At 61.1% G+C, this 57,671-nt stretch carries 50 protein-coding genes and 1 other RNA gene (1 of these 51 running past the window's edge); 33 read left to right on the top strand and 18 right to left on the bottom strand.

Features of this window, described 5'->3' with window-relative positions:
• The 17 genes from WA943_RS10410 to ligA all read left to right on the top strand — a co-directional run.
• Positions 1–1,670 (top strand): peptidoglycan D,D-transpeptidase FtsI family protein (locus WA943_RS10410; protein WP_424469808.1); only part of this gene is annotated, 1,670 nt, incomplete at its 5' end.
• 14 nt (positions 1,671–1,684) lie between these two features.
• Positions 1,685–3,154, top strand: a complete 1,470-nt coding sequence (locus WA943_RS10415; RefSeq protein ID WP_424469863.1) for a UDP-N-acetylmuramoyl-L-alanyl-D-glutamate--2,6-diaminopimelate ligase — start codon at positions 1,685–1,687, stop codon at positions 3,152–3,154.
• Positions 3,151–4,587, top strand: a complete 1,437-nt coding sequence (locus WA943_RS10420) for a UDP-N-acetylmuramoylalanyl-D-glutamyl-2,6-diaminopimelate--D-alanyl-D-alanine ligase (RefSeq protein ID WP_424469809.1) — start codon at positions 3,151–3,153, stop codon at positions 4,585–4,587. The genes WA943_RS10415 and WA943_RS10420 overlap by 4 nt, the downstream gene beginning before the upstream one ends.
• The gene (gene mraY / locus WA943_RS10425) at positions 4,587–5,675 is read left to right on the top strand and encodes a phospho-N-acetylmuramoyl-pentapeptide-transferase (protein ID WP_424469810.1); all 1,089 of its coding nucleotides are present in this window, start codon (positions 4,587–4,589) and stop codon (positions 5,673–5,675) included. The genes WA943_RS10420 and mraY overlap by 1 nt, the downstream gene beginning before the upstream one ends.
• Positions 5,676–5,679: 4 nt before the next feature.
• Positions 5,680–7,089, top strand: a complete 1,410-nt coding sequence (gene murD, locus WA943_RS10430; protein ID WP_424469811.1) for a UDP-N-acetylmuramoyl-L-alanine--D-glutamate ligase — start codon at positions 5,680–5,682, stop codon at positions 7,087–7,089.
• Entirely contained in the window at positions 7,086–8,234 is a 1,149-nt protein-coding gene (ftsW, locus tag WA943_RS10435) for a putative lipid II flippase FtsW (RefSeq protein ID WP_424469812.1), read from the top strand. The genes murD and ftsW overlap by 4 nt, the downstream gene beginning before the upstream one ends.
• Entirely contained in the window at positions 8,231–9,421 is a 1,191-nt protein-coding gene (gene murG, locus WA943_RS10440) for an undecaprenyldiphospho-muramoylpentapeptide beta-N-acetylglucosaminyltransferase (RefSeq protein ID WP_424469813.1), read from the top strand. Before ftsW ends, murG begins: the two co-directional genes overlap by 4 nt.
• Complete coding sequence (gene murC / locus WA943_RS10445) at positions 9,421–10,878, top strand: UDP-N-acetylmuramate--L-alanine ligase (protein WP_424469814.1); 1,458 nt, start codon at positions 9,421–9,423, stop codon at positions 10,876–10,878. The genes murG and murC overlap by 1 nt, the downstream gene beginning before the upstream one ends.
• Positions 10,878–11,798 (top strand): UDP-N-acetylmuramate dehydrogenase, encoded by a 921-nt coding sequence (murB, locus tag WA943_RS10450; RefSeq protein ID WP_424469864.1) that lies wholly within the window; start codon positions 10,878–10,880, stop codon positions 11,796–11,798. The genes murC and murB overlap by 1 nt, the downstream gene beginning before the upstream one ends.
• Complete coding sequence (locus WA943_RS10455) at positions 11,795–12,721, top strand: D-alanine--D-alanine ligase (RefSeq protein WP_424469815.1); 927 nt, start codon at positions 11,795–11,797, stop codon at positions 12,719–12,721. The genes murB and WA943_RS10455 overlap by 4 nt, the downstream gene beginning before the upstream one ends.
• Positions 12,709–13,791 carry a cell division protein FtsQ/DivIB gene (locus WA943_RS10460; RefSeq protein ID WP_424469816.1) on the top strand — a complete coding sequence of 361 codons (1,083 nt, stop codon included), beginning with the start codon at positions 12,709–12,711 and terminating at the stop codon, positions 13,789–13,791. The genes WA943_RS10455 and WA943_RS10460 overlap by 13 nt, the downstream gene beginning before the upstream one ends.
• A 2-nt stretch (positions 13,792–13,793) precedes the next feature.
• On the top strand, positions 13,794–15,098 hold the full coding sequence (gene ftsA / locus WA943_RS10465; RefSeq protein WP_424469865.1) for a cell division protein FtsA: 1,305 nt from the start codon (positions 13,794–13,796) through the stop codon (positions 15,096–15,098).
• Between the two features lie 148 nt (positions 15,099–15,246).
• The gene (gene ftsZ / locus WA943_RS10470; protein WP_424469817.1) at positions 15,247–16,911 is read left to right on the top strand and encodes a cell division protein FtsZ; all 1,665 of its coding nucleotides are present in this window, start codon (positions 15,247–15,249) and stop codon (positions 16,909–16,911) included.
• A gap of 234 nt (positions 16,912–17,145) precedes the next feature.
• A complete protein-coding gene (lpxC, locus tag WA943_RS10475; RefSeq protein ID WP_424469866.1) occupies positions 17,146–18,114 on the top strand; it encodes a UDP-3-O-acyl-N-acetylglucosamine deacetylase in 969 nt (322 codons plus the stop codon).
• Between the two features lie 248 nt (positions 18,115–18,362).
• Complete coding sequence (locus tag WA943_RS10480; protein ID WP_424469818.1) at positions 18,363–19,217, top strand: outer membrane protein assembly factor BamD; 855 nt, start codon at positions 18,363–18,365, stop codon at positions 19,215–19,217.
• A gap of 12 nt (positions 19,218–19,229) precedes the next feature.
• Positions 19,230–20,906, top strand: a complete 1,677-nt coding sequence (gene recN / locus WA943_RS10485) for a DNA repair protein RecN (RefSeq protein WP_424469819.1) — start codon at positions 19,230–19,232, stop codon at positions 20,904–20,906.
• Entirely contained in the window at positions 20,903–23,020 is a 2,118-nt protein-coding gene (ligA, locus tag WA943_RS10490; protein WP_424469820.1) for an NAD-dependent DNA ligase LigA, read from the top strand. Before recN ends, ligA begins: the two co-directional genes overlap by 4 nt.
• Before the next feature lie 129 nt (positions 23,021–23,149).
• Here ligA and WA943_RS10495 read toward each other — a convergent pair whose 3' ends face one another.
• From WA943_RS10495 to WA943_RS10515, 5 genes are all read right to left on the bottom strand, one after another.
• Positions 23,150–23,686 (bottom strand): hypothetical protein, encoded by a 537-nt coding sequence (locus tag WA943_RS10495; RefSeq protein WP_424469821.1) that lies wholly within the window; start codon positions 23,684–23,686, stop codon positions 23,150–23,152.
• A 150-nt stretch (positions 23,687–23,836) separates the two neighbouring features.
• Positions 23,837–25,645, bottom strand: a complete 1,809-nt coding sequence (locus WA943_RS10500; protein ID WP_424469822.1) for an aminopeptidase P family protein — start codon at positions 25,643–25,645, stop codon at positions 23,837–23,839.
• Between the two features lie 40 nt (positions 25,646–25,685).
• Positions 25,686–26,615, bottom strand: a complete 930-nt coding sequence (locus WA943_RS10505) for a 50S ribosomal protein L11 methyltransferase (protein ID WP_424469823.1) — start codon at positions 26,613–26,615, stop codon at positions 25,686–25,688.
• A gap of 3 nt (positions 26,616–26,618) precedes the next feature.
• A complete protein-coding gene (locus WA943_RS10510) occupies positions 26,619–28,946 on the bottom strand; it encodes an ATP-dependent helicase (protein ID WP_424469824.1) in 2,328 nt (775 codons plus the stop codon).
• A gap of 159 nt (positions 28,947–29,105) precedes the next feature.
• Positions 29,106–29,597 carry a thioesterase family protein gene (locus WA943_RS10515; protein WP_424469825.1) on the bottom strand — a complete coding sequence of 164 codons (492 nt, stop codon included), beginning with the start codon at positions 29,595–29,597 and terminating at the stop codon, positions 29,106–29,108.
• Between the two features lie 80 nt (positions 29,598–29,677).
• Here WA943_RS10515 and WA943_RS10520 point away from each other — a divergent pair, with 80 nt between their 5' ends.
• Positions 29,678–31,072: an FAD-binding oxidoreductase gene (locus WA943_RS10520; RefSeq protein ID WP_424469826.1), complete on the top strand. Its 1,395-nt coding sequence runs from the start codon at positions 29,678–29,680 to the stop codon at positions 31,070–31,072.
• A 3-nt stretch (positions 31,073–31,075) separates the two neighbouring features.
• Here the strand turns inward: WA943_RS10520 and WA943_RS10525 are convergent, their stop codons facing one another.
• On the bottom strand, positions 31,076–31,756 hold the full coding sequence (locus WA943_RS10525; RefSeq protein WP_424469827.1) for a DUF1345 domain-containing protein: 681 nt from the start codon (positions 31,754–31,756) through the stop codon (positions 31,076–31,078).
• A gap of 107 nt (positions 31,757–31,863) precedes the next feature.
• On the opposite strand from WA943_RS10525, the gene WA943_RS10530 reads away from it, so the two are divergent.
• Positions 31,864–32,049, top strand: coding sequence for a CsbD family protein (locus tag WA943_RS10530; protein ID WP_424469828.1), 186 nt, complete (start codon positions 31,864–31,866; stop codon positions 32,047–32,049).
• Between the two features lie 56 nt (positions 32,050–32,105).
• Here WA943_RS10530 and WA943_RS10535 read toward each other — a convergent pair whose 3' ends face one another.
• From WA943_RS10535 to WA943_RS10555, 5 genes are all read right to left on the bottom strand, one after another.
• Positions 32,106–33,242, bottom strand: a complete 1,137-nt coding sequence (locus WA943_RS10535; RefSeq protein ID WP_424469867.1) for an ABC transporter permease — start codon at positions 33,240–33,242, stop codon at positions 32,106–32,108.
• Positions 33,242–34,198, bottom strand: coding sequence for an ABC transporter ATP-binding protein (locus WA943_RS10540; RefSeq protein WP_424469829.1), 957 nt, complete (start codon positions 34,196–34,198; stop codon positions 33,242–33,244). The genes WA943_RS10535 and WA943_RS10540 overlap by 1 nt, the downstream gene beginning before the upstream one ends.
• Positions 34,199–34,202: 4 nt before the next feature.
• Positions 34,203–35,165, bottom strand: coding sequence for an HlyD family secretion protein (locus WA943_RS10545; protein ID WP_424469830.1), 963 nt, complete (start codon positions 35,163–35,165; stop codon positions 34,203–34,205).
• 2 nt (positions 35,166–35,167) lie between these two features.
• Positions 35,168–35,800 (bottom strand): TetR/AcrR family transcriptional regulator, encoded by a 633-nt coding sequence (locus tag WA943_RS10550; RefSeq protein WP_424469831.1) that lies wholly within the window; start codon positions 35,798–35,800, stop codon positions 35,168–35,170.
• A 185-nt stretch (positions 35,801–35,985) separates the two neighbouring features.
• Positions 35,986–36,240: a DUF4169 family protein gene (locus tag WA943_RS10555; protein WP_424469832.1), complete on the bottom strand. Its 255-nt coding sequence runs from the start codon at positions 36,238–36,240 to the stop codon at positions 35,986–35,988.
• A gap of 152 nt (positions 36,241–36,392) precedes the next feature.
• On the opposite strand from WA943_RS10555, the gene WA943_RS10560 reads away from it, so the two are divergent.
• Positions 36,393–39,890 (top strand): AsmA family protein, encoded by a 3,498-nt coding sequence (locus WA943_RS10560; RefSeq protein ID WP_424469833.1) that lies wholly within the window; start codon positions 36,393–36,395, stop codon positions 39,888–39,890.
• Here the strand turns inward: WA943_RS10560 and WA943_RS10565 are convergent, their stop codons facing one another.
• The 6 genes from WA943_RS10565 to ssrA form a co-directional block, all read right to left on the bottom strand.
• Positions 39,891–40,121, bottom strand: a complete 231-nt coding sequence (locus WA943_RS10565; protein WP_424469834.1) for a ribbon-helix-helix domain-containing protein — start codon at positions 40,119–40,121, stop codon at positions 39,891–39,893. It abuts the gene before it with no gap.
• Between the two features lie 113 nt (positions 40,122–40,234).
• The gene (fumC, locus tag WA943_RS10570) at positions 40,235–41,626 is read right to left on the bottom strand and encodes a class II fumarate hydratase (RefSeq protein WP_424469835.1); all 1,392 of its coding nucleotides are present in this window, start codon (positions 41,624–41,626) and stop codon (positions 40,235–40,237) included.
• Positions 41,627–41,766: 140 nt separating this feature from the next.
• Entirely contained in the window at positions 41,767–42,234 is a 468-nt protein-coding gene (locus WA943_RS10575) for an SspB family protein (RefSeq protein WP_424469836.1), read from the bottom strand.
• A 99-nt stretch (positions 42,235–42,333) separates the two neighbouring features.
• Positions 42,334–43,035: a VIT1/CCC1 transporter family protein gene (locus tag WA943_RS10580; RefSeq protein ID WP_424469837.1), complete on the bottom strand. Its 702-nt coding sequence runs from the start codon at positions 43,033–43,035 to the stop codon at positions 42,334–42,336.
• A gap of 22 nt (positions 43,036–43,057) precedes the next feature.
• The gene (locus WA943_RS10585; protein WP_424469838.1) at positions 43,058–43,837 is read right to left on the bottom strand and encodes a type 1 glutamine amidotransferase domain-containing protein; all 780 of its coding nucleotides are present in this window, start codon (positions 43,835–43,837) and stop codon (positions 43,058–43,060) included.
• Positions 43,838–43,873: 36 nt separating this feature from the next.
• Positions 43,874–44,229: a transfer-messenger RNA gene (ssrA, locus tag WA943_RS10590) on the bottom strand.
• 85 nt (positions 44,230–44,314) lie between these two features.
• On the opposite strand from ssrA, the gene WA943_RS10595 reads away from it, so the two are divergent.
• From WA943_RS10595 to WA943_RS10645, 11 genes are all read left to right on the top strand, one after another.
• On the top strand, positions 44,315–45,343 hold the full coding sequence (locus WA943_RS10595) for an extracellular solute-binding protein (RefSeq protein WP_424469839.1): 1,029 nt from the start codon (positions 44,315–44,317) through the stop codon (positions 45,341–45,343).
• 7 nt (positions 45,344–45,350) lie between these two features.
• Positions 45,351–47,051 (top strand): ABC transporter permease, encoded by a 1,701-nt coding sequence (locus tag WA943_RS10600; RefSeq protein ID WP_424469840.1) that lies wholly within the window; start codon positions 45,351–45,353, stop codon positions 47,049–47,051.
• A 172-nt stretch (positions 47,052–47,223) separates the two neighbouring features.
• Positions 47,224–48,018: a thymidylate synthase gene (locus WA943_RS10605; RefSeq protein ID WP_424469841.1), complete on the top strand. Its 795-nt coding sequence runs from the start codon at positions 47,224–47,226 to the stop codon at positions 48,016–48,018.
• On the top strand, positions 48,018–48,155 hold the full coding sequence (locus WA943_RS10610; RefSeq protein WP_424469842.1) for a hypothetical protein: 138 nt from the start codon (positions 48,018–48,020) through the stop codon (positions 48,153–48,155). Before WA943_RS10605 ends, WA943_RS10610 begins: the two co-directional genes overlap by 1 nt.
• Positions 48,152–48,664, top strand: a complete 513-nt coding sequence (locus WA943_RS10615; protein WP_424469843.1) for a dihydrofolate reductase — start codon at positions 48,152–48,154, stop codon at positions 48,662–48,664. The genes WA943_RS10610 and WA943_RS10615 overlap by 4 nt, the downstream gene beginning before the upstream one ends.
• Positions 48,665–48,787: 123 nt before the next feature.
• On the top strand, positions 48,788–49,597 hold the full coding sequence (locus WA943_RS10620) for a dienelactone hydrolase family protein (RefSeq protein WP_424469844.1): 810 nt from the start codon (positions 48,788–48,790) through the stop codon (positions 49,595–49,597).
• 42 nt (positions 49,598–49,639) lie between these two features.
• The gene (locus WA943_RS10625) at positions 49,640–50,749 is read left to right on the top strand and encodes an S-(hydroxymethyl)glutathione dehydrogenase/class III alcohol dehydrogenase (RefSeq protein ID WP_424469845.1); all 1,110 of its coding nucleotides are present in this window, start codon (positions 49,640–49,642) and stop codon (positions 50,747–50,749) included.
• Between the two features lie 66 nt (positions 50,750–50,815).
• The gene (locus WA943_RS10630; RefSeq protein WP_424469846.1) at positions 50,816–51,373 is read left to right on the top strand and encodes a GNAT family N-acetyltransferase; all 558 of its coding nucleotides are present in this window, start codon (positions 50,816–50,818) and stop codon (positions 51,371–51,373) included.
• Positions 51,370–52,629 (top strand): flavin monoamine oxidase family protein, encoded by a 1,260-nt coding sequence (locus tag WA943_RS10635; protein ID WP_424469847.1) that lies wholly within the window; start codon positions 51,370–51,372, stop codon positions 52,627–52,629. The genes WA943_RS10630 and WA943_RS10635 overlap by 4 nt, the downstream gene beginning before the upstream one ends.
• A 95-nt stretch (positions 52,630–52,724) precedes the next feature.
• On the top strand, positions 52,725–53,642 hold the full coding sequence (locus WA943_RS10640) for an SMP-30/gluconolactonase/LRE family protein (protein WP_424469848.1): 918 nt from the start codon (positions 52,725–52,727) through the stop codon (positions 53,640–53,642).
• A 134-nt stretch (positions 53,643–53,776) separates the two neighbouring features.
• A complete protein-coding gene (locus WA943_RS10645) occupies positions 53,777–54,133 on the top strand; it encodes a hypothetical protein (protein WP_424469849.1) in 357 nt (118 codons plus the stop codon).
• Positions 54,134–54,328: 195 nt separating this feature from the next.
• Here WA943_RS10645 and WA943_RS10650 read toward each other — a convergent pair whose 3' ends face one another.
• Positions 54,329–55,471: an Mrp/NBP35 family ATP-binding protein gene (locus WA943_RS10650; protein WP_424469850.1), complete on the bottom strand. Its 1,143-nt coding sequence runs from the start codon at positions 55,469–55,471 to the stop codon at positions 54,329–54,331.
• A gap of 159 nt (positions 55,472–55,630) precedes the next feature.
• Between WA943_RS10650 and hflK the strand changes: the two genes are divergently transcribed.
• Positions 55,631–56,794: an FtsH protease activity modulator HflK gene (gene hflK / locus WA943_RS10655; RefSeq protein WP_424469851.1), complete on the top strand. Its 1,164-nt coding sequence runs from the start codon at positions 55,631–55,633 to the stop codon at positions 56,792–56,794.
• Positions 56,791–57,671: the 5' portion of a protease modulator HflC gene (gene hflC, locus WA943_RS10660; protein WP_424469852.1), read on the top strand. The gene runs 1 nt beyond the window's last position; 881 of the gene's 882 nt are visible here — the first part of the coding sequence; its start codon is at positions 56,791–56,793; its stop codon straddles the right edge of the window (only 2 of its three bases are visible, at positions 57,670–57,671). Before hflK ends, hflC begins: the two co-directional genes overlap by 4 nt.

Consider the following 57,671-nt stretch of genomic DNA (forward strand, 5'->3'; position numbering starts at 1 on the left):
GGCATGAAGAGAGGCGCACGCCTTCGCAGCGACGCATCTTCCTGTCCTTCGCGGTCTTTGCGGCTTGTTTCTCGCTCGTAGGCGCACGGCTTGTCGAACTGGCAATTGTCGGCAGCAATCATGACGCGCGTGTCGCCGCTGTCGACACGGAAGACCCGATCCATCGTCCCGACATCCTCGACCGCAATGGCGAAGTGATGGCGACAGATATCGTGACCGCGTCGCTCTATGCGGATGGCCGGGCGATCATCGATCCGCTTGAAACTGCGCGCCAGCTCGCGACCGCCTTGCCTGACCTCAAGGTTGAGGACGTCGCCGCCAAGCTTGAAACGGGCCGTGCCTTCATCTGGTTGAAGCGCGATCTGACGCCGAAGCAGCAATATGCCGTTCACTATCTGGGGTTGCCGGGTCTGGGTTTCCGCCGCGAACAAAAGCGCGTCTATCCGAACGGTCATAGCTCGTCGCATGTGCTCGGCATGGTCGATCTCGACAATCGCGGCACTGCCGGTATGGAGCGCTATATCGACAGGGCGCAATTGCTGGGCCGCGGGAACGAAGGGGGCGAGCGCGCTCAGCCGGTTGCCTTGTCGATCGACATGCGCGTGCAGTTTGCGCTTCGCGACGAGCTTGCGAAGGGCGTCGAGGAATTCAAGGCAAAGGCCGCCGTCGGCATCATCATGGATACGCATACGGGCGAGGTCATGGCGATGAGCTCGTTGCCCGATTTCGATCCCAATGAGCCTATGGTGTCGAACGACGAGGCGCGGTTTAATCGTGCGACGCTTGGCGTCTATGAGCTTGGCTCCGTATTCAAGGCCGTGACGCTTGCCGCCGCCCTTGATAGCGGCAAGGTGCAGATCGGCAGCCGGTTCGACGCCACGCAGCCGATCAAGTTTGCGCGTTTCACGATTCACGACTTTCATGCCGAAAACCGCTGGCTCACCGTGCCTGAGGTTTTCATGTACTCCTCGAACATCGGCACCGCCAAGATTGCGCTGCAAATGGGAACGGAGATGTATCGCGACTATTTGAGGCGCTTTGGGCTCGTCACCCAGCCTGAAATCGAATTGCCTGAATCCGGGTCGCCGCTTGTGCCCACGCGCTGGAGCGAGCTTTCGACGATTACGGTTTCGTTCGGGCAGGGCATTGCCGTTACGCCGCTTCAGGTTGTCAGCGCTATGTCGGCCATCGTCAATGGCGGCACGAAGGTATCGCCCACGTTCCTGCGTCGCGATGTGTCGAAGGAGGGCCCGCGCCTTGTCTCGACGCAAGTGAGCAAAGAGATGCGCGATCTGCTTCGCCTTGTCGTGACCGACGGGACGGGCAAGAAGGCGGACGTGCCGGGTTATCCCGTCATGGGCAAGACGGGCACCGCGGAAAAGGCCGTCAAGGGCGGCTATGCGCGGCACCGGCTGATTTCATCGTTCCTGAGCGCGTTTCCCGCAAGCGATCCGCGCTACGCGATGCTCATCATGTTCGATGAGCCGCAGGGTTCGAAGGCGACTTATGGCTATGCGACGGCTGGCTGGAATGCTGCACCTGTGACGTCGCGCGTCATCAAGCGCGTTGCGCCGCTGCTCGGCATTCAACCTGAAGGCCTGCCGGTCGCGCCCAGAGACATGATCCACGAAGCAAAGCTTGTCACTTATGAACCGGGTGCAGGCGATTAGGAATGTTGATTGACATGCGGCTCGCGGCGCTGATCGGGTCCGATCTTCCCCCGCTTCCCGAAGGGGACGCGACGGAGATCGTCGGCCTGACGGCAGACAGCCGCGAAGTGCGCCCCGGCTTCCTCTTTGCAGCTCTTCCCGGCACCAAGGTCGACGGCACGCGTTTTATTCCGCAGGCGATTGCGCAGGGCGCATCGGCAATCCTCATTCAGTCCGGCGCTGAAATCTCGGTCAATGTGCCGGTCATCGCGGATCGTAATCCGCGCCGTCGACTGGCATTGATGGCCGCCCGGTTTTTCGCCAGGCAGCCGAGCACGGTCGTTGCCGTCACAGGCACCAACGGCAAGACATCCATCGTCACTTTCGTGCGGCAGATCTGGACGGCGCTTGGCTATGAAGCGGCGAGTCTTGGCACAGTCGGCATTGCGAGCGCCAGGGGCGAGCGCGATCTGGGCGCGACGACGCCCGATCCCGTTACGTTGCAAGCAGCACTCGCAGAGTTAGCGGACGAGGGCGTGAGCCATCTTGCCATGGAAGCGTCGAGCCACGGCCTTGCGCAATATCGCCTCGACGGCGTCAAGCTTGCCGCCGCAGCCTTTACGAACATCACGCGCGATCATCTCGACTATCATCGGGATTTCGAGGATTACACCTATTCGAAGCTGCGCTTGTTCGGCGAAGTGATGGCGCCGGGCGGCGTTGCCGTGCTGAATGCCGACGCCGCGCATTTTGCCGAATTCGAAGCCATCTCCTGGGCGCGCGGTCATCGCGTGATCTCTGTCGGGCGCAAGGGCCGCAGCATTTGCCTTGCGGCGGCGCGGCCCACGGCGCGGGGGCAGGTTCTCGATATCATTCATGAAGGCCGGAACTATACCGTCAACCTGCCGCTTATCGGTGCGTTTCAGGCGTCGAATGCGCTTGTCGCAGCCGGCCTTGCGATCGGCAGCGGCGCGCCTGCTGAGAAGGTTTTCGCCGCGCTCGAAACTCTTAAAGGCGCCAAGGGGCGGCTGGAAGAAGCCGCGCATCTGCCGAATGGCGCTTCGGTCTATATCGATTACGCCCATACGCCGGACGCGCTCATCAATCTGCTTGAGGCGATGCGGCCGCATACGGACAGGCAACTCGTCGTCGTTTTCGGCTGTGGCGGCGATCGCGATCCGGGCAAGCGCCCCCAGATGGGCGAGGCCGCCACGAAGCTTGCCGATATCGTTTATGTGACCGACGACAATCCGCGCAGCGAAGATGCGGGCGCCATTCGTGCTGCGATCCTTACGGCGGCTCCCGGTGCCATCGAGATCGGCGATCGCGCCAAGGCCATCGAGACCGCAATGCGCGGACTCAATGTCGGCGATGTGCTGGTCATTGCGGGCAAGGGGCACGAAACGGGCCAGATCGTAGGCGCGCAAGTCATTCATTTCTCCGATCATGAAGCCGTTCGCGATGCCGAAGAGCGGATCGCCAGCGAAACAGGGGGTGGCGCATGACCCCTCTCTGGACACGCGACGATGTCGTTTCGGCCACTCAGGGCGAGCCTGAGGGCGCTGACTGGAATGCCAATGGCGTTTCGATCGACAGCCGCACTCTCGAACAGGGCGATTTGTTTGTCGCTATCAAAGGCGAGAATACGGACGGCCATGCTTATGTCGATGCCGCGTTCGAGCGCGGAGCGGCGGCGGCGGTCGTCTCCGATGTGACGCAGTCCATGCGTGATGCCGGGCCGCTTGTCATCGTGCCGGACGCTCTCGAAGCCTTGAACCAGCTCGGCCGCGCCGCGCGCCATCGCACGGCCGCGAAGATTGTCGCCGTGACGGGCAGCGTCGGCAAGACCGGCACCAAGGAAGCGCTGCGGATGATCCTGTCCGAGCAGGGCCCGACGCATGCATCCGCGCTGTCCTATAACAATCTCTGGGGCGTTCCACTGTCGCTGGCGCGCATGCCCATCGAGACGCGTTTCGGCATTCTCGAAATCGGCATGAACCATGCGGGCGAGATCACGCCGCTGTCGAAGCTGGTCGAGCCTTTCATCGCGCTCATCACCACGGTCGAAGCCGTGCATATGGCCCACTTCAATTCGATTGAAGAGATCGCCGATGCGAAGGCTGAAATCTTTGACGGGCTGCAGGCGGGCGGTATCGCGATCCTGAACAGGGACAATCCGCATTTCGCCCGGCTCGAAGCCCGTGCGAAAGCCGCCGGCGCGGGCCGCATCATTTCTTTCGGCGAACATCAGGACGCCGATGCGCGGCTTGAAAAGGTTGCGCTCAAGGATAATTGCTCGTGCGTTTCCGCGACGATCTGCGGCACGCCCGTCACATACAAGCTCGGCGTTCCCGGCCGCCATATCGTGATGAACAGCCTTGCCATGCTTGCCTGCGTCAAGGCGCTCGATGCCGACCTCACGCTCGCGGCTCTCGCGCTTGCTCATCTAGAGGCCCCATCAGGTCGCGGCGAGCGTCACCACGTCGAGGCGGCGGGGCGGCCGTTCACGTTGATCGACGAAAGCTATAACGCCAACCCCGCTTCCATGCGCGTTTCGATCGAAACGCTTGGCCAGGTAGAGCCGGGGCACAGGGCGCGGCGCATTGCGGTTCTCGGCGACATGCTGGAACTCGGGCCGACATCGCGTGCCCTGCATCGCGAGCTTGCCGTGCCGCTCGCACGCGCGGATATCGATCTTGTTTATGCCTGCGGCCCGGATATGCGCGAACTTTTTGATGCGTTGCCGGCCGACAGGCAGGGGCTCTACGCCGAAACATCCGATGGGCTCATCACGCCGCTGACTGAAGCTATTCAGGATGGTGACGTTGTGATGGTGAAGGGGTCAAACGGCTCACGCATGAAGCCGATTGTCGAAGCATTGCTAGCGCTTGGGGACGACGATAGCGCAAGCATAAGGCGCAACAGGGGGGAAGCCTGATGCTTTACGAGCTGGTCGCGGGTATGTCGAAAGACCTGAACGCATTGAACGTCTTTCGCTACATCACGTTCCGCACAGGCGGAGCGACGATGACCGCGCTCCTCCTGACCTTTGTGTTTGGTCCGCGCGTCATCGCCATGCTGAAGGCGCGGCAGCGCAAGGGCCAGCCGATCCGCGAGGATGGGCCGAAGTCGCATATCGTGATGAAGCAGGGCACGCCGACAATGGGCGGGTTCCTCATCCTCTTCGGCATCGTGCCGTCGGTTCTGCTCTGGTCCGATCTTTCGAACCGTTATGTCTGGATCGTGCTTTTCGTCACGCTGGGTTTCGGCGCGGTGGGTTTCGCCGACGACTACCTGAAGGTCTCGAAAATCTCGCCCAAGGGCGTGCCGGGCCGCGTGAAACTCTTCTTCGAATTCATCATTGCCTTCCTCGCGATGTGGGCGCTGGTGTCGGTGGCGAAAGAGCCGCTTGCCACCGCGCTGACCATTCCCTTCTTCAAGGGCGTCCTCATTCAGCTCGGCGCGCTCTTCTTCCTGTTCGGTGCTTTGGTCATCGTCGGATCGTCGAATGCGGTGAACCTCACCGATGGTCTCGACGGTCTTGCCATCGTGCCGGTGATGATTGCAGCGGCGAGCCTCGGCCTCATCGTCTATCTCGTCGGCAACGTCGTCTTCGCCGACTATCTGCAGATACATTTTGTTCCCGGAACCGGTGAACTTGCCGTCTTTTGCGGCGCTTTGATTGGCGCAGGATTGGGCTTTCTCTGGTACAACGCACCGCCCGCCATGGTGTTCATGGGCGACACTGGCTCGCTCGCCCTTGGCGGCGCGCTCGGCGCGATTTCGGTTGCTGCAAAGCACGAACTTGTCCTCGCCATTATCGGCGGGCTTTTCGTGCTTGAGGCGGTATCCGTCATCGTGCAGGTGGCGTCGTTCAAGCTCACCGGCAAGCGGGTTTTCCGCATGGCGCCGCTGCATCATCACTTCGAGCAGAAGGGATGGGCAGAGCCCACCATCGTCGTTCGTTTCTGGATCATCGCCGTGGTGCTGGCGATGATCGGTCTGGCCACTTTGAAACTGAGGTAAGAGAGTGATTCCCGCCACAGGCTTCGCACAGCGCAACGTTGCAGTCTTCGGGCTCGGTAAGTCCGGGCTCTCGACCGTGCGCGCGCTTGAGGCGGGCGGGGCGCGTGTCATCGCCTGGGACGATACGGAAGCAAAGCGCGCGGAGGCGGCTGCCGCTGGCGTGACGCTTGAAGACCTGACCAAGCGGAGTTGGGTCGACATTTCCGCTCTGGTGCTGAGCCCCGGCGTGCCGCTGACGCATCCTGCGCCGCATCCGACGGTGACGCTCGCGCGCGCCGCAGGCGTCGAAGTTATCGGCGATGTGGAGCTTTTCTACCGCGCGGTGAAGGCGCTTGCACCTTCAGCCCGGATCGTCGCCATCACCGGCACCAACGGCAAATCCACTACGACCGCCTTGATCGGCCACATGGTCAAGCGCTGTGGCGGCGATGCGCAGGTCGGCGGAAACATCGGCACCCCGGTTCTGGAACTGACCTTGCCGACGCATTCGACCGTCTATGTCATCGAGGTTTCATCCTATCAGATCGATCTCGCGCCGAGCCTCAAGCCGGATGTCGGCATTCTTCTCAATGTGACGCCGGACCATATCGACCGCCATGGCTCCATCGAGAACTATGCAGCCGTGAAGGCGCGGCTCTTTGCAAAGCAGGATGCGGCCGACACAGCCATTATCGGGGTCGATGACGCCTATTCGAGCGATATCTGCACGCGGCTTTCGGCAAAGCGCGCGCAGAAGGTCGTGCCGGTCTCGGTCGGCAAGACGCTTGGTCGCGGCGTCTATGTGCTTGATGGCCATCTCTACGACAGCGCGGGTACGCAGACGCAGAAGGGTGGCGACTTCAATTTCCTGAGGACGCTGGCGGGCGCGCATAACTGGCAGAACGCCGCAGTCGCTTATGCAGCGGGTCGCGCGCTTGGCTATTCGCGCGACAAGATCCTTACGGCATTTGAGAGCTTCCCCGGTCTTGCTCACCGCATGGAGATTGTGGCGGAGCAGGACGGTGTGTGCTATGTCAATGACAGCAAGGCGACGAATGCCGATGCCGCGTCGAAGGCGCTTGCGACCTACGACAATATTTACTGGATCATCGGCGGAAAATCGAAAGAAGGCGGGATCGAGACTCTGAGAGAATATTTCCCGCGCTTGCGCCGCGCCTATCTGATCGGCGCGGCTACCGATGAATTTGCTCGCACGCTCGACGGCAAGGTCGATTTCGTGCGCTCGCAGACGCTCGATCGCGCCGTTGAAGCGGCGGCGCGCGATGCGGATGAGGGCGAGGGCGACATGCGCGTCGTTCTCCTGTCGCCGGCCTGTGCGTCGTTCGACCAGTTTGCCAATTTCGAGGAGCGCGGCGAGGCGTTCCGTACGCATGTTCTCAAGCATCTCTCGGAAAAAGGGAGGGTGAGGGCATGATCCGTCTCGCGCGCACCAATCGCAGCCGCATTGCCGAATGGTGGTGGACCGTCGACAAGTGGACCTTGTTCGGCCTGTTCTGCCTGATGCTTATCGGCGGCGTGTTGACGCTCGCGGCCAGCCCTGCCGTCGCGATGCGCATTCACCTGCCGCCGTTCCATTTCGTTTACCGGCAGATGTTTTTCCTGATTCCGACGATCGGGGTCATGATCGGCGTGTCGCTGCTCAATGTGCGGCAGGTGCGTCGTCTGGCAGCCATCGTCTTTCTCGTCGCTTTCACGTTGATGACTCTGACGCTTGTCATCGGTCCTGAAGTCAAGGGTGCGCATCGCTGGCTCCAGCTCGGCCCGCTCGCGATCCAGCCGTCGGAATTCGTGAAGCCCTCCTTCATCGTTCTTGCCGCCTGGATGTTTGCCGAAGCGCAGCGGACGCCGGGCTTTCCGGGCACTGCGATTGCGCTTGTGCTTTACGCGATGGTGGTCGGCGTCCTGGCGCTGCAGCCGGATTTCGGCCAGCTCATGCTTGTCACCATGGTTTTCGGTGCGATCTTCTTCATGGCGGGACTGTCCTGGCGCTGGATCGGCTCGCTTGCGGCAGTGGCGCTTATCGGCGCGGTTGCCGCCTACACGTTGATGCCGCATGTGACGAGCCGCGTTGATCGCTTTCTCAACCCCGAATCCGGCGACACGTATCAGATCGATCGCGCGCTTGACGCCTTCCACACCGGCGGCTTCTTCGGTCGCGGTCCCGGCGAAGGCGAAGTGAAGCGCATCCTTCCTGACGCGCATACTGACTTCATCTTTGCGGTTGCGGCGGAAGAATACGGGATCATCGCCGGCTTGCTGATCATCGGCGTTTTCTCCTTTGTCGTTCTGCGCACCTTGCGGCGCTCGATGGAAGAGCAAGACCTTTTCGTGCAGTTTGCATCCTGCGGGCTGATCGCGCTTTTCGGATTGCAGGCGCTCATCAATATGGCGGTGAACGTCAATCTCATCCCGGCAAAGGGTATGACGTTGCCGTTCATCTCCTATGGCGGCTCCTCGATGATCGCACTCGCCTTGACCATGGGCATGTTGCTGGCTCTGACGCGCCGTCGCGCCGGAAGCCATGTGACGCCGCCCAACGGAAAGAGGGCGCACGCATGAAGCTTCGCCCTGAAGGTCCGGTTGTCATTGCCGCTGGCGGCACGGGGGGGCATTTGTTCCCCGGTCAGGCGCTTGCGCAGGAACTGCGCCGCCGCGGTCGGCATATCGTGCTCATCACCGATGAGCGCGTTCAGCGTTTCGACACGCTGTTCCCCGGTGCCGATATTTTTTCTGTGCCGTCCGCCACGCCGAATGATCGCGGCCTTGTGGGGCTTGCGAAATCTGCGCCTGCGATCCTGTCAGGCATCGCGCAGGCTTTCGGCATTCTCGGTCGTGTCGAGCCATCCGTTGTTATCGGCTTTGGCGGTTATCCGACCTTGCCGCCTCTTGCGGCGGCGATCCTGCGGCGTATCCCGACCTGCGTTCATGAGCAGAATGCCGTGCTTGGCCGCGTCAATCGGCTTGTTGCGCCTTATGTGCATGCCATCGCGTCGACTTTTGCCGGGCCGAAATTCATGCGTCCGCGCGATGCGGGCAAGCTGGTCGTCACAGGCAATCCCGTTCGCGATGCGGTGATGGCTCATGCAGGCGCGCCTTATGCAGCGCCGGACGCAGGCGCGCGCATCAATCTCCTCGTTTTCGGCGGCAGCCAGGGCGCCCGCGTGATGAGCGATGTCGTTCCCGGCGCACTTGCCCGTTTGCCGGAAGCCTTGCGCGCCCGTCTCGACGTTGTGCAGCAGGCGCGACCCGAGGATATCGACCGCGTGCGCAACCTCTATTCCGAAGCTGGTATCCACGCCGAGCTTCAAAGCTTTTTCGACGATATGCCTGCGCGCATCGCGGCTGCGCATCTCGTCATCGGCCGTTCCGGCGCTTCGACCGTCAGCGAGTTGTCCGTCATCGGGCGCCCGTCGATCCTCGTTCCGCTTCCCCATTCACTCGACAACGACCAGAAGGCCAATGCCGAAAAATTGCAGGCGGCTGGCGCGGGACTCATGATCGAACAGAAGTATTTCACCGAAGAAACGCTGGCCGAACGCCTGAGCGGCTTTTTTGCCGATGCGACAACGCTTGCAAGCGCCGCGCGAGCCGCGCTTTCGCAAGGTGCGCCCAATGCGGTGCGGCGCCTTGCCGATCTTGTCGAGGCGCTCGGCCGTGGCGAGTTTCACGCCGTGCACAATGCGGCGCCGCTTGCCGACGATATCGGTCCTTCCGGTCCGCTTCTTTTTGCGCAGGGAGGTTGCTGATGCGTCCGGCTCCTCTCGATATTGGCACCATTCACTTCGTCGGCATCGGCGGCATCGGCATGAGCGGCATTGCCGAGGTCATGAAGAATCTCGGCTACAAGGTGCAGGGCAGCGATGTCAGCGATAGCGCCAATGTAAAGCGTCTTCGCGGACTCAAAATTCCCGTGTCGGTCGGCCATGCGGCCGCCAATCTTGGCGATGCGCAGGTGATTGTCGTGTCGTCGGCGATCAAAGCGGATAATCCCGAGCTTGTTGAAGCACGGGCGCGGTTTCTGCCTGTCGTGCGCCGCGCCGAAATGCTCGCCGAGCTGATGCGCCTCAAATCCTGCATCGCCATTGGCGGCACGCATGGCAAGACGACGACGACGTCGCTGGTCGCAGCGATTCTTGAAGCGGCCGTGCTTGATCCAACCGTCATCAATGGCGGTATCATCAACGCCTATGGCACCAATGCGCGTCTTGGTGCAGGCGAGTGGATGGTTGTCGAGGCGGATGAATCCGACGGCACATTCGTGAAGTTGCCCGCGACCATCGCCATAGTCACCAATATCGACCCCGAGCATCTCGACTATTACGGCACCTTCGATGCCGCACGCGATGCCTTCCTCGCCTTTGTCGAAAACGTGCCGTTCTATGGTTGCGCGGTCATGTGCATTGACCATCCGGAAGTGCAGTCGCTGATCGGGCGCGTTCGCGACCGGCGCATCGTTACCTATGGCACAAGCCCGCAGGCCGATATTCGCGCCACCAATGCGCGCATGGAAAAAGGCCAGAATGTATTCGATGTGACGATCACGGATCGCAAGACGGGCAAGGTGCACGAGTTGCCCGCCATTCGCATGCCGATGCCGGGCCGTCATAACATGCTGAACAGCCTTGCCGCTGTCGGCGTCGCCTGGCAGATGGGCATCAAGGAAGCGGTCATCCGCAAGGCGCTGGAAGGTTTCGGCGGTGTGAAGCGGCGCTTCACACATGTCGGCGAGTGGAATGGCGTCAATATCTATGACGATTATGGCCATCATCCGGTTGAGATCGCGGCTGTGTTGCAGGCGGCGCGTTCGGCGTCCGAGGGCCGCATCATCGCCGTCGTGCAGCCGCATCGCTACACACGCCTTCACAATTTGTTCGATGAATTTTCATCCTGCTTCAACGACGCCGATACGGTGATCGTTGCCGATGTCTATGCCGCAGGCGAGCAGCCGATCGAGGGCGCGAGCCGCGACGGGCTTGTCGCCGGTCTCCATGATCGCGGCCATCGTCATGCCGTGCCGCTCGAAAACCCGGAGGCTTTGCCGAAGCTCATCGCCGAGCTAGCAAAGCCGGGCGACTTTGTCGTCTGCCTCGGCGCGGGTTCGATCACCAATTGGGCGAATGCGCTGCCAGCTGATCTGGAAGCGCTCGGCAAGAAGGGCGCGGCAAAGGCGAAATCCACAGTTAAAAAGGGGAAGGGCAAATGATGACCGCGCGCGTCTCATCCTCTTCTCTGATCGAGCGTTTGCCGAAGGTGCGCGGCGAGCTGGTCGCGAATGCGCCGCTGGCGCCGCTCACCTGGTTCCGCGTCGGCGGCCCGGCGGAGGTTCTGTTTCGCCCGGTCGATGCAGACGATCTCGCGGCGTTTCTTGCCGCCACGCCTGAAGATATTCCGGTGACGGTGATCGGCGTCGGCTCGAACCTTCTTGTTCGCGATGGTGGCGTCGAAGGTGTCGTGATCCGTCTCGGCAAGGGCTTCATGCAGATCGAGGCGCTTGAGGGCAACCGGGTTCGCGCCGGCACGGCGGCACTCGATGTTGCCGTTGCGCGCGTCGCACAGGAAGCGGGTATTGCCGGCCTGGAATTCTATCGCGGTATTCCCGGCTCCATCGGCGGCGCGTTGCGTATGAATGGCGGCGCATACGAGCGCGAAACGAAAGATGTGCTGATCGAGGCCGTCGCGCTTGATCGCAAGGGCATTCGTCATGTGCTCAGCAATGCCGACATGAAATACACCTATCGTCATTGCGGCATTCCGGACGGCTATATTTTCGTCGAGGCGACTTTTCAGGGCAGGCCCGGCGACAAGGCGGAAATCCTCGGCCGTATGGACGAGATCACGGCGAAGCGCGAAGCGAGCCAGCCGATCCGCACACGCACGGGCGGCTCGACCTTCAAGAATCCGCAAGGGCACAAGTCCTGGCAGCTGATCGATGCGGCGGGAGGGCGCGGCCTTGCGCATGGCGGTGCACAGGTGTCGGAACTGCACTGCAATTTTCTCATCAATACGGGCGACGCGACCGCCGCCGATCTTGAAGATCTTGGCGAGGAAGTGCGCGCGCGCGTGAAGGCACAGAGCGGCATCATGCTGGATTGGGAAATCAAACGTATAGGGGAGCGCGCATGAACACCCGCAAGCATGTCGCCGTTCTCAAGGGTGGTTGGTCGCCGGAGCGTGACGTCAGCCTGTCGACGGGCCGCGGCTGCGCCGATGCGCTGCGCCAGAGCGGTTATCGCGTCACCGAAATCGATGCGGCGCGCGATCTTGCCGATCAGCTTTTGAAGATCAAACCGGACGTCGTTTTCAACGCCCTTCATGGCCGCTGGGGCGAGGATGGCTGCGTACAAGGATTGCTCGAAATCCTCAATATTCCGTATACACATTCCGGCGTTCTGGCGTCGTCGCTTGCCATGCACAAGGAACGCGCCAAGGCGATCTTCAGCGCCGCGGGTCTGCCGGTCGCCGAGAGCATTGTCGTGCCGCGCGAGCAGGCGGCGCATGGGCATGTGATGGAGCCGCCCTATGTCATCAAGCCGATCAATCAGGGCTCGTCGGTTGGCGTGTTCATCGTTCGTCAGGGCGACAATCGGCCGCCCGTTGAACTGACGTCGCCTGACTGGAACCTCGGCGACGAGGTGATGGTGGAGCGTTACATCGCCGGGCGCGAGTTGAGCTGCGCCGTGATGGGCGATGAGGCGCTTGGTGTTGTCGACATTATCGCCAATACGCAATTTTACGATTACGAGGCGAAATACGCCGCCGGTGGTTCGCGTCACGATGTGCCCGCGAAGATCAGCGCGGAAGATTATGCCGAAGTGCAGCGCGTATCGCTTGCCGCGCATCGTGCGCTGGGTTGCCGGGGTGTCAGCCGCGCCGATTTCCGCTTTGACGATACGCGGGTGGGCAAGCCCGAACTCATTCTGCTCGAAGTCAACACACAGCCCGGCATGACGCCGACGTCGCTGGTGCCGGAGCTTGCAAATCTCGCGGGCTATTCATACGCCGAACTGGTGAGCTGGATGGTGGAGGAAGCATCATGCGATCGGTAAGCGGGGGCAATCGCAGCCGGGTAGCGTCGCGCACGGGGGTTCGCGCGGTGCCTGCAACGAGCAAGAAGAAGCCTGCGACGAAAATCGCGCCCGGGCGTCGGCGCAATGCGCCCGTCGAGCGCGGTTTCGGCCGGCGTTCGACGCGACCGACATCGGCGGTGATGCGCTGGCTTGAGGATGTGCGAGAAGGCTCTTTCGGCATGCAGCCTTTCAAGGTAGCAACGATTGCGCTGATCGCCGCCGTTGGCCTTTATGGATTGTTCGTGGGCGGCCATGTCGCGGCGGCGGGCAATGAAGTTGCCAATCGCGCAAACAAGGTGCTCGCGCTGGCAGGCTTCAGCATCGATGACGTCACGGTTTCGGGTCGCTCGCATGCGGATTCGCAGCAGCTTCTCGCCGCGCTCGGCATCAAGCGCGGTGATCCGATTTTCGGCTTCGACACGGAGGCCGCGCGTCAGCGCGTCGAGCGGGTCGATTGGGTGAAGTCGGCGACCGTCACGCGCCTTTTGCCTGACGCGATCCGCATCGATATTGTCGAGCGCAAGCCTTTCGCGGTCTGGCAGCGCGGCGGCGCCTTGTCCGTCGTCGATTCGAGCGGGCGTCCGATCACCGACGAGAATGTTCAGGCTTATGCGAACCTTCCTTTCATCGTCGGTTTCGGCGGCGCGCGCGAAGCTGAAGATATCCTTACCCTGATGGCGCAGGCCCAGCCGCAGCTTCTGTCCCGTGTCCGCGCCTTTGTGCGGGTCGGGTCGCGGCGCTGGAATCTGCGCCTTGAAAATGGCGTCGATGTGAAGCTGCCGGAGGTTGGCATCGAAAAAGCGTTGGCCGACATCGTGGCGCTTGATGCCGCCTACAAGATTTTTTCGCGCGACATCGAGTCGGTCGATCTGCGTCTTCCTGACCGTGTGTCGGTGGCGCTGACGCCGGAAGCGGCGGGAGAGCGCGGCGGCGCGCTCGCGGCGAAGATCAGCGCGCCTGGCGGCAAGACGATGGGCGGCGTCAGGAATGTGAATGGAGTAGCCGGTCCTGCGAAGGTCGGCTCGGTGAGTGCCGGGGGCAATACATGAATATGGTCAGTCTGGGTTCCAAAGGCTTTCAGGGTCGTCCGGTCGCGGTGGGCCGCTCGGGCACGATTGCTGCGCTCGATGTGGGGTCGAGCAAGATTTCCTGCTTCATCGCCAAGGTTGAGCCGGGGCGCACGAGCAACGGCCACGCGCCGGTGCGCGTCATCGGCATCGGCCATCAGGTGTCGCGCGGCATTCGCGCGGGTACGGTCGTCGATATGGATGCGGCTGAAGAGGCGATCCGCATCGCCGTCGACGCGGCGGAGCGGATGGCCGGCGTCACGATCAAGGACGTGGTTGTCGGCATCTCCGGCGGCGATCCGAAAAGCCAGACGGTTGGCGTCAAGGCGTCGGTGACGGGGCCGGAAGTGACGGATGCGGATTGCGCGCGTCTGATTTCCTATGCCCAGAGCAACTTCCAGCCTGAGGCACGCGACGTTCTTCACGCCATTCCGACCAATTACAGCATCGACGGCAGCCGGGGCTTGCGCGACCCGCGCGGCATGTTCGGCGAGAAGCTGGGCGTCGATGTTCACATGGTCAGTGGGCTGCGCGGTCCCTTGCGCAATCTGGAGCTTTGCATCGAGCGCTGCCATCTCTCGGTTTCGGGCATTGCCGTCTCGCCTTATGCAAGCGGGCTTGCCTCGCTGGTCGAGGACGAAATGGACCTCGGGGTGGCCGTCATCGACATGGGCGGTGGCACGACATCGCTCGCCGTCTTCTTTGAAGGTGCGATGGTCTATTGCGATTCCGTGTCTATTGGCGGGAATCACATTACTAATGATATTGCGAGGGGACTTTCGACGCCGTTGGCGCATGCCGAGCGAATGAAGACGCTTTATGGCAGCGCGCTTGCGAGTCCGTCTGATGAGAGAGAGATGATCGACGTGCCGCAGGTGGGTGAGAGCGAAGCTGATTCGGCGAATCATATTCCGCGTTCAATGTTGACCGGAATTATTCAGCCGCGGCTCGAAGAGACGTTTGAGCTGGTGCGGGACCGTCTTGAGGCGAGCGGCTATGGCCGTGTCGCCGGTCGGCGCGTCGTGTTGACGGGCGGAGCAAGTCAGATGAATGGCGCGCGCGAACTCGCGAGCCGGATGCTCGACAAGCAGGTCCGCGTCGGTCAGCCGATCCGTCTGGTCGGCCTTGCCGAAGCGACAGGCGGCCCGGCGTTTTCCACATGCGCCGGTCTTCTCGCATATGCACAGATTTCTCCGCTCGAAATGGCTGGTGCCGATAGCGAGTCGGAGGGTGGCGCAGGCCGAGGCCAATTCCGCAAATTTGGTCGCTGGCTTAAGGAGAATTTCTGATGGCGGCTTTGAGAGATCTCACTGCCCGCCATGAAAGCGGGGCGTTCGAAGGGGCAAAGAGCCGATGGCGACTCGGGTGGTTGGCCGCGCCGCCCGGTCAGACGGCATCACGAACCCCGAATTTCCAATTTGTTTCCAGGAGGCCAAGATGAGCATCAAATTAACGGTACCGCAGGCGAAGGAACTGAAGCCCAGGATCACCGTGTTTGGCGTCGGCGGTGCGGGTGGCAACGCAGTCAATAACATGATCGAGTCCGGTCTCGACGGTGTCGAGTTCGTCGTTGCCAATACCGACGCGCAGGCTCTGTCGCTTTCGTCGGCTGAACGGCGCATTCAGCTTGGCGCTTCGATCACCGAAGGTCTGGGTGCAGGGTCGCGTCCGGAAGTCGGTTGCGCAGCTGCCGAAGAGGCGCTCAGCGAGATCGTTGAGCAGATTCACGGCGCTCACATGGTGTTCATCACCGCCGGCATGGGCGGTGGCACGGGCACAGGCGCCGCTCCCGTGATTGCACGCGCAGCTCGCGAGCAGGGTATCCTGACCGTCGGCGTGGTGACGAAGCCGTTCCAGTTTGAAGGCTCGCGCCGCATGCGTCTTGCCGAAGAGGGCATTCGCGATCTTCAGCAGTATGTCGATACGCTGATCATCATCCCGAACCAGAACCTCTTCCGGGTTGCGAACGAGAACACGACCTTTGCGGACGCGTTCTCCATGGCCGACCAGGTTCTGCATTCCGGCGTTGCGGGCATCACCGACCTCATGATGAAGCCCGGCCTCATCAATCTCGACTTCGCAGACGTGCGTACTGTGATGAACGAGATGGGCAAGGCCATGATGGGCACCGGCGAAGCTTCCGGCGAGAAGCGCGCGATCGAGGCTGCCGAAGCCGCGATCTCGAACCCGCTGCTCGACGAAGTGTCGATGAGGGGCGCACGCGGCGTTCTCATCAACATCACCGGCGGCATGGACCTCACTCTTTATGAGGTCGATGAAGCGGCAAACCGCATCCGTTCGGAAGTCGATCCCGAGGCGAATATCATTGTCGGCTCGACCTTCGATCCGGCGATGGACGGCCGCATGCGTGTGTCCGTGGTCGCTACCGGCATCGACAATGAAGAGCGCGCGCAGCAGCCGACGAATGAGTCCGCCAAGCTCGCGAAAGTCATCACCGCCGAGCGGAATCTTCCGCCTCGCGCCGCCGCGACCTTCGCGTCGGCACGCCCGGCAACTCCGGTTCGTCAGGTCGAAGTGGCCGAACAGCGGGTTGCCGCTCCGGCCGCCGTCGAGTTCGAGCAGCCGTCCTTCGAGCATGTGGAGCATCCGGCAGCGCGTGCCGGTGGTTTCGATCCGCGCGAATATGAAGCGGAAGTGATCATCCACAAGCCCGAACAGCGCCAGCAGCAAGCTGCAATGCGCGACGAGCCCGTGGTTCGTGCGGATGCCGTTCTTGCCGAGCCCAAGGCACGGCCGTTCATTCCGGGCGATCTCGATCGCGTGCAGCCGGCGAAGGGCGGCGAGACGCCGGCTTTCCTTGGCAACCGTGCTGTGCCTGTCGCGCAGTCGCGCATGCCGAAGCGTGGTCCGACCTTCTTTGAACGTCTGACCGGTGGTCGTCGTCGCGTCGAGGAGCCGGCAGCGAGCCCGGCGCGTCGTGAGCCGATGGTTGCCCGCGAGCCTCGTCCCCAGGTGGAGACGCCGAAGCCCGCGACGAATGCACCGAGCCTGACGCCTTCCGCCGAAGGAAGGCTGGTTCAGCCGTCCTTCGAGGAAGAGCAACTCGAGATCCCGACATTCCTGCGGCGCCAGGCTAACTGACGCTGCATTAGAGATGCGCCCTGCGGGGGGCGCCGCTGCAAACCTCGTCTACTCGGAACGCGCATCCGGGTGGGCGAGGTTTCGCTTTTTATATCAATGACTTATGAGATCTTTCGAATGGTAACAATTTGAAAGAAAGCGTGTTTTGTGAGTGCCTTGGCCGGCTGGTAGAAAGCATCTGTAGAAAAATTGGCAAAGGATAATTCGGTGCGCAGGACAGAGTTCGACACAGTCATGCTGGACGAAGCGCGGGCACATCGCCGCGAGCGTGCCGGTCGTGCTGTGGCCTGTCCGCAGACGACACTGAATGCGCCGATCGTCCTTGAAGGCGTGGGGCTCCATACCGGCCGCATGATCCGCATGGATATGCATCCGGCAGGTGCGGGTTTCGGCATTGTCTTTCGTCGTACCGATCTCGATGACGCAGCGGCTGATGTCACGGATATTCCCGCGCGCTACGATCACGTCGGCGACACGATGCTCTCGACCGTCATCTGCAATCAGGCGGGCACTTCGGTCGGCACTGTCGAGCATCTGATGGCGGCTCTGTCGGGTCTTGGCGTCGATAATGTCTTCATAGAGATCAACGGGCCTGAGATTCCTGTCATGGATGGCAGTTCGCAGGTTTTTGTCGAGACGATCGAGGCAATTGGCCTGAAGCCGCTCAATGCATCGCGCCGCGCCATTCGCATTCTGAAGCCCGTCGTGGTGGAGGATGGCCTGAAGAGGGCTGCTCTGCTCCCCGACGAAGGGTTCAAGCTCGCCTTCGAGATCGATTTCGACAATCCGGTGATCGGCCGTCAGACCATCGAGGCTGATTTCCACGATCCGGCTTTTGGCGATGAAATTCTTCGCGCCCGCACCTTCGGCCTCCTCAAGGATGTCGAAGCGATGTGGAAGGCGGGTCTCGGTCTTGGCGGTTCGCTCGAAAATACCGTCGTTGTCGATGGTGACCGGGTCCTGAACGAAGAGGGCCTGCGCTTCGACAATGAATTTGTCCGCCACAAGGTGCTCGACGCTGTCGGCGATCTGGCGCTTGCTGGCGCGCCGCTGATTGGCCGCTATGAGGGTCTGCGGGCAGGCCATGCCATGAACAACCGCGTTTTGCGGGCATTGTTTGCGGACAAGTCGGCCTGGGAGATTGTCGAGCTTGGGACGCCGATGGCTGAGCCCCGGCGCGCCATGGCTGTTCCTGCCGAATAAGTCTGTTAGCGGCGCCAATCGCTATATCCCAGAAATCCCCTTGGTTTTCTATCGGCTACGACAAACCTGTTTTCAGGTCTTCTCGCTATGGTTTCCTGCGTCAGTTTGAGCTAGAACGTGCTCTGGCGCGGGGGTGCCGGCTGAACGCGCCGGGGCCTTGTCACGCTCCCGGAATCGCTATGATATGGCCTCGTTCCGATGGTTGGAACGGTTCTGCCGGGTGACCGTTGGAAATGGACTTTGCCGGCATGAGTGAGGCCAAGCTGCTTACCCCGCATATTCAGGTTGAACGTTTGCGCGCTGCATTGTTTGGCGTGCTCATTGTTGGGTCGCTCGCATTTATCGGCGGTTGCTCGTCCGATGCGGAGGTGCCCTACGAGGAGCGCCCTGTCGAGCAGATCTATAACAAGGCAATGGATCTGCTGGCTGACGGCAGCTACCAGAAGGCGGCTGCGGAATTCGACGAAGTCGAACGCCAGCATCCCTATTCGGTGTGGGCGCGGCGCGCGACGCTGATGTCTGCTTATGCGCATTACAAGGTCAATGAATACGACGATGCGATCCTGACCGCGCAGCGCTACATCTCGCTGCATCCCGGCAGCAAGGAAGTCTCCTACGCCTATTATCTCGTCGCGCTTTGCTATTACGAGCAGATTTCCGACGTGGGCCGCGATCAACAGATGACGCAGAACGCGCTCGCGTCCCTGACGGCTGTGATCCAGCGCTTTCCGCAGAGCGAATATGCGCGCGACGCCCGTCTCAAATTCGACCTGACGCGCGACCATCTCGGCGGCAAAGAGATGGAGATCGGTCGCTATTACCTGAAGAAGCACGACTACATCGCGGCGATCAATCGCTTCCGCGTTGTCGTCGAGCAATATCAGACGACGACACATACGCCGGAAGCACTGCACCGGCTGGTCGAAGCCTATCTGTCGCTTGGCATCAAGAGTGAAGCGCAGACGGCGGCGGCTATCCTCGGCTACAATTATCCGGGTAGCGACTGGTATCAGGACAGCTATGGGCTCCTCGCGGGTCAGGGCCTCAAGCCCGAGGAAAACAAAGAATCCTGGATCAGCAAGGCCTGGCACACCGTCTTCTAGAAGCGTGTCCATATGCTCGCTGCGCTGTCGATCCGCGACATTGTACTCATCGATAGGCTCGAGCTTGCGCTCGCGTCCGGCCTCTGTGCGCTGACCGGCGAGACGGGCGCGGGTAAATCCATTCTTCTGGATGCGCTTGGGCTTGCCATCGGCGGTCGCGCCGATGCGGGGCTTGTCGGCCAGGCGGCGGAGCAGGGCAGCGTCACCGCTGTTTTCGATGTGCCGCTTGCGCATCCGGCCCGCGCCATTCTCAAGGAAAATGGGCTCGACGGTGAAGGCGACCTCATTCTTCGCCGTATTCAGGCGAAGGACGGGCGCACCCGCGCTTTCATCAACGATCAGCCTGTCAGCATCGGCTTGCTCCGCCAGATCGGCGACGAGCTCGTCGAAATCCACGGGCAGCATGATGAGCGCGGGCTGCTCGATGCGTCGGGTCATCGCGCGTTGCTCGATCTTTTTGGCGGGCTTGAGGGCAAGGCTCTCGATGTGCGCCGGCTTTGGGCTGCAGCCGCCGAAGCTCGAACTGCATTCACCGAACACGAAGCATTGCTTGCCCGAGCGCGCGCGGAGCAGGATTATTTGCGCCACGTCGTCGGTGAGCTTGATGAGCTTTCGCCGGAGCCGGGCGAAGAAACAAAGCTTGCCGAAGAGCGCATCCTGATGATGCATTCGGAGAAGATTGCTGCCGATCTCATCGAAGCGCAGGATGCGTTGGCCGGGAATGGCGGGCTCGAGGCGCGCCTTGCGCAGGCCATGCGGCGGCTTTCGCGCGCTGCCGAACAGGTGGGCGGGCGGCTCGATGCCTCGATTGCAGCGCTAGACCGGACGCTTGTCGAGGCCGCCGAGGCGCGCGATGAGCTGGCGCGGGCGACACGGGCACTGGAGTTCGATCCGCAGCGGCTCGAGCGCGCCGAGACGCGCCTCTTCGCGCTGAGGGCCGCAGCGCGCAAGCACAATGTCACCGTCGATAATCTCGCGGCGCTTGCGGACAAGTTCAGAAATGAACTCGCGGATATTGAAGGCGGCGAGGCAAAGCTCGCGGCATTGAAACAGACGGCTGATGAGGCGCGTGCTGCCTATCTCAAGGTTGCCGAAGCGCTTTCCGCATCGCGTATCAAGGCGGCAGCGAAGCTCGACCAGGAAGTGATGCGTGAGCTGAAGCCGCTGAAGCTCGACAAGGCGACGTTCAAGACATCGGTTGAGCAGTTGGCGCCGGAAAATGCCGGGCCGGACGGTCTCGACCGGGTTTCGTTTCTGATCTCGACCAATCCCGGCGCGCCGCTAGGCTCGCTCATCAAGATCGCTTCGGGCGGTGAGCTGTCGCGCTTTGTGCTGGCGCTCAAGGTGGCGCTTGCTTCGCAGGGCAGCGCGGCGACGCTTATTTTTGACGAGGTCGATGCCGGTGTCGGTGGCGCCGTGGCCGAGGCCGTTGGGCTTCGTCTTGCGGAATTGTCGAAAGTGGCGCAGGTACTGGTCGTCACGCATTCGCCGCAGGTGGCCGCGCGCGCGCAGCATCACTTGCGTATTTCCAAAAGCGAGAAAAAGGCGAAAGATGCGCGCGTCGCCACGCGTGTCGATGTTCTCGACGCGCCGGAGCGGCGTGAGGAAATTGCGCGCATGCTCGCCGGTGCAACCGTTACAGATGAAGCGCGCGCGGCTGCGGGAAAGTTGATCGGGAGCCAGTCGTGAGTAGCGTCGATAGTGACAAGCCGGTCGATCAGCTCACCTTCGAGGAAGCGGCGGAAGAGCTGGAGCGACTGGCGAGCGAAATCGCGCAGCACGACAAGCTCTATTATCAAAAAGATGCGCCCGTAATTTCCGATGCTGCTTATGACGCCATGCGGCGGCGCAATGACGAGATCGAAAAGCGCTACCCCGAGCTTGTCCGCGAGGACAGTCCGAACAAGCGTGTCGGTGCTGCGCCCGCAGATGCGTTCGGCAAGGTCGTGCATAAAGTACCGATGCTTTCGCTCTCCAATGCATTTGACGATGCCGATGTCGTCGAGTTCTGGAACCGGGTGCACCGTTTTCTCAATCTCAAGGGCGACGCCGAGCTCGCCGTGACGGCGGAGCCGAAAATCGACGGGCTTTCTGCCGCTCTCCGCTATGAGAATGGCCGCTTTGTTCAGGGCGCGACGCGCGGCGACGGGCGCGAAGGCGAGAACGTCACCGAAAATTTGCGGACGATCAAAGATATTCCGCATCAGCTCAAGGGCCGGAACCTGCCAGACGTGTTCGAGGTGCGCGGCGAGGTCTATATGAGCCATGCGGATTTCGCCGCGATCAACGAGCGTCAGGCAAAGGACGGAAAGCCGCTCTTTGCCAATCCGCGCAACGCCGCGGCGGGTTCACTGCGCCAGCTCGATCCGAAGATCACGGCGAGCAGGCCTTTAAGTTTCTTCGCCTATACATGGGGCGAAGCGAGCGAGATACCGGCCGACACGCAATCGGGCGTGATGGACCAGTTCCGAAAATGGGGCTTCCCGGTCAACCCGCTGTTTCGCGTCTGCAAGTCGATAGAGGAGTTGCTCGCCTTCTATCACGACGTCGAGGAAAAACGCGCGAGCCTCGGCTATGACATTGACGGCGTCGTTTACAAGGTGAACGGCTTCGATTTGCAAGACCGCCTCGGTTTTGTTTCGCGTTCGCCCCGCTGGGCTGTGGCACACAAGTTTCCAGCCGAACAGGCGATGACGGTTCTCGAAGACATCGACATTCAGGTTGGCCGTACCGGCGCGTTGACGCCTGTGGCGCGGCTGCATCCTGTAACCGTCGGCGGCGTCGTCGTCTCCAATGCAACGCTGCACAATGAAGACGAGATCGAGCGCAAGGACATTCACATTGGCGACACGGTGGTCGTGCAGCGCGCGGGCGATGTGATCCCGCAGATCGTGCGCGTCGTGCTTGAGAAACGCCCCAAGGGTGCGAAGCGCTTCAAATTTCCTGAACTCTGCCCCGCATGCGGTAGCCATGCGGTGCGCGAGGCCGATCCGAAGACGGGCAAGCTCGATGTCGTGCGCCGTTGCACGGGCGGCCTTATATGCCCGGCGCAGGCGGTCGAGCGGCTTCGCCATTTCGTCTCGCGCAATGCGTTCGATATTGAAGGTCTTGGCGAGAAACAGATCGCGGCGTTTTACGCCGACGGCCTCATCAAGCAGCCGGGCGATATTTTCACGCTGGAAGCGCGTGACGCAGACAGTCTGAAGAAGCTGAAAAACCGCGAAGGCTGGGGCGATACATCGGCGAAGAAGCTTTTTGCCGCAATCAATGAGCGCCGCACAATCGATCTCGACCGTTTCATCTTCGGCCTCGGCATACGTCATGTCGGCGAGACAAATGCGCGGCTGCTTGCACGAAGCTATATCACGCTTCAGCATTTCACCGAAGAGATGGAGAAGGCGGCCGATCACGACAGCGATGCCTATCGCGATCTGCTGTCGATCGATGGTGTCGGCGATGTGCTTGCCGAAGCGCTCATCGATTTTTTCGCTGAGGAGCACAATCGCGAGGTTCTGAAGTCGCTTGAAGAGGCGGGCGTCAAAGCTGTGCCACTCCCCGCGCAAGAAACCTCGTCGCCGGTTGCAGGAAAGACGGTCGTCTTTACCGGCTCGCTGGAACGCATGACGCGCGCTGAGGCGAAAGCGCGTGCGGAGCATCTCGGCGCGAAGGTTGCGGGCAGCGTTTCGGCCAAGACCGATATTCTGGTTGCGGGCGCTGACGCAGGCTCAAAACTCGCCAAGGCTGCGGCGCTTGGCGTCAAGGTCATCTCGGAAGATGAATGGATCGAGATGGCGGGTGGCTGAGGCGGTGCCTTTCTACATCCGTCATGCGCGGGCTTGGCCCGAGTATCCACGTCTTCAGTGCGGCGCAGAAGTAAAGAAAGACGTGGATGGCCGGGTCAAGCCCGGCCATGACGATTGGAAGGCTCGGAGTTATTTCTTGAGCTTGTGCAGTTTCTCGAGAACCTGCCGCGCCGACGGTGAGTCCAGCTCGTCGAGCAGCTCTGACCCGGTGACCCAGGTGACGTAGTTCAGTTTGCCGTCGAGATAGAAGACGTAGTCCATGCCTGCGAGCAGTGGAATGGAGCAATTGCCCGGACCGAATGCCGGGCTCTTGACCTTGTTGCCGGCCGGTAGCTTACCCTTGATCACCTCGATAGGGCGGAACGTACCCTGGATCACTCCCATCCGATTGTTTTCGTTAGGAGCGTCGATCTCCTCAACCTTGGTTAGGTGGGCGACCACGACAGTGGCGGCGTCGGAAAACAAATCTTCGGGTCTCCTCTGGGCGCTTGGATCGACAGAGCAGGCTAATGCGTTGGTGGCGCAGGTTAACAAGAACAGTCCCAGACAACACACCAGCCGATGGCCCACTTCATTCTCCTCGTTTGAGTTGTCTCTTTCAAACACCAGTAAATATCCGCCTACAAAGAACTTAAACGCGGCAAAGCAATCATGAAAGCGGTGCATTGGCGCTCGGCTAGTGGCGCGCGGGTGAGCGAGGCCTCTCTATACCCGTCATGCGCGGGCTTGGCCCGCGTATCCACATCTTCAGCGCGGCGCAGACGTAAAGAAAGACGTGGATGGCCGGGTCAAGCCCGGCCATGACGATTGGGGAAATCAGATCGCCCGCGTTGCGTCTCTCAACCATGCGACCGTCGCCTCGTCGAGGCCCGGCGTCAGCGCTTCGCGCACGCGCGCGTGATAGGCGTTGAGCCATTCGACTTCTTCAGCCGTCAGAAGGGTTTTCTCGACGCAGGCAAGGTCGATGGGGGCGAGCGTCAATGTTTCGAAGCCGAGCATCGGGCGTTCGCCGCCTTCGATCATGGCGGCGGGCGTCACGACCAGCAGGTTTTCGATGCGAATGCCGTAAGCGCCCGTTTTGTAATAACCGGGCTCGTTCGAAATGATCATGCCGGGTTTCAGTGGCACGGAACCGAGCTTTGAGATGCGCTGCGGGCCCTCATGCACCGAAAGGTACGAGCCGACGCCGTGGCCTGTTCCGTGATCGTAGTCGAGACCGGCTTTCCACAGCGCCATGCGCGCCAATGCGTCGAGTTGCGAGCCGGAGGTGCCATCGGGAAAGCGCGCGGTCGCGATGCCGATATGGCCCTTCAAGACGCGGGTGAAGCGGTCGCGCTGTTCGGCGTTGGCCGTGCCGATGGCGACGGTGCGCGTCACGTCGGTCGTACCGTCGAGATATTGCGCGCCGGAATCGACGAGGAAAAGCTCGCCGGGTTGCAACGGCTGGTTCGTGCCCTGCGTCACGCGGTAATGGACGATGGCGCCGTTTGCGCCTGCGCCTGAGATTGTGTCGAAGCTCAGATCCTTTAATTCGCCGGTATCGGCGCGAAAGGCTTCGAGTTTCTTCGAGGCCGTGATTTCGTCCACGCCCCCTTTGGGCGCTGTCGTGCCGAGCCAGGCGAGGAAGCGCGTCAGCGCGCGGCCATCGCGCAGATGGGCGGCACGTGTGCCGTCGATTTCCGCGGCATTCTTGCAAGCCTTGGGCAACTCGCAAGGGTCGGTGCCGCGCCTCACCGTTGCGCCTACCGCCTTCAAGCGATCATTGATCCATGAAGCGCAAGTCGCCGGATCGATGAGGACGGTTTTTTTCTGTGTGCCCAGTTCATCGAGAGCAGAAGCAAGGTCGCTGCTCGGTCGGATGCTGACGACATTGCCGAGATGCGCACGCGCTTCGGGGCCTACTTTGCGTTCATCGATGAACAGTTCCGCATGTCCATCGGCATGGAGCAGCGCGAAGGAGAGGGGCAGGGGCGTGTGGCCGACATCTTGCCCGCGAATATTGAAAGCCCAGGCGATTGAATCCGGCATGGTGAGCATGGCGGCGTCAGCACCATCCAGCGAAGCGGAAACGCGCTTCAGCTTTTGCGATGAGGCTTCGCCCGCATATTGCAGGCCGTGGGGGTGAATGGGTGCCGATGGCGGCGGTGGCTGATCCGCCCAGACGGCATCCAGCGGATTGCTCTCGACGGGAACGAGTGTGCCGCCTGCCTTTTCTGCCGCTGCCTTGTAACGCGCGACGGCGTCGACCGTGTGCAGCCACGGGTCGTAGGCAAGCTTTGCGCTCTTGGGCAGATTTTCTTCGATCCAGCGTGCGGGCGGTTCTTCAATCAGGTGTCTGGGTTCGAAGACGTCGATATCCGTCTGTGTACGGACCTGCAGCGTGTAGCGTCCGTCGATAAAGATCGCGGCCTTGTCGAGCAGAACGATGGCAAGTCCCGCCGAACCTGAAAATCCGGTGAGCCAGCGCAGCCGTTCGGCATGGGGCGGCACATATTCGCCCTGATGCTCATCGGCGCGGGGGATCAGAAAGCCGTCAAGCCCGCGCTGCCTCAGCTCATCGCGGAGGCGTTTGGCGCGTTCGGCACCGAGGGCGGGATTGGCTGTGTCGTCATAGGTCTGGAACATGGGTCTAATATGGCGTTGGCGTTGGAGCAGTGCAACCGAGCTAACCGTCGATACGGAGCGTTACCCAGTCGCCCATGGGCTTTCGGGCGCGCAGAAAGAGGCCTTTTGCCCGAAGCGCGCTTGTGACCATGGCTTCCTGGTCCTGCAGAAGTCCGGACAGGATCAGCGTGCCACCGGGTTTCAAGTGCGCACGGAAGGCTGGTGCGAGCGAGACGAGCGGCCGGGCGAGGATATTTGCGACAATGAGGTCATAAGGCGCGCGGACACGGAGCAGAGGGTGGCTGAAGCCCTTGGCCGTCACGGCTCTGAGGAATGGCGCCACGCCGTTTTCGTGCGCGTTCTCGACCGTGACGCGGACGGCGACGGGATCTATGTCGGAGGCGAGCACATTGCAGCGGGCGAGCTTGGCAATGGCGATGGCGAGTACGCCTGTGCCGGTGCCGACATCAAGCGCGTTGATGCGCACACCGGGGCGCACGATTTCGGAGATGAATTCGAGGCAGCCGGTCGTGGTTTCGTGGTGGCCGGTGCCGAATGCCTGTCCGGCGTCGACAAGCAGCGGGATGACGCCTGCGGGCACCTTGTCCGCATCGTGGCTGCCGTAAACGAAGAAGCGGCCGGCACGCACGGGATCAAGGCCTTCGAGCGAGCGCGCCACCCAGTCGATCTCCGGCACGGGTTCGATAGTGAACTCCGAAATTGCCTCACCCGTTTCTTTCTCCAGCGGGGAGAGCAGCGCGCGCAGCGTTTCCGCTTCCGGTTCCTCGGCATAAAGAGCTTCGACACGCCAGGTGCCATGCGCTTCGACCTCGTTCCAGTCGGAGGCCGTTTTCATCAGATGAGCGACGCCGTCATTGGCTTCGCTCGTCATCACCGAGAGAGGTTCGGGTGTGAAGGTGGTTTCGAGCGCTTCGGAAAAAGCCTCCGCCACGAAATAGGGCACGACGAAGGAGGCTTTCCACAGACTCATGGTTCAATGCCGCTCAAGAAAGCTGTCGATGACTTTTTTACGGCCCGCCTTGTCGAAATCCACGGTGAGTTTATTGCCGTCGATTTCCTTCACTGCGCCATAGCCGAATTTCTGATGGAAGACGCGCTCGCCCATGCGATAGCTCGCGGCGGCGGGATCGCTCGTCGCGACGAGATCGCCGTGAACTTCGGCGCTTGGCGGGCGGACTTTCGATGTCGTCTGTGTGTTTGCCTGCGCACGTTTCCAGCCGGGGCTTGAATAGCTGCTGCCTTGCGCAAAATCCTGCGCGAAGCGGCTCGGCGCATAATTTTGATAGCTGCCCGCGCTCATCGCGCTTTCGGTCACTTCAACATGGTCTTTGGGAATTTCGTCGATGAAGCGCGACGGAATGGCGCTCTGCCACAGCGCATGAATGCGCCGGTTCGCGGCAAAGGAAATGTGGGCGTTCTTGCGCGCGCGCGTGATGCCGACATAGGCAAGGCGGCGCTCTTCCTCCAACCCTGCGACGCCGCTCTGATCGAGCGAGCGCTGGTGAGGGAAAAGCCCTTCTTCCCAGCCGGGCAGAAACACGGTGTCGAATTCAAGCCCCTTGGCGCTGTGCAGCGTCATCAGGTTCACCTTGTCGCCGGAATCCTGCGACTCGATTTCCATGACAAGCGAGATGTGTTCGAGATAACCGGCAAGGTTTTCGAAATGCTCCATCGAGCGCACGAGTTCCTTGAGATTGTCGAGCTTGCCGGGCGCATCCGCCGATTTGTCGTTCTGCCACATCTCGGTATAGCCGCTCTCATCGAGAATGATTTCGGCAAGTTCCGTATGTGGCATGCCGGGCACCAGCGAACGCCAGCGTTCCACCATCTCGACAAAGCCCGTCAACGCGCGGCGCGGTGCGGGTTTCAGCTCTTCGGTCGTGATAATTTCCCGTGAGGCGCGCATCAGCGATACGCCGCGTGAGCGGGCGAGCTTGTGGATCGTCTGCAGGGCAACGTCGCCGAGGCCGCGACGCGGCTTGTTGACGATGCGCTCAAAGGCAAGATCGTCGTCGCCTTGCGCGACAAGGCGCAGATAGGCATTTGCGTCGCGGATTTCGGCGCGCTCGTAAAAGCGCGGGCCGCCGACGACGCGGTAGGGCAGGCCGAGATTGATGAAGCGGTCTTCAAACTCGCGCATCTGGAACGAGGCGCGCACGAGGATCGAAATTTCGTGGAGCATGTGCCCCTTGCGCTGCAACTGCTCGATCTCTTCGGCAATGGCGCGTGCTTCTTCCTCGCCGTCCCAGTAGCTAGAAACCTTGACCTTCTCGCCCTCATTCATCTCGGTCCAGAGCGTCTTGCCGAGGCGCTGTTCGTTCGAGGCGATGAGGCCGGAGGCGGCGCCGAGGATATGCGGCGTCGAGCGGTAGTTACGTTCAAGGCGCACGACCTTTGCGCCGGGGAAATCCTTCTCGAAGCGCAGGATGTTATCGACCTCTGCGCCGCGCCAGCCATAGATCGACTGGTCGTCGTCGCCGACGCAGCAGATATTCTTATTTTTCTGGGCGAGCAGCCGCAGCCAGAGATATTGCGCGACGTTGGTGTCCTGATACTCGTCGACCAGCATATATTTGAAGCGGTCCTGATAGTCGGCGAGGATTTCGGGGTGTTCCTGAAAGATGCGCAGCGTTTCGAGCAAAAGATCGCCGAAATCGACGGCGTTCAGCACCTTCATCCGTGCCTGATAGGCCGCATAGAGTTCGCCGCCCTTGCCATTGGCGAAGGCATGGGCTTCGCCCGCGGGCACCTTGTCCGGCGTCAGGCCGCGATTTTTCCAGCCGTCGATATATGTCGCGAGTTGTCGCGCGGGCCAGCGCTTCTCGTCGATGTTCTCAGCCGCGATCAACTGCTTCATCAGTCGCACCTGATCGTCGGCGTCGAGAATGGTGAAGTCGGAGCGCAGCCCGGCAAGTTCGGCATGGCGGCGGAGCATCTTCGCGCCGATCGCATGGAAGGTGCCGAGCCATTGCATGCCTTCGACAACGCCGCCGATGAGGCGACCGATACGCTCCTTCATCTCGCGCGCGGCCTTGTTCGTGAAGGTCACGACGAGGATCTGGTTCGGCCAGGCGCGGCGTGTGGCAAGCAGATGAGCAAGCCGCGTCGTCAGCACGCGGGTTTTGCCTGTTCCCGCACCTGCCAGCACCAGCACGGGGCCGTCCAGAGCTTCGACTGCTTCGCGCTGCGCCTCGTTCAAGCCTTCGAGGTAGGGTGCGCGCATGCCCGCGATCGCCGCAGCGCTGGTCGTGCGCGCGGTGTCTTCTTCGGGGATCGCCCCAAGATCGAATGGGTCGCTCATGCGGGTACTTACGTTGGGAAGCTTGATTCCAGGGAATATAGCATGCTGCCGGCGCCTGATGCGGCGCCGCATTCATATTGCTTCACTATATGGAGGCCTGAATTCAGGCTCGCAAGCCCGGATCGGGCGGCGCCGGCTCTCGCCCGGTCAAAGAACGGCCTATTCCGCCGCCTTCCGCCTGATGCCGATGACGCGGCCTGCCTGATCGGGTCTTGGCATGCCCTTGTGAGCTTCCATCATCCTCGCGATTTTCGTCTGAATCGCATCGGGAAAGGGGGCGGCGCGGCGTGATTTCATGTCGACATGCACGCACATCTGCTCCGACGTGGCGGCGAGATAGCCTTTTTCGGCGTGGTACATATGGCCGAAGATGTGAATGCGTTTCGCGTCCCAGTCGAGCAATTGATAGGTGATGCGGACGGGATCGCCTTCCTTCAATTCGTCCAGATAGCAGACATGCACTTCGGCGGTGAAGCACGAGCCGTCGCCCGCCTGCGTATAGTCCCAGCCGATGCCGAGTTCGCTGAAGGCCCTGTCGAGCGATTCATCGAATAGCAGATGGTAATAGGCCATGTTCATGTGACCGTTGAGGTCCACCCACGCGGCTTCAACCTTGCGCAGCGGACATTCGACGGGTTTCAGGTTCGTCATTGCAGGCGCTCTCCCGTTAGCTTTGCTTTTCAGCCATGCTAGTTTAGCGGGAGCGAAGTTCAAAGAGCGGGACGGCGGCCATGAGCAAGGCAAGCGCACAGGCGAGCGGGCAGAGTGAGGCTCTTGCCGAATTGTTGGCGCTTCTCGGCGACAGGCTGACGACGTCTCTGCCGATCCGCGAAGCGCATGGCCGCGATGAGTCCTGGCATCCCGTTATCGCGCCGGACGCGGTGGCCTTTGCGACCTCGACCGAAGATGTTGCGGCGATCATTCGTATTTGCGCGCGCCATCGTTTCCCGGTCATTCCATTTGGAAGGGGAACGTCGCTTGAGGGGCATATCTCCGCGCCACATGGCGGCTTGTCGCTCGATCTCTCGCGCATGAACAGGATCATCGAGGTTCATGCGGATGATCTTGACGTGCATCTCGAGGCGGGCGTGACGCGCAAGGCACTCAACATTCATTTGCGCGATATGGGGCTGTTCTTTCCGATCGATCCCGGTGCCGATGCGAGCCTTGGCGGCATGGCGGCCACGCGTGCATCGGGCACAAATGCCGTGCGTTACGGCACCATGCGCGAGAATGTATTGAACATTACTGCCGTGATGGCAGACGGGCGGATCGTTCGCACGGCGCGCCGCGCGCGCAAATCGTCGGCGGGCTACGATCTCACCCGGCTGCTCGTCGGCTCGGAAGGCACGCTCGGAGTCATCACGGAATTGACGCTGCGGCTCTACGGCATTCCCGAGGCGATCTCGTCGGGCGTCGTCTCGTTCCCGAATTTCGAGAGCGCGATCGATGCCGTGATCGTGACAATCCAGTCCGGCCTGCCGATGGCGCGGATCGAGTTTCTTGATGAGGTGCAGGTGGCGGCCTGCAATCGCTATTCGAAACTTTCGCTGCCGGAGACGCCTTTGCTGCTCGTCGAGTTTCACGGCAGCGAGGCCTCTGTGGCCGAGCAGGCGGAGCGTTTCGGCGCTATTGCCGCCGAGTATGGCGGCGGTGGTTTCGAATGGGCGACGAAGCCGGAAGATCGCACGCGGCTCTGGGAGGCGCGGCACAATGCGCTTTATGCCTCGCTGGCGCTTCAGCCCGGCAAGAAGGGGCTTATCACCGATGTATGCGTGCCGATTTCGCGGCTTGCAGAAGCGATCAAGGGCACGAAGGAAGATCTTGCGAAGTCTTCGCTTGTAGCGCCGATGGTCGGGCATGTCGGCGACGGCAATTTCCATCTCATCATGCTGATCGACCCGGAGAAGCCGGAAGAGGTTGCGGAAGCAAAGCGTATTCACGACCGCATGGTGGCGCGCGTTCTCTCGCTTGATGGAACCTGCACGGGCGAACATGGTATCGGCGAAGGCAAGATCAAGTTTCTCGAGGCTGAGCATGGCGAGGGCATTGCCGTCATGCGTGCGATCAAGCAGGCGCTCGATCCGCTGAATATTCTCAATCCCGGCAAGATGTTTTCCGCCTGAGCGCTAGTGGCTGACGGCGACATTCACGGCCAGCGCCAGAAGAACCGTATTGTAGAAAAATGAGATGACGCTATGGGCGAGCGTCATCTTGCGCATGCCTGCGTCGCTGACCTCGACGTCCGATACCTGCGCCGTCATGCCGACGACGAATGAGTAGTAAAGGAAATCCCATGATCCGGGCTCTTGCGTCGCTGGAAAATCCAGTCCGCGCGCGTCCGCTCGTTTTTCCGCGCCGGCTTGCGGCATGTAATAGAGATGCGCGTAGTGCGACGCCATGACGGTGTGGAATGTGAACCAGCCGAGCGGAACGCCGCAGAGCGAGAGAATGAGCAGCAACGGGTCTGGCGTTCCATCGCTGCGAAGCATGGTGAAAATCGCGCCGAGGCTAAGCGAAACGGCGGTCAGGGTTATGAGGGCAATGATGGCGATGCCTTCATCCTCGAAGTCCGACCTTTTGCGCATGCGCTCAGGCGTCAGGTGCGTCAGGAAAATTCCGGTAACGATGAGATAGACCAGAAAGAAGGTATCGCCCGCGATGACGAAACGAAGCGGGCCTTGAACGATATCGCCGCTTGCGAACCAGGCGAGCACGCCGATTACCGCCGAAATATAGAAGCGGGCGTGATGGCGTGCATGTTTTTCAAATGCGTTCAGGCTGAAGCTCCATCGGTTAACGCGGATCAATCCAGTTCGAATATTCCTACGCTCACGCACTCATTCGTTCGGCTTTTTCCAGGTTCATGCGTTTGACTCCTGAGGACTGAGCTCAGCCTAACATAGGAGTACGGATTATGGATAAGGACCGGATCGAAGGCGCGGCGAAGCAGGCCAAAGGCGCGATGAAGGAAGCTGCCGGGAAAATCACCGGCGACGCCAAACTCAAGGCTGAAGGCAAACTCGACAAGGCCGAAGGCAAGGTGCAGAACGCTTATGGCGCCGCGAAGGATGCGGCGCGTGACGCGACGCATCGCCGCTAAAATCTGTTCCTCGCAGATATCTGGGCCGTCGCGTATAGCGGCGGCCCGTTTTCTGTTCAGTCGAGCGTCTGGCGATAGCGGTTCAATGCAAGCACCGTTGCCGCGATGAAGAAAATCGCCAAAGCGCCCACATCCATTGCGATGTCGCCTGCGCCGTTTCCTTTCAGTAGAACGCCGCGAGTGATACGCAGGAAATGCGTCAGCGGCAGGATCTCGCCGATCCATTGCGCCCAGACCGGCATGCCGCGAAACGGAAACATGAAGCCTGACAGCAATATTGAAGGCAGAAAGAAAAAGACCGCCATCTGCACGGCCTGAAGCTGATTTCGCGCTAGCGTCGAAAATGTGAAGCCGACGGCGAGGTTCGCGGCGACGAAGAGCAGCAGGACGGTGGAAAGAAGAGTGAGGCTTCCGACCATGGGCACGTCGAAGAGCCAGCGCGCGGCGGCGAGGATAAGCGCAGTCTGAATATATCCGACGACGATATAGGGAAATATTTTTCCCATCATCACTTCGAGCGGGCGCGCGGGCATGGTGAGGAGATTTTCCATGGTGCCGCGCTCGATTTCGCGTGTGACGGCAAGGGCAGTGAACATCACCATGGTCAGCGTCAGAATGACGCCGAGGATGCCGGGCACGATGTTATATTGCGTGCGGCCTTCGGGATTGTAGCGCTGATGGGTCACGAGCTGAAACGGCGGATTGCTCTGGCGCAGCGTTGCGAGAGGTCCGGTCAGGTCGTGGTTCAAGGCGCGGCCCGCCAGAATGTTGACTGCCGCAATCGCGTTTCCGGTCGCGGCCGGGTCCGTCGCGTCGGCGTCGAGAAGCAGGGCAGGCATTGCGCCGCGTATGAGATCGCGTGAGAAGTTTGGTGGAATCTCGATGACGAATTGCACGTCGCCGCGCGACAGCAGGCTTTCGGCTTCTGCTGCGGTTTCCGCGCGTTTGACGATCTGGAAATAGTCGCTGTTTTCGAGCGCGGCCAGAAAGCTTCGCGTGAAGGTCGATTGATCCTGATCGAAGACGGCGGCGGGCAAATGCTTCGGATCGGAATTTATCGCATATCCGAAAAGCAGAAGCTGCAATATGGGCACGCCGAGCATCATGGCGAAGGTCAGTCGGTCGCGGCGCATCTGGATGAATTCCTTGCGCATCAACGCGCCCAGCCGCGCGAAATTGAAGCGATCGCCCATCATTGGTAATTGTCCGGCGCGTGTTTCATCATCAGGATGAAAACATCTTCCAGTGTAGGTTCGTCTTCCCGCCAGACGAGGTCCGTCTCGTTGCGATAAGGCGCAATGGCGCGCACGAGCGCTTCGCGGTCGGCGCCGCTGACATGGAGGATCGTGCCGAAGGGCGCCACGATGTCGACGCCGTGGCGGCCTGCAAGATCGCGCGCGAGACGGTGAATGAGTTTCTGCGACGATGCCGAGACTGTGTATGTCTTCAGGCCGGATTGCGCGATGACCTCTTCGGCCGTGCCGCGCGCAAGCAGGCGGCCATATGCCAGATAGCAAATTTTGTGGCAGCGTTCCGCCTCGTCCATGTAATGCGTGCTGACGAGAACGGTGAGGCCGCCATCTGCAAGTTCGTGGATTTCATCCCAGAATTCACGACGCGCTTTCGGATCGACGCCTGCGGTCGGCTCGTCAAGCAGCAGAAGTTTCGGCTTGTGCATGATGCAGGAGGCGAGAGCGAGCCGCTGTTTCCAGCCGCCTGACAATGTGCCTGCAAGCTGATCCGCGCGACCCGTCAATTTGAGCTTCTCGATTGCGCCTTCGACAGCCTCGCCGCGATGGTCGAGTTGATAGATGCGGGCGATGAAGTCGAGGTTTTCGCGAATGCTCAGGTCTTCGTAAAGGCTGAACCTCTGCGTCATGTAGCCGACTTCGCGTTTTATGCGCGGGCTCTCGGTCAGTATATTGTAGCCAAGGCATGTGCCGTGGCCGGAATCGGGCGTCAGCAGGCCGCAGAGAAGGCGGATCGTCGTCGTCTTGCCGCTGCCATTCGGCCCGAGGAAGCCATAGATTTCACCTCTGGCCACCTGCATGTCGACATTGTCGACGACCTTCTTGCCCGCGAAAGATTTGGTCAGCCCTTCAACGTCGATGACGAGATCCGTGTCGAGTTGATGAGCGGGCGCGGTCATTGCTCTATTTCGCCGCCTCGATCAACGTCACGCGAACGGGCTGCCCGGGATGCAACACTTCCGGCGAAGCATCGGGCCAGGCTTCCGCCATGTAGACGAGTTTCGCTTTTGTTTTTTCGCTGTAGATGACGGGCGGTGTGAATTCGGCATCTGTCGAGATAAAGCGAATGGTGCCAACGAGGTCGGCGGCGCATGCATCGCAGGCGAGCGTCACTTTATCGCCGGTATGAACGCGACCGAGTTCCGGTTCTGGAATGAAGAAGCGCACCTTGATGTTGGCGGGTGGCAATACGGAGACAACGGGTTGGCTCGGGCCGGCGAATTCACCGACACGGAAAAATACATCCGCCACTGTGCCTCCTTGCGGCGCGTGGCCTTCGCGGCGTGCAAGGCGCCAGTCGGCTTGCGCAAGGGCTGCTTCTGCTGCTTTCGTACCCGCTTCGGCGGCTGCGATCTGATCTTGCCGCGCGGCGAGCTTGCCGGTTGTCAGGCGGGCGTCGAGTTCGCGCACGGAACCTGCCGCCGCATCGCGCGTTGCCTGTGCCGCATCGAGCGCTGCCCTGGATATATTTCCCCTCGCATAGAGCGCGCGTGTGCGGGCGAGATCGAGTTGGGATTTTTGCAGCGTGGCCGCAGCGCTCGCACGGGCCGCTACGATCTGCTCCAGCTCAGGTGCGCGCAAGCCCTTCAGCAGGTCTTCATATTGCGCCTTGGCTTGTGCGTATTGCGCCGCCGCCTGTTCATGCGCGGCGACTTCCGCCGTTTGCTCAAGCTGGAAGAGGAGCGCGCCATCTTCAATCCTGTCGCCGCGCTTCACCGGTATCGCGTCGATAATGCCGCCATCGATCGGGGCGACGCGCACATATTCGCCCTCGGCATATCCCTGATATATGCCTTCATCCCGGCCGTCGCAGGCGGCAAGAAGAAGCGCGGTCACGCCTATGAACAAGAGGGAGTGGAGGCGCATGATCACGCCTCCTTGCTCGCGGCGAGACCGCGCAAGACGAAGTCGAGATGGCTGGGTAGAAATCTTTCCGGTTCGAGTTCGGGCAGGGGGCCGAAGACCTGCGTCGCAAGCGCGTTCATCAATAAAGGGAAGATGACGCTTTGCGCCGTTGCTATGGCATCGCATTGGCGGAATTCTCCGAGCTTGATGCCACGCTCGATGATGCGGGCGATGGCGTTCAGCCCGCGGAAAGCGATTTCCGTGCGATAGAATTCCGCGATGTCGGGAAAGTTTCCGGCTTCGGAAATGACGACTTTCAGGATCGGGCGCATTTCCTGCGAGCCGACGATGGCGCTTGCCTGATTGTAGAGCGCCCGCAAAAGCTCGGTCGCGGAACCGCCGAATTCGTCGATCAAGGATTCAATGATGCCGACGCGCGGGCTCGCAACGTCGCGCACAATCGCCTTGAAGAGATCGGCCTTGCTATCGAAATAGAGGTAGATAGTCGCCTTGCTCACGCCTGCCGCGTCGGCCACGTCTTCAAGCCGCGTGGTGGCGAAACCCCGCTCCGAAAAGAGCTGAAGCGCCGCCGCCATGATCTCGGCGGGGCGGGCTTCCTTGCGGCGTTGGCGTCCGGGTTTCGTTGCGCTGCGCATCGGGGAAACTTCAGTTAATAACTGACCGGTCAGTAAGTTAGGCGCAAGATCAGGCGCCAGCAAGCGGTTTTTTGGGGGAGAGGTGACGATGCCAGACGGGCAGGGCGGAGCTGCCAGCGCTGTCCTTGCCGCGATCAGTCATTAACGCTTGATAAAACGTAGGCTGACTAATTCGGCACTAATGGCTACTCGGCGGGCTCTTCCGGCTTGCGCCCATCGGGCTCGGTGGCGGGCGTTTCGCGGCGCAATCCCTCATGGGCCTTGGCATTTCGTTCGGCAAGGGTACGTGCGAGTTTCTTCTCCACGCCGCTGCGGCCGAAGCGAACGCGGTTCGCGGCGGCTTGAGCCTCTTTCTCCTTCCGATCGCGCTGTTTTTTCTCATCGCGCGATATTTTCCGGAATCTTGAGAAATTTACTATATTTCCGCTATCCGAAACCATAATTTGCCCGCAAATCGGCGGCAGCTTGCCGCAAGGTGCTCGCTTGGTGCGTCTTGGGCGAGAATAGGCCAAAGACGAGTAACAAGAAACCGCTGGCAAATGGAGCTCTCACAAGGAGGGTTCCGCTTGCTCCAGGGGGCGGAGACAGATTTTTGAACACGGTTCTCTCTTACATTGCGGGTCTGGTTGCAGTGCTGCTGATTGCGGCGCTTGTCGGCCCGACGTTTGTCGACTGGAACCGTTTTCGCGGCGAATTCGAGACGCAGGGACAGAAGCTCACGGGCCGCGAGGTGAAAATCGGCGGCGACATCAGCTTCGTCATTCTTCCCGCGCCGCATCTGACAATGAATGACGTGTCGCTCGCCAATGTCGCGAACGGCGACAATGCCGACTTTGTCCGTATCGGTCAGGTCGATGCCGAAGTAGCGCTGGCGCCTCTGCTCAGCGGCGCCATCAGCGTTTCGAGCGTCAAGGTAACGCGGCCGCAAATCCATCTCGAAATCGCGGCGAACGGGCATAATAACTGGCGCGATCTCGTTGCCGCTGCGCCGATGCATGAAGAGGGGCTGTTCGGCCTGTCGTCGGTCAGTCTTGAGAAGGCGACGTTTGAAGAAGGCACGATCACCTTTGTCGATCACAGGTCGAAGCGTAACTGGCGCGTCGAGCATCTCAATGGCGATGTCATCGCGACATCTCTTGTCGGCCCCATTCGCGCTGAGTTGTCGTTGCAGACCAACAACATTCCTATTGCTGTGCGGATCGCGCTCGGCAATTTCAGCGGCAACAAGGCCTTTCCGATTACCGCTGAAGTGCAGAGCCTGAAGGCGCCGGCGAAATTATTGTTCTCGGGTATCTCGACGGGATTTTCGTCCGACGCGCGGGTCGATGGTACGGCGAGCCTTGAGCTTGGCAACACCAAGGCGACGGAAGGCGAGAAGGCACGGGCGCCGCTGCGCATCGAAGCGGGCGTGGTGTCGAACGGCGAAACCGCCACATTCCGCAATCTCATCGTCGCGATGGCCGGAACGACATTGAAGGGCGAAGGGCGGGCGAGTTGGCGCTCAAGGCCCACAGCTTCCATTCAGCTTTCAGGTGAAGCGCTGACGCTTGACCCATTGATCGATCGCCTCGCCGATTTTGCTGCGGGGGGCAAAGTGCCATTCGGCGGGCTCGTGAACATTCCGACGCCTGGCTGGATCGACGCCAAGGCGAATGTGAAAGTTGCCGGGCTTTTGATACGTGACGTTCTCGTCAAGGATGCTGTGCTCGACGTGGCGCTCGACAATGGCGAGTTGGCGATCACACGGGCGCGCGGTGACATTGCAGGCGGAACGAATTTCGAATTGAGCGGTGCGCTTGTGGGCGGCGAGACGCCGCGCTTTGATGGCAAGGTCGCGGCTGAAAGCGCGAACCTTGCGGCGCTTGCCCGCTGGCTCGACACATTGCGCGCGGAGCCTGTCGCTCACGATGCGCCGACGCCTTCAGCCGAGACGACGGCAAGCAAGGAGCCGCGCAGACCGTTTGCCGTCTCGTCGCGCGTCAGCCTCACCTCGGAGCGTCTCGACTTTGCAGATATTGCCGCTGCTTATGCAACATCGCCTGAGCCAGCGGATCTTCGCGGCAATGTTTCTTTCACGTCGCAAGGCGAGCGGCCCTTGCTGACGGCAAGCCTCACGGCGAAGACATTCACTCTCGATCCATTGCGCGCGCTCTGGCCTGCGGGCGGGACGAAGCCGTGGGCGCTTCTCGACACCTATGATGTCGACATCGTTGCGACAGCCGATCGCTTGACGATAGACGGCAATGAGGTGGGCGGCCTCGATGTATCTGCCGGTGCGATGCAGGGAACGCTCGATTTGCGCCGTTTCAACGCGACGGATTTTGCAGGCGCCAAAGTGGCATTCGCGGGCACGCTTTCGGGCGTGTCGGAAGGAAAGCTCGATGCGCTGCAGGGCAAGATCAATGGCGAGATTGCGGCAGAGAAGACGGATGGGTTGCTGAAGCTCTTTGACGTGAAGGCATCGGGTCTTTCCGGCCCGGCGCAACTCACGGTCGATTTTGCTTCGGGGCAGGCGGTCGACAGCGAAGCGAAGCTCGATACGCTTGCGGTAAAAGGCACGCTTGGCGACAGCCGCGTCGATGCGGTGCTGAAACGCGGGCGCGCGTCTGACGGAAGCATCAATCGGGTCGATCTCATCGCCAATGCGTCGAGCGCCGATGGCCGCGCCTTGTTCCGTCAATTGGGCTTCGACGCGAGCGACGGTTTGAAAGGCGCAGGCAGCGCCTCTCTGCAACTCAGCGGGCCGAGCGCCAAGCCTTATGGCACGACGCTGCGGGTCAATGTCGGCGAGGGCACGTTCACCGCGAAGGGGCAGACGAGCGATCCGCTTGGCGAGCGCGTATTTACCGGCCATGCCGATATTTCCGCGTCGAACGTAAATGCCGTTCTCGCGGCTCTCGGTGCGCCGAAATATGTTGCCGATTTTGCGACGGCGCAGGCATCCGGGCCGAGTTTCGTTCTCTCCGCCGATGTCAGATCGCAGCCGCATGTGCTGGCGTTCAACAGCATCGAGATCGTCACGGGCAATATGCATATCTCGGGCGAGGCGAGCTATGCGGATGCGGCGGAGGGGAAGCTCCCGCAATTGACCGGCAAGCTTGAAGCCAATGCGCTTGATCTGACGCCGATCTTTGCAACGGCGAAAGACGCGCAGACCACATGGCCGACTGCGGCGCTCGACTGGTCGGCGCTCGGTCTTTTTGAAGGCAATGTCGCGCTCAAGGTCGGCACGCTGAGCATTGGCAGCATCAAATTCAGCGACGCCGATATGCAGCTTGCGCTCGCAAACAGCGTCCTCTCGGTTTCGCCTTTCGCTGCGAAATTTGCAGATGGCAAGGCGGCGATGTCTGCGCGGATTGAAGGCGGCAAAGCCGGAGAGCCGGGCATCGGGCTGACCTTCGGCGTCGAGAATGCCGATATTGCCGCTGCTGGCACGCAAGCATTCGGCTCGTCGTTTGGAACGGGCAGGGCGACGATCAATGCGCAGTTTGAGGCGCAGGGCCGAAGCTGGCTGGCGTTGGTCTCGTCGGTCAATGGCTCGGGCACGATCAAGACGAAGGATGCCGCATTCGCGCCGCTCGATGTGGCTGGCTATTCCGACGCGTTGAAGGCGCTGAAGCTTGTCGACGGGCTGTCGGGCTTGTCGAGCCAGACGCTGCAAAAGGGAGCGACGCCGGTTACGGGTATCGACGGCGATTTTGCGATGAAAGACGGCGTCGTCAATTTGAAGCGCGATGAGTTGTCGCTCAAAGGCGGCAAGGCGAAGCTCGCCGCCATGTTCGATTTGCCGCGTCTTGCCGCCGATAGCGAACTTGACGTCAAACTCACCGATCCGGCAGATGCGCCGGGCTTTTCCAATGTTGCTGCGGGCAAGGTTGGCAAGATCGAACGGCGCGTGGACACGATGGCGCTTCAGCAATTCGTCTCGAAGCGGATACTTGCGCAAAACGCAGAGGCCGCGGGCGTGAATTTCATCCCGAAGGAATTGCGCAATCTGATCGGGCTGTCGGACGACAAGGTCAAGGGCCCGGCGATTGCCGGCATTCCTCTGCCGATGCTGCGTCCGGTGCAGAACGCAGTCGTTCAATAATCAGATGCAGACGGCGCTCTTGTTCTTGAAGTGAGCGAGAATATAGACGCGCACCGCGCCGGAAAGATTGCCTTCGCTGTCGCGCCCTTCGTCGATGCGGCGAACAAGTTCGTTCACGGATATATCTTCCGAACAGGCAATTTCCTTCAGCGCATCCCAGAAGGGCCGCTCAAGCGAGATGCTGGTGCGGTGGCCGGAGATGGTGACGGAGCGTTTGATCTCTGCGGGCATGGCAATCCAATTGTGCTGTCACCCCGGGTTTATCCCGGGGTCCAGAGCCGCGAATTCAGCCTATGCCGCCCCTGGATCCCGGGACAAGCCCGGGATGACAGAGAAAGGCTGGATTACTCCGGTGCGATCATCTTTTCGGGCCGCACGACCGCGTCGAATTCTTCGTTTGTCACATAGCCGCCGCCGACGGCTTCCTCGCGGAGTGTCGTGCCGTTCTTGTGCGCGGTCTTGGCGATTTTGGCGGCATTGTCATAGCCGATCTTCGGCGCGAGTGCGGTGACGAGCATCAGCGAGCGCTCGAGAGCAGCCTTGATATTGTCTTCGCGTGCTTCGATGCCGACGACGCAATTCTCGGTGAAGGAGACAGCCGCATCCGCCATCAGGCGCACGCTTTGCAGGAAGTTGTAAGCCATGACGGGGTTGTAGACGTTCAACTCGAAATGGCCCTGGCTGTCTGCAAATGTCAGCGTCGTGTTGTTGCCGAAAATCTGCACGCAGACCTGCGTCATCGCCTCGCACTGGGTCGGGTTCACCTTGCCCGGCATGATCGACGAGCCTGGCTCGTTCTCGGGCAGCGACAATTCGCCAAGGCCCGAACGCGGGCCCGAACCGAGGAAGCGGATGTCGTTTGCGATCTTGAAGAGCGAGGCGGCAACCGTATTGATGGCGCCATGGCTGAAAACCATTGCGTCATGAGCGGCGAGCGCTTCGAACTTGTTCGGCGCGGTGGTGAAGGGCAGATGCGTGATCGAGGCGATGCGTTCGGCCACCATTTCAGCAAAGCCGACCGGTGCGTTGAGGCCGGTGCCGACTGCGGTGCCGCCTTGGGCGAGCTCCATCAGTGCGGGCAGGGTCTGCTCGATACGGGCGATGCCGTTTTCGATCTGCTTGGTGTAGCCGGAAAATTCCTGGCCGAGCGTCAGCGGCGTCGCATCCTGTGTGTGGGTACGACCGATCTTGATGATCTTCGACCACTGGTTCGCCTTGTCGTTCAGCGCATTGCGCAACATCTGGAGCGCGGGAATGAGGCGGTGGTGGATTTCTTCCGCGCAGGCGACATGCATGGCGGTCGGAAAAGTGTCATTCGACGACTGGCTCATATTGACGTGATCGTTGGGGTGGACGGGCTTCTTGGAGCCCATCTCGCCGCCGAGCATTTCAATGGCGCGGTTCGAGATCACTTCATTGGCGTTCATGTTCGACTGCGTGCCGGAACCCGTCTGCCAGACGACAAGCGGGAAATGCTCGTCGAGCTTGCCTTCGATCACTTCCTGCGCGGCCTTGACGATGGTTCCGCCGATCGTCTTGTCGAGGCGGCCAAGGGCCATGTTGGTTTCGGCAGCTGCGCGCTTCACGATGCCGAGTGCGCGGACCACGGGGGCGGGCTGCTTTTCCCAGCCGATCTTGAAATTGCCAAGCGAACGCTGCGCCTGCGCGCCCCAATATTTATCGGAAGCCACTTCAATTGGGCCGAAAGTATCGGTTTCCGTACGGGTCTTCGTCATCGCTCGCGCTCCCAATGGGTAGTTTCGTTGGGCGCTGATTTAGCACGAGGGAGGGCGGGGGCCAAGGATGAGGAGGCGGTGCTTCGATAAAGGCGCCAAGCCCGACCGTGACGCGTGGGCAACTGAATATGCGGTTGCGGCTATTTCTTGCGGAACGCGTCGAGGCTGACCACCGCAGCATCGCCCTGCGGCAGAGCGGGTGCTTCTTCCTTCGTCGCAACGGCCTTCGGCGCTTCCGCCGCGCCTTCCGGCTTGCTCACTTCGAACTGAAGGCCGAACTGGACGCTCGGATCGAAGAAGGCGTGGACCGCCGAATAGGGGACGACGAGTTTTTCGGGAATCTTGTTGAAGGTCAGATCGACCGAGAATCCATCGTCGCGCACATCGAGATTCCAGAACTGATGCTGGAGGACGATGGTCATTTCCTCGGGATATTGCTTGCGCAATTTCTCGGACACTTCGACGCCGGGCGCATCGGTGCGGAAGGAGATGTAGAAGTGATGCTCGCCGGGCAGACCTTTTTTCAGCGCGACATCGAGCGCGCGACGTATGACGCCGCGCAGGGCTTCCTGTGCCATCACGTCATAATGCATCTGGTCTTCGGCCAAGGTTCAGTACTCCTTACGGGTCGTCGAATGTGGTCCGGGGATTCAATCAGCCTTTTGGGTCGCGGTCCATATGCCGTTGCCGCTTATCTGCAACTGCGATCAGATAGATGTTCCAACGACAGCACCTATGCCCGCCGTCAACGCCATGGCGAGCGCGCCCCAGAAGGTGACCCGAAAAGTTGCCTTCCAGACATTCGCGCCGCCCGCCTGCGCGCCGATCGCACCGAGCAGCGCAAGGAATGCAAGAGACGCAATCGAAACCACAGGAACGAGCGCGGATTGCGGAGCTATAAGAACCATCGCGAGCGGCAGCGCTGCGCCAACGGCGAAGGTTGCAGCGGAGGTTAGCGCGGCCTGAATGGGGCGCGCCGTTGTAATTTCTGAAATGCCAAGTTCATCATGTGCATGCGCGCCGAGCGCATCCTTTGCCATCAACTGATCGGCAACCTGATGCGCAAGTCCGAGATCGAGTCCGCGTTTCACGTAAATCTGTGCAAGTTCCTCGCGCTCGAAAGCAGGCTGGCTCACGAGTTCCTTTTGCTCGCGCGCGAGATCGGCCTGTTCCGTATCGGACTGCGAACTGACGGAAACATATTCGCCTGCCGCCATGGACATGGCCCCGGCCACCAGTCCGGCAATGCCGGTAATCAGGACGCTCGCGCTGCTGGCCGAAGCTGCCGCAACACCGACGATCAAGCTCGCCGTTGAAACGATTCCGTCATTGGCGCCGAGCACTGCTGCACGCAGCCAACCGATACGCGCAACCAGATGTTTCTCGGGGTGGACATGAAGACGTGTCACGCGATTTCCTCAAGTTGCAAATTTATGTGGTCGATGCGGGGCGGCTCCTAGCTCTGGATTCAACAAGGGCGGCGAACTCTGTGCCGAAGCGGTGGGCGTCGCCCGGCCAGCGCGCCGAGAGATAGTTGCCATCCAGCACGGTGAAACCGCGATGCAGCTTGTCGGGCCTGTCACGCTTGATGGCGGTCGGGCCGGTCAGGAAATCATTCGGGCTGGCGAGCAGCGAGCGGATCTCGGTTTCAAGCGGCGTCGAATAGGTGCGGTAATAGTCTTTCATCCATGCCCGCGTCATGCCCCAGGCAATCAGCTCCTGCGAGCGGGTAAGGCCGGTGGTCCGCCGCCCGTGCAGAACGGATTTGCCGTTCGCCGCTTTCGAGCGCGCGACGAGCAAAGTGCCGTGGCAGATCGCGCCGACAGGTTTTCCGGTCGTGAAGAACTCCGCGACGACGGATTGCAGCTTTGCCGATTCGAGATAGGGCCGCATGCCCTTGGCGTGTCCGCCGGGAAGCAGGAGCGCGTCGAAATCTGCGGTCTGGATGTCGTCATATTTGATGGGCGATTTGAAAGCGGCGCTTTGCGCCATCGCCATATAGGCGGCGCGTCCGGCGGCATTGGCGCGCAGCATCTGGGCGAGAGGGCCAAGGCCCTTGCCCGTCACCATGATGGGGTCGGCAGCGCCCGGTTTTCCGTCCGGCGTCGCAAAGACCACATGATGGCCCTTGGCTTCGAGGATCGTCCAGGGAACGCCCGTTTCGGTTGGATCGAAATCACGCGAGGGGAGCGGCATCAGAATTGTCGCCACGATCTCGAATCCTTGAATGGCGTGGGAGGGGGGAGAAGTGGGGGTTTCTGTTGCCAGGCACCCCCGAGCCCCGCCTTAACCGGCTAAAGTTAAGGACTTCAATCGAAGTGCAGGCACTGCATTACGCAGCGACGGCAACCTCAGCATAGTTGTCATTGGCAACTATAAAACGGCCCGCTAACGGCGGAACCATACCGGGCAAAAGAACTACTTTTACACCCTCGTCGATCCTAGTTCGCCCCCAATGAACCCTGCCAGGACAGAGAGAAATTGGTGGAGGCGCCGGGTACCGCCCCCGGGTCCGAATGGCTTATTATGTAATCCGTTTATCGCCATAGTCAGCCGAAGCTGACGAGCCATATATAGGGCCTTGGTGGTGGAAATCAAAGTGCCGCTGGTCGAATGAAAATAGGCTTTTGATAATCATTAGCAATATGACTAAGGTGGTCTCCTTGAACACGAGGATGACCCCCTTCCATGCAGATCAAACGTTTTTTCCAGGCGGGCCTGCTGGCCGCGTCGGCCGTTATTTTCACCGGCGCCGCAGCGCAGGCGGCTGAAGAGATCAACATCTATACGACGCGCGAACCCGGCCTGATCGAGCCGCTGATCGCCGCCTACAAGGCGAAGACGGGTGTCGAGGTCAAAACGATTTTCATGAAAGACGGGCTGGCCGAGCGCGTGGCGGCGGAGGGCAAGAACTCGCCCGCCGATCTGTTGATGGCGGTCGATTTCGGCAACCTCGTCGATTTCGCCGACAAGGGCGTGACGCAAAGTGTTTCCTCGCCCGTGCTTGATGCGGCGGTGCCTGCCAATCTGCGCGACAAGGAAGGGCGCTGGTTTGCGCTGTCGTTGCGCGCGCGCATTCTTTATGCGGCCAAGAGCGAGAAGATCGAGAGGTTCACCTATGAGGCGCTTGCCGATCCGAAGTGGAAGGGCAAGATCTGCATTCGCTCCGGCCAGCATCCCTACAATACGGCGCTGGTCGCGGCCTATATCGCACATCACGGCGAGGCGAAGGCCGAGGCGTGGCTGCGCGGCGTGAAGGCGAACCTCGCGCGCAAACCCTCCGGCGGCGACCGCGATGTTGCTCGCGATATTCTGGGCGGCATTTGCGAAATCGGTATCGGCAATTCCTACTATGTCGGCCTGATGCGCAGCGGGAAGGGCAATCCGGAACAGAAGGCCTGGGGCGAAGCGATCGATGCCGTTCTGCCGAGCTTCGAAAACGGCGGTACGCATGTGAACGTGTCGGGCGCGGCGCTTGCCAGGAACGCGCCGCATAAAGAAGCGGCGGTGAAGTTCCTTGAGTTCCTCGTTTCGGACGAAGGGCAGCAGCTTTATGCGCAGGGGAACTTCGAATATCCGGTGAAGGCCGGCGCCCGCACCTCGCCGCTGATCGAGGCGCTTGGTACGCTGAAGGTCGATGCGCTTCCAATTGCAGACATTGCCAGGCATCGCGCGGCGGCGAGTGCGCTTGTCGACAAGGTCGGCTTCGACGGCTAACTCGCTCATGCAACCTGCTTTGAGCCTCCGCGCCGTTTTTGCGGCGAGCAATCTGTGGCTGGCCGGTTCGGCCGCCATAGCATTGCTCGTCGTGGCGCCGCTCGTCGTTCTTGGGTCGATTGCGGCGGAAGGCTCAGGCGAGTTGTGGCCACATCTCATGGCCTATGTGCTGCCACAATCGGCGATGCAGACGATCGTTCTGCTTCTCGGCGTCGGCGCTTTCGTGCTTGTCGTGGGCGTCGGTGCGGCCTGGACGGTGACGGCGTATGAATTTCCGGGGCGCAGGATACTCGAGTGGTCGCTATTGCTTCCGCTTGCCGTGCCGACCTATGTCGTTGCCTATGCCTATCTCGATATTCTGCATCCGCTCGGGCCGGTCCAGTCGCTCTTGCGCGATCTTCTCGGCATTGCCAGCCCGCGCGATTTGAAGTTGCCGGATATTCGCTCGCTTGGCGGATGCACATTGCTGCTTGGCCTCGTGCTTTATCCTTACGTCTATCTTTCCGCGCGGGCGATGTTCCTCTTGCAGGCTGGCAGCCTCATTGAAAGCGCGCGGATGCTGGGGGCGGGGCCCTTTGCGGTTTTCTGGCGCGTTGCTCTGCCTGCCGCTCGGCCCGGCATTGCGGTCGGCGGAAGCCTCGCGCTGATGGAAGCGCTGAACGACATTGGCGCGGCGCAGTTTCTTGGCGTGCAGACGCTGACGGTTTCGATTTATTCCACATGGGTCAATCGTTCGAGCCTGCCCGGTGCGGCGCAGATCGCACTGCTCATGCTGGCGATTGTGCTGGTGCTTATTCTGCTTGAACGCTGGGGGCGGCATCGCGATGAGGCGGTGGCGTCTGAAATCGCTGAAAGCATGGAACCGCGGCATATTCGCGGTTATCGCGGTGCGCTTATCTGCGGTGTGACGAGCCTGCCGGTCCTGCTCGGCTTCGTCGCGCCAGCGGCCTATCTGTTGATCGAGACGGTGAAGCGCATTCGCGTAGCGGGCGTGTCGCCTGCGATCATCACGGAGATCGGCAACACGGTTTCGATTGCCGCCATCTCCACCGTCGTCATCATCGTCACGGGCTTCTGCATTGCCTATGCCATGCGGGTGCGACCGGGGCGGGCGGCTGGCTTCTTCGCCCGCGTTTCGGCGCTCGGCTATGCCATTCCGGGCACGGTGCTCGCGATCAGTCTGCTCGCGCCGCTCGCCGCTTTCGACAATGCGGTGGATAGTTTTGCGCAGAACTGGTTTGGCATTTCGACGGGCCTGCTGCTTTCAGGGTCGGGAGCGGCGCTCATTTATGCCTATGCCGCGCGTTTCATGGTGATCTCGTCGGGCGGCATCGAGGCGGGGCTCAACAAGATTTCAGGCACGGTCGACGAAACGGCGCGGACGCTGGGTGCGGGGCGTGCGGCACTGATGCGCATGATCCATTTGCCGTTGCTGCGGCCTGCGCTGGCGACCGCCGCGCTGCTCGTCTTCGTCGATTGCATGAAGGAACTGCCTGCGACGCTTCTGCTGCGGCCATTCGACTTCGAGACGCTGGCAACGCATCTCTATGCGGAAGCGGCGCGGGGCACCTATGAGGACGGGGCCATTGCGGCTTTGCTGATCGTGGCCGTGGGGCTCGTGCCGATCATGCTGCTGTCCCGGCTGGCGCGGGCTGAGCCGTCAGAAGACAGCCTCGAGGAAGCGCCCTCCACACTTTTAAGGTTATAGGTCTTTGCTGGAGTCGATCGTCAGGCAGATCGTGAAAGACGATTGGATTCAGATGGATCGCTCGATTCGCGGAACCTAAGACTCCGGGAAAGGCTGAAACCATGCAGCCGATTGACGATGCGCCGGGCGGCGGCGCGCGTTAAACTGATGCACGAATCCCGGAGGCGGTCCCATGAAGCAATATCTCGACCTGATGGCCCATGTGCGCAGGCACGGCGTCAAAAAGACGGACCGGACAGGTACCGGCACGCTCAGCACTTTCGGCTGGCAGTCGCGCTACAATCTCGCCGACGGCTTTCCGATGGTGACCACGAAGAAGCTGCATCTGAAATCTATCGTGCATGAGCTTTTGTGGTTCCTCGCGGGCGACACGAACATTGCCTATCTCAAGGCCAATGGCGTCGGCATATGGGACGACTGGGCGGACGAGGCGGGCGATCTCGGCCCGGTTTACGGGCACCAGTGGCGCTCATGGCCGACGCCCGATGGCGGCAAGATCGACCAGATCAAGAATTTGATCGACCAGATCAAGCGCAATCCGGATTCGCGCCGTCTGATCGTTTCTGCGTGGAACGTCGCCGATGTCGACGATATGGCGCTGCCGCCATGTCATTGCCTGTTCCAGTTCTATGTCGCGGAGGGCAAGCTCTCCTGCCAGCTTTATCAACGCTCTGCGGATATTTTCCTCGGGGTGCCGTTCAACATCGCCTCTTACGCGCTGCTCACCATGATGGTCGCGCAGGTGACGGGGCTGGAGCCTGGCGAGTTCATTCACACGTTCGGCGACGCGCATCTCTATTCCAACCATCTGGAGCAGGCGGACAAGCAGCTCGCGCGCGAGCCGAAGCCCTTGCCGAAGATGCATATCAACCCCGATGTGACGTCGATCTTCGATTTCACCTATGACGATTTCCGGCTCGAAGGCTACGAGGCTCATCCGCATATCGCAGCGCCTATCGCGGTCTGATGAGGTTTCGCCAGAAACTTGTGGCGGCGCTGGCGACGTTGCTGGTTCTCGTTCTCGCAGCGGCGAGCATGGGGATCATTCTCTCCAAGATGCGGCCGATCACGACTGAGCGCCTCGTCGCACCGGATATTCAATGAGCCCCATTCATCTCAGCCTTTTCATCGCCATTGCAGAAAATGGTGTCATTGGACGCGATAATGCCATGCCGTGGCGGCTGTCATCCGATCTCGCGTACCTCAAGCGCATGACGATGGGCAAGCCGATCCTCATGGGTCGCAAGACATGGGAGAGTTTCCCCAGGCGCCCCTTGCCGGGGCGGCCCAATCTCGTCGTCACGCGGGATGGCGATTACGACGCGCCAGGCGCGGAAGTTTTCGCGAGCGTCGATGAGGCGGTTGCGCGTGCGGAGGCGCTGGCGCACGAGCTACAGGTCGATGAGATCATGGTGCTTGGCGGCGCGCAGATTTATGAGGCGTTGATCGGGCGCGCGACGCGGATTTATCTCACCGAAGTTCATGCATCCCCTGAAGGCGATACGAGGTTTGCCTTTGATCGCACGGGCTGGCGCGAAGTTTCGCGCGAACGGCATCAGGCGGGCGAGAAGGATAGTTCGGATTATTCGTTTGTGGTGCTGGAGCGGGGATAGCTCCATTTTCGGCGTCGCTCCGGGACTTGATCCCGGAGCCCATGGGCCGCGCAAGCGTCACGGAAGACAGATGGGTTCCGGGAACAAATCCCGGGACGACGGTATTGGGTGAGGATAGCCAGCATGACCACCGATGAAATGAAGCTCCCTGCGTCGCTCCATTACGTCACCTTTCCGTCGCTGCATGAAACGCCGCTGACGATTGCGGCGCGGCTCAGCATTCCCGCGGGTTCGGGCAAGCGCCCTGCGGTTTTGATCCTGCATGGATCGGCGGGGCCGTCGGCGCGCGAAGTTGGATATGCCGATGTGCTGAACGCTGCAGGCTTCATCACGCTGGAGCCGGATCAATGGGCGGCGCGTGGCCTCAAAGGCGGCGCGGAGGGCAGGCCGAAGACGATGGTCGAGACCGTGCCAGATGTTTACGGCGCGCGGGCGTTTCTGGCGGCGCATCCTTTGGTCGATGTATCGCGCATCGGCGTCATGGGGTTTTCCTTCGGCGGTGTCGCTTCGATGCTCGCTGCGACACACAAGCACAATGATGCGTTTCTACCGGGCGGGCATTTCGCGGCGTTCATGCCGTTTTATCCTGCCGCATGGACTTACAATCGCGTTCCGGGATTTGAGTTCGGCGATCTTGTCGATGCGCCGCTGCTGCTCGTCACGGGTGCGCTCGATCAATATGACAATGATCCGCATGTGACCGAAAAGCTTGTTGCTGGTCTGAGTGAGAAAGATCGGGCCAGGATCACGCTGAGGGTGATGGCGGACGCGCATCATTGCTTCGACATGCCGGGCGTCGATGTCACGGTCACCGATCCCTTCGGCAATCAGGGCAAGGGCGGCAGCGTCACCATGCGGCATAACCCGGCGGCGACGGCAGAGGCCCACAGGCTTGCGGTTGATTTCTTTTCGGGCGCGATGAAAAGTGCCTGATGCTAGGGTGCGCCCGAGGATATTTTTTCAAGGAGTAATGCGATGGACGTGCGTGCGGCGGTAGCTTTTGAAAAGGGTAAGCCGCTTGAAATCGAGACGGTGCAGCTTGAAGGCCCCAAGGCCGGTGAAGTGCTGATCGAGATCAAGGCGACGGGCATCTGCCACACCGACGCTTTCACGCTGTCGGGCGACGATCCGGAAGGCATGTTCCCCGCGATCCTCGGCCATGAAGGCGCGGGCGTCGTCGTCGAAGTCGGACCGGACGTGAAGTCGCTGAAAGTCGGCGATCATGTGATCCCGCTTTACACGCCTGAATGTCGCGAATGCAAAAGCTGCACGAGTCACAAGACCAACCTCTGCACCTCGATCCGCGCGACGCAGGGCAAGGGCTTGATGCCGGACGGCACGAGCCGCTTTTCCTACAAGGGGAAGCCTGTGCTGCATTACATGGGCTGCTCGACCTTCGCCAATTACACGGTGCTCCCGGAAATCGCATTGGCGAAAATCCGCAAGGACGCGCCCTTCGACAAGGTTTGCTATATCGGCTGCGGCGTCACGACCGGTATCGGCGCGGTGATGTTCACCGCGAAGGTTGAGCCGGGTGCGAATGTCGTCGTCTTCGGCCTTGGCGGCATCGGCCTCAATGTCATTCAGGGCGCCAGGATGGTCGGCGCGAATATGATCGTCGGCGTCGACATCAATCCCGATCGTCAGGCGCTTGCGCGCGCCTTTGGCATGACGCATTTCGTCAATCCGAAAGAGATCAAGGGCGACATTGTCGCGCATATCGTGGAACTCACGGGCGGCGGCGCGGATTACAGCTTCGAATGCATCGGCAATACGACGACGATGCGTCAGGCGCTTGAGTGCTGCCATCGCGGCTGGGGCGTTTCGACGGTGATCGGCGTTGCGGGCGCGGGGCAGGAGATTTCAACGCGGCCGTTCCAGCTTGTCACCGGGCGTGTGTGGAAGGGCTCTGCCTTTGGCGGCGCGCGCGGACGCACGGATGTGCCGCGCATCGTCGACTGGTACATGGACGGCAAGATCAATATCGACGATCTCATCACGCATGTGATGCCGCTTGAGGACATCAACAAGGGTTTCGACCTGATGCATGAAGGCAAGTCGATCCGGTCTGTCGTGGTGTTTTAGAGAAGCCGCAATTGCTACTGTCACCCCCGGCCTTGCGCCGGGGGTGACAGTAAGATGTTTGGTGTGATGCCCCTGAAAAAAGCCGCCATCACTCTTGTCATACCCAATGCCGAGCTTTTGCCCGGCTATGCGGATGCTTTGCGGCAAGGGTGGTCGCCGAACACCATGGTCGATGTCAGCGCCGACGAGTTGGCAGCGGTGGAGGCGGACCCGCAGGCGTTTCTCGCCGATCTCACATCGCCGGGCGGCGTGATCCGACATGCGGATGGCAGCGAGACGCCGCGTCTGCCCTCGCGCCTTTTCTGGATTTCGGACGGTGCGTTTTGCGGCGCCATAGGTCTGCGCTTTCAACCGGGTACAGAAGAGCTGCCGCATTTCGTGCCGGGGCATATCGGCTATTCCATCGTTCCGTGGAAACAGCGGCGCGGCTATGCGACGGCGGCGCTTGCGCTCATCTTGCCGATTGCACGGGCGGAGGGGCTGACCCGCGTCGTGGTGAGTTGCGATGCGGATAATGAGGCATCGGAAAAAGTCATCGTGGCAAATGGCGGCGTACTGATCGGCGATGTGCCGCACGATCCCGAGACGGGAAAGCCGAAGCTGATATTCCGGATCGCAACGTGAGCGGCGATGTCGACATCGCCATTGTCGGTGCGGGTGCAGCGGGGCTTGCGGCGGCGCGGCGCGCGCGAGATTTCGGCCTGTCCTTCGTCGTGCTGGAAGCCAAGAACCGCATTGGCGGGCGCGCGCATACCGACACGGAAACCTTCGGCACGGCATGGGATCGCGGCGCCCATTGGCTTCATTCGGCGGCGGTCAATCCGCTGACGCGAATGGCCGATGTCCTCGGACAGCCCTATCTGAAACGGGAAAGTTTCCGCAACCGCAATCTGCATCTCGGTACGCATTGGGCGGATATCGAAGAATGCGACGACTGCAATGCGGAGATGGATGCCGCCTTCGATGCGGTCGATGCGCTTGGTGGAAGCGGCCTCGATGTTCCGGTGTCGCAGGCGCTCGACGGATCGAGCCGCTGGTATCGCCTCATCGAGCATGTTCACGAAGCGATCAGCGCCTTTCCGCCGGAGCGGATTTCGGCGCTCGATCTTCATTGCTACTACGACAGCGGCGAGAACTGGCCGCTCATTCGCGGCTATGGCGCCTTGATTGAAGCCTGCGGCGCGAGCGTGCCTGTGTCGCTGGAGACGCCGGTGGACGAGATCGCATGGGCGGGGAAGGGCGTTCAGCTTGCGACGCCCAGGGGAACGATCAAGGCGCGCGCGGCCATCGTCACGGTTTCGACCAATGTGCTTGCGAGCGGGCGCATTCGTTTCTTGCCGGGTCTGCCGGTCGAGATGCAGCGCGCGCTTGAAGCCGTGCCGACCGGCTTTGCGGACAAGGTGGCGTTTCAGTTTTCGCGGGATGTCTTTGGGCTGCCGGATACGAGCTATGCGTCCTTCATGGATGAGCGCGATCCCGCGCGCCATGCGCTGAGCTTTCAGATCAGGCCATTCGGCAAGGAGCTGGCCATCGCCTATCTCGGCGGGCGTTTCGCCGGTGAGATGGAGCGGGCGGGCGAAGCGGCAATGGTGGACATGGCGCGCGCGGCGCTTGCAGACATGTTCGGTTCCGCGATCCTCGACCATCTGGTGAAGGTTGCCGCAACCCAGTGGGGCAATGATCCGCATACGATGGGCGCCTATGCCTGCGCCCTGCCGGGGCATGCGGATCAGCGGACGGTGCTGGCCCAGCCACTCGACGGGAAAATCTTTCTGGCGGGCGAGGCTGTGCATGCATCATGGTTTTCGACCGTGCAGGGGGCCTGGCTTAGCGGCATCGACGCTACGGAACGGGTGGCTCGCAGTTTGTTGCCGGTATGAACCATTGCTCTCCGCCCGTGCGCTCGCCAGAATGAGTGCATGAGAATTCGGCGTGGGAGGCATCCTCCCGCGTTGCAAAAAACAGGGAGGAATTCATGGCTGGAACAAAACTTGTCGCGGATGGACTGCAGTTTCCTGAAGGCCCGATCGCCATGCCGGATGGCAGCGTCATCCTCGTGGAGATCAAGCGCGGCACGCTGACCCGCGTGACGGCGGCGGGCAAGGTCGAAGTCATTGCCGAGCTTGGCGGCGGTCCGAACGGCGCGGCTATCGGCCCGGACGGTGCCTGCTATGTTTGCAACGATGGTGGCTTCGAGTGGCATGAACAAGGTGGCCTGACTATTCCGGGCGGCAAGCCTGCGAATTATTCGGGCGGGCGCATCGAGCGCGTCGATCTCAAGACCGGCGCGGTCAAGGTTCTCTATACCGAATGCAACGGCAATCCGCTGATCGGTCCGAACGACATCGTCTTCGACAAGGAAGGCGGCTTCTGGTTCACCGACCACGGCAAGACGGATGGCCGCATTCAGTATCGCGGCGGTCTTTATTACGCGAAGATCGACGGGTCCCTGATCAAGGAAATGGCTTTCCCGATTCTGAGCGCCAATGGCGTCGGCCTCTCGCCTGACGAAAAGACAGTCTATGTCGCCGACACTTATTCGGCGCGTCTTCTCGCTTTCGACATTACGGCGCCGGGAGAACTCGCGCCGCCGGACGGGCTTGGCGGTGCAGGGCGTTATGTCGGCGCTGCGCCGGGGCATACTTTCTTCGACAGTCTTGCTGTCGATGCCAAGGGCAATATCTGCGTTGCGACAATCCTCAATGGCGGCATCACGATCTTCTCGCCGGATGGCAAGAATAGCCATGTGCCGATTGATGATATTCTCGTCACCAATATCTGCTTCGGCGGAAAAGACCTGAAGACGGCCTATATCACGGCATCGTCCACAGGCAGGCTTCTGTCGATGGAATGGCAGACGCCCGGCTTGCCGTTGAACTTCCTCAATAAATGACACCCATGTGTCCGTGGCCGGAAACTCTGACTGCGGACACATCTTCGTCTTCACCTCGCCGTGTGAGCGTGGCAATATGCCCGCGCTTCAAATGGCCCCGCATTCAATGGGGGCCACAACCCGGGAGGACTAAGATGCGTCTTTTCTTCAGTGTGCTTGTTGCGTCAGTTGCGTTCACCGGTGCTGCCTTTGCCGACACCAATGCCTCGCTTTTCGGCAATACGGTTGTCATCACGTCGGCCAGCGGCGTCACCAAGGCGATGGTCAATGAAGACCACACCTATGAGACGGTTCTGCCTGACGGCAAGTCGGTGAAGGGGACGTGGGCGGCTGCGGGCGAGGAAACCTGCTACACGCAGACCGAGCCGGCACCTGCCGCAGATATGAAACCGTTCTGTACAAAGAACGAAGCGCGCAAGGTTGGCGATACCTGGGAGTCGAAGGGCCCGGACGGCACGACAGTGAAATTTGCACTGCAGGCCGGTCACTGATCCTTCGCCGGTTTATCGCGTTACGATCATCAGAATGGCCGGTCCCTCGGGGACCGGCCATTTTTTGTTCGTTCGCGTCTTAATGTCATCCCGGCTTTATGCCGGGATCCAGGGGTGGCAAATTTTGAGCAAGCGGCCCTGGACCCCGGGACAAGCCCGGGGTGACATCGGAGGTTTATAGAAGGCGACGACTGCTCACCCTTCAATCACGATCTTCGGTGCCTTGCGCGCCCGCGTGCCGAGCGCCTCATCAATATGCGCGCCGACTTTTGCCGCGATCTCGATGAAGATGCGCGCCTCCGGGCTGTCGGGCGCCGTGGCGACGATGGGTGTACCGGCATCTGATGTTTCACGCACCGACATATGCAGCGGCACTTCGCCGAGGAAATCGCAGCCGAGCTTTTCGGCCATGCGCCGCGCGCCGCCTTCGCCGAAGATGTAGGACTTCTCGCCCGAGCCGGGGCTGACGAAATAGGCCATGTTCTCGACGATGCCGAAGACGGGCACATGCGTCTTTTCAAACATCGCATAGCCCTTGCGCGCGTCGATCAGCGCGATTTCCTGCGGGGTCGAGACGACGACTGCGCCGGTCAGCGGCACGCGCTGGACCATGGTGAGCTGCGCGTCGCCGGTGCCGGGCGGCATATCGACGATCAGCACGTCAAGCTCGCCCCAGGCCACATCGGTCATCATCTGCGTCAGCGCCGATTGCACCATAGGGCCGCGCCAGATCATGGCTGTATCTTCCTCGACGAGGAAGCCGATCGACATTGTCTTGATGCCGTAATTCTCCATCGGCTTCAGCTTTTTGCCCTCGACTTCGGGCTTGCCCTTCAGGCCCAGCATGCGCGGGATCGAGGGGCCGTAAATATCGGCATCGAGCAGGCCGACGCGGCGGCCGAGCTTTGCGAGGCCGAGTGCGAGGTTGACGGCGACGGTCGACTTGCCGACGCCGCCCTTGCCGCTGGCAACCGCGACGATGGCGGCGACGCCGGGAATCTGGAGCGGGCCCTGGCGTTTCGGGGCCGGGCGGCCCTCGCCATGGGTGTGATCGTGGCCGTGATTGGGCTGCTGCGGGCGGGCGGCGGCACGGTGGGCGGTCAGAACGGCGGTGACGCTCAGCACACCGGGCAGCTTTCGCACGGCTTCTTCGCACTGGCGGCGCAGGGGCTCCATTGCCGGGCCGCGCTCGGGCGCGACCTCGACGCTGAAGCCGACATGGCCTTCGCGCAGCACCAGCCCATGAATGAGGCCTGCCGAGATGACATCCCTGCCTGCATCAGGGTCGACGATCCCTGTAAGCGCCTTGATGACATCTTCCTGGGTTACGCGGCTCATATTCTCTGTCTCTGGTTGAAATGCTGCAATGCGGAGGTCATATGATCGCACATATTCAGCGTAAAAAGGCGCTTGCGTTGCGCCTTGCGAGTGACTGTCATATAACCGCGTGGCGCGAAAACCAATCGGTTCCATCTTCTTCCATTCAAAGGATTTTTGATGCCCTGGAGCAATAATAACGGCGGCGGTGGCTGGCAGGGCGGAGGCGGTGGTAACAGAGGTCCATGGGGCCAAGGCCCATCGGGCGGCGGCCAGCAGCCCGACCTCGACGAGTTGATCCGCAAGGGTCAGGAAAAGCTCCGGGAAATGATCCCCGGCGGCACGGGCGGCGCTCGCGGCCTCATCCTCATCATTGTGGCGCTTGCCGTTCTGTTTCTTGCCTGGAGTTCGGTTTTCCGCGTGGATACCGACGAGCAGGGCATTGTGATGCGCTTTGGCAAATTCGCGCGCGCCGAGGAGCCCGGCCTGCACGTGAAGCTGCCTTACCCCATCGAGACGGTCGAAACGCCCAACGTCACGCGCATCAACCGTATCGACATCGGCATGCGCGATACGGGTGGAAGCTCGTCGGTCAATGTTGCCGAAGAGGGCCTGATGCTGACGGGTGACGAAAACATCGTTGACATCAGCTTCAGCGTCCGCTGGCGCATCGCGATCAATGGCGCGACGCAATATCTCTTCAATGTCGAAGATCCTGAACGCACCGTGAAGGCGATTGCCGAAAGCGCCATGCGCGAAGTGGTAGGCCAATCGAATATTCAGGCCTTGCTCACGACTGGTCGTGGCGATGTGCAGGAAAAGGTCAGGGGGCTGATGCAGCAGGCGCTCGACAGCTACAAGTCGGGCATCGAGATCACCGAGGTCCAGTTGCAGAACAGTAATCCGCCCTCCGCCGTTATCGATGCGTTCCGTGACGTGCAGGCGGCGCAGGCCGACCAGGAGCGTTTGCGCTTCGAGGCAAACACCTATGCCAATACCGTCGTGCCCAAGGCGCGCGGTCAGGCGGCGCAGATCACGCAGCGCGCGGAAGCCTATCGCGAGCAGATCGTGGCTGAAGCAGACGGCGAGGCGAAGCGCTTCCTGTCGATCTACACCGAGTACAAGAAGGCGAAAGACGTGACGCGCCAGCGCATGTATCTGGAGACGATGGAAGACGTATACGGCCGCATCAACAAGGTGCTGGTCGATCCGAGCGAGGGCGGCAAGGGCGTTCTGCCTTACCTGCCACTCTCGGGCCTCAAGCCTTCGGGCGCGGCGACTGCCGCGGGTGCCGATAGCGCTTCGGGTACAACGTCAGCCACCAGCTCGGAGAGCCGCCCATGAACAGGTCAGTAGCCGTCGGCGCGGGCGCCGCACTCGTCATCGCCTTCATCGTTCTTTCGTCAGCCCTTTTCACCGTCAACATGACGCAGCAGGCTATCGTGCTGCAGTTCGGTTCGCCGCGTGGAGACGTGATCACCGAGCCGGGCCTGCACTGGAAGCTGCCGTTCATCCAGAACGTCGTCTTCATCGACAAGCGCCTTCTCAACCTTGAGGCGCCTGCCGAAGAAATCACGGCCTCGGACCAGAAGCGTCTCGTGGTCGATGCTTTCGCGCGTTATCGCATTGCCGATGCGCTGAAGTTCTACCAGACGGTTCGCGATCCGCGCCTGACCGAGCAGCGGCTTCAGCCGACCTTCGGTTCGGCGCTCCGCAACACGCTGGGCGACAATACGCTTGAGGCGCTTGTGCGCGGCAATCGTGCGGGCCTGATGAAGAAGATTCAGCAGACCTTCAACACGGCGGCTGCCGATCTCGGCATCGAGATCGTCGATGTGCGCATTCGTCGCGCCGACCTGCCGGCTGCAAACAGCCAGGCGATTTTCCGTCGCATGCAGACGGAGCGCGAACGCGAGGCGGCAGAAATTCGCGCCAAGGGCCAGGAAGAGGCTCAACGGCTTCGCAGCCGCGCCGACCGTGACGTGACGGTGTTGCTGGCCGATGCCGAACGCGATGGCCAGATCCTTCGCGGTGAAGGCGACGCGACGCGGAGCAAGATCTACGCCGATGCTTTCGGACAGGATCCTGAGTTCTTTGCGTTCTATCGCTCCATGCAGGCTTACGAGAAAGGCCTGAAGGGCGACAACACGACGATGGTGGTGTCTCCCAATAGCGAATTCTTCCGTTATTTCGGCAACGCGAACGCCGGGGCCAAACGTTA

Origin of the sequence: Parvibaculum sp. (genome assembly GCF_049651025.1) — a bacterium.
Taxonomy (GTDB): domain Bacteria; phylum Pseudomonadota; class Alphaproteobacteria; order Parvibaculales; family Parvibaculaceae; genus Parvibaculum.

What these genes read in the sequence shown, in the direction of transcription:
- WA943_RS10555 (WP_424469832.1), bottom strand. Translation starts at nt 36,240, where the DNA reads ATGGTTTCGGATAGCGGAAATATAGTAAATTTCTCAAGATTCCGGAAA.
- WA943_RS10550 (WP_424469831.1), bottom strand. Translation starts at nt 35,800, where the DNA reads ATGCGCAGCGCAACGAAACCCGGACGCCAACGCCGCAAGGAAGCCCGC.
- WA943_RS10500 (WP_424469822.1), bottom strand. Translation starts at nt 25,645, where the DNA reads ATGTTCCAGACCTATGACGACACAGCCAATCCCGCCCTCGGTGCCGAA.
- WA943_RS10530 (WP_424469828.1), top strand. Translation starts at nt 31,864, where the DNA reads ATGGATAAGGACCGGATCGAAGGCGCGGCGAAGCAGGCCAAAGGCGCG.
- WA943_RS10545 (WP_424469830.1), bottom strand. Translation starts at nt 35,165, where the DNA reads ATGCGCCTCCACTCCCTCTTGTTCATAGGCGTGACCGCGCTTCTTCTT.
- WA943_RS10640 (WP_424469848.1), top strand. Translation starts at nt 52,725, where the DNA reads ATGGCTGGAACAAAACTTGTCGCGGATGGACTGCAGTTTCCTGAAGGC.
- WA943_RS10645 (WP_424469849.1), top strand. Translation starts at nt 53,777, where the DNA reads ATGCGTCTTTTCTTCAGTGTGCTTGTTGCGTCAGTTGCGTTCACCGGT.
- WA943_RS10420 (WP_424469809.1), top strand. Translation starts at nt 3,151, where the DNA reads ATGACCCCTCTCTGGACACGCGACGATGTCGTTTCGGCCACTCAGGGC.
- WA943_RS10510 (WP_424469824.1), bottom strand. Translation starts at nt 28,946, where the DNA reads ATGAGCGACCCATTCGATCTTGGGGCGATCCCCGAAGAAGACACCGCG.
- murG (WP_424469813.1), top strand. Translation starts at nt 8,231, where the DNA reads ATGAAGCTTCGCCCTGAAGGTCCGGTTGTCATTGCCGCTGGCGGCACG.
- WA943_RS10415 (WP_424469863.1), top strand. Translation starts at nt 1,685, where the DNA reads ATGCGGCTCGCGGCGCTGATCGGGTCCGATCTTCCCCCGCTTCCCGAA.
- hflK (WP_424469851.1), top strand. Translation starts at nt 55,631, where the DNA reads ATGCCCTGGAGCAATAATAACGGCGGCGGTGGCTGGCAGGGCGGAGGC.
- WA943_RS10600 (WP_424469840.1), top strand. Translation starts at nt 45,351, where the DNA reads ATGCAACCTGCTTTGAGCCTCCGCGCCGTTTTTGCGGCGAGCAATCTG.
- lpxC (WP_424469866.1), top strand. Translation starts at nt 17,146, where the DNA reads ATGCTGGACGAAGCGCGGGCACATCGCCGCGAGCGTGCCGGTCGTGCT.
- fumC (WP_424469835.1), bottom strand. Translation starts at nt 41,626, where the DNA reads ATGACGAAGACCCGTACGGAAACCGATACTTTCGGCCCAATTGAAGTG.
- WA943_RS10540 (WP_424469829.1), bottom strand. Translation starts at nt 34,198, where the DNA reads ATGACCGCGCCCGCTCATCAACTCGACACGGATCTCGTCATCGACGTT.
- WA943_RS10515 (WP_424469825.1), bottom strand. Translation starts at nt 29,597, where the DNA reads ATGACGAACCTGAAACCCGTCGAATGTCCGCTGCGCAAGGTTGAAGCC.
- WA943_RS10505 (WP_424469823.1), bottom strand. Translation starts at nt 26,615, where the DNA reads ATGAGTCTGTGGAAAGCCTCCTTCGTCGTGCCCTATTTCGTGGCGGAG.
- WA943_RS10650 (WP_424469850.1), bottom strand. Translation starts at nt 55,471, where the DNA reads ATGAGCCGCGTAACCCAGGAAGATGTCATCAAGGCGCTTACAGGGATC.
- WA943_RS10610 (WP_424469842.1), top strand. Translation starts at nt 48,018, where the DNA reads ATGAGGTTTCGCCAGAAACTTGTGGCGGCGCTGGCGACGTTGCTGGTT.
- murB (WP_424469864.1), top strand. Translation starts at nt 10,878, where the DNA reads ATGACCGCGCGCGTCTCATCCTCTTCTCTGATCGAGCGTTTGCCGAAG.
- ftsW (WP_424469812.1), top strand. Translation starts at nt 7,086, where the DNA reads ATGATCCGTCTCGCGCGCACCAATCGCAGCCGCATTGCCGAATGGTGG.
- mraY (WP_424469810.1), top strand. Translation starts at nt 4,587, where the DNA reads ATGCTTTACGAGCTGGTCGCGGGTATGTCGAAAGACCTGAACGCATTG.
- WA943_RS10460 (WP_424469816.1), top strand. Translation starts at nt 12,709, where the DNA reads ATGCGATCGGTAAGCGGGGGCAATCGCAGCCGGGTAGCGTCGCGCACG.
- WA943_RS10480 (WP_424469818.1), top strand. Translation starts at nt 18,363, where the DNA reads ATGAGTGAGGCCAAGCTGCTTACCCCGCATATTCAGGTTGAACGTTTG.
- WA943_RS10615 (WP_424469843.1), top strand. Translation starts at nt 48,152, where the DNA reads ATGAGCCCCATTCATCTCAGCCTTTTCATCGCCATTGCAGAAAATGGT.
- WA943_RS10620 (WP_424469844.1), top strand. Translation starts at nt 48,788, where the DNA reads ATGACCACCGATGAAATGAAGCTCCCTGCGTCGCTCCATTACGTCACC.
- ftsZ (WP_424469817.1), top strand. Translation starts at nt 15,247, where the DNA reads ATGAGCATCAAATTAACGGTACCGCAGGCGAAGGAACTGAAGCCCAGG.
- recN (WP_424469819.1), top strand. Translation starts at nt 19,230, where the DNA reads ATGCTCGCTGCGCTGTCGATCCGCGACATTGTACTCATCGATAGGCTC.
- WA943_RS10495 (WP_424469821.1), bottom strand. Translation starts at nt 23,686, where the DNA reads ATGCACCGCTTTCATGATTGCTTTGCCGCGTTTAAGTTCTTTGTAGGC.
- WA943_RS10595 (WP_424469839.1), top strand. Translation starts at nt 44,315, where the DNA reads ATGCAGATCAAACGTTTTTTCCAGGCGGGCCTGCTGGCCGCGTCGGCC.
- ftsA (WP_424469865.1), top strand. Translation starts at nt 13,794, where the DNA reads ATGGTCAGTCTGGGTTCCAAAGGCTTTCAGGGTCGTCCGGTCGCGGTG.
- WA943_RS10535 (WP_424469867.1), bottom strand. Translation starts at nt 33,242, where the DNA reads ATGGGCGATCGCTTCAATTTCGCGCGGCTGGGCGCGTTGATGCGCAAG.
- WA943_RS10625 (WP_424469845.1), top strand. Translation starts at nt 49,640, where the DNA reads ATGGACGTGCGTGCGGCGGTAGCTTTTGAAAAGGGTAAGCCGCTTGAA.
- WA943_RS10605 (WP_424469841.1), top strand. Translation starts at nt 47,224, where the DNA reads ATGAAGCAATATCTCGACCTGATGGCCCATGTGCGCAGGCACGGCGTC.
- WA943_RS10565 (WP_424469834.1), bottom strand. Translation starts at nt 40,121, where the DNA reads ATGCCCGCAGAGATCAAACGCTCCGTCACCATCTCCGGCCACCGCACC.
- WA943_RS10455 (WP_424469815.1), top strand. Translation starts at nt 11,795, where the DNA reads ATGAACACCCGCAAGCATGTCGCCGTTCTCAAGGGTGGTTGGTCGCCG.
- WA943_RS10520 (WP_424469826.1), top strand. Translation starts at nt 29,678, where the DNA reads ATGAGCAAGGCAAGCGCACAGGCGAGCGGGCAGAGTGAGGCTCTTGCC.
- murC (WP_424469814.1), top strand. Translation starts at nt 9,421, where the DNA reads ATGCGTCCGGCTCCTCTCGATATTGGCACCATTCACTTCGTCGGCATC.
- WA943_RS10630 (WP_424469846.1), top strand. Translation starts at nt 50,816, where the DNA reads ATGCCCCTGAAAAAAGCCGCCATCACTCTTGTCATACCCAATGCCGAG.